Origin of the sequence: Stappia taiwanensis (assembly GCF_014635285.1) — a bacterium.
Classification (GTDB): Bacteria; Pseudomonadota; Alphaproteobacteria; order Rhizobiales; family Stappiaceae; genus Stappia; species Stappia taiwanensis.
This window is the reverse complement of record NZ_BMCR01000002.1, coordinates 331,867-388,834: the sequence shown is the minus strand read 5'-3', so window position 1 is coordinate 388,834 and position 56,968 is coordinate 331,867. Positions and strand designations below refer to the sequence as shown.

48 protein-coding genes (2 of these 48 running past the window's edge) are annotated in these 56,968 nt (G+C 66.3%); 22 read left to right on the top strand and 26 right to left on the bottom strand.

The genetic code is table 11. From position 1 onward, the window contains the following. Window positions 1–871 carry the 5' portion of a ketol-acid reductoisomerase gene (gene ilvC / locus IEV83_RS05660; protein WP_181758580.1) on the bottom strand. It extends 149 nt beyond the left edge of the window, so the window shows 871 of its 1,020 coding nt (coding positions 1–871); it begins with the start codon at window positions 869–871; its stop codon lies beyond the left edge, outside the window. Between the two features lie 40 nt (window positions 872–911). Beyond that, entirely contained in the window at window positions 912–1,580 is a 669-nt protein-coding gene (locus IEV83_RS05655) for a TetR/AcrR family transcriptional regulator C-terminal domain-containing protein (protein ID WP_181758581.1), read from the bottom strand. Between the two features lie 243 nt (window positions 1,581–1,823). Between IEV83_RS05655 and IEV83_RS05650 the strand changes: the two genes are divergently transcribed. Next, window positions 1,824–3,527 (top strand): hypothetical protein, encoded by a 1,704-nt coding sequence (locus tag IEV83_RS05650; protein ID WP_181758582.1) that lies wholly within the window; start codon window positions 1,824–1,826, stop codon window positions 3,525–3,527. A gap of 259 nt (window positions 3,528–3,786) precedes the next feature. On the opposite strand, the gene IEV83_RS05645 is transcribed toward IEV83_RS05650, so the two are convergent. Continuing rightward, window positions 3,787–4,698 (bottom strand): PhzF family phenazine biosynthesis protein, encoded by a 912-nt coding sequence (locus tag IEV83_RS05645; protein WP_181758583.1) that lies wholly within the window; start codon window positions 4,696–4,698, stop codon window positions 3,787–3,789. 251 nt (window positions 4,699–4,949) lie between these two features. On the opposite strand from IEV83_RS05645, the gene trhO reads away from it, so the two are divergent. Further along, on the top strand, window positions 4,950–5,756 hold the full coding sequence (gene trhO / locus IEV83_RS05640; protein WP_181758584.1) for an oxygen-dependent tRNA uridine(34) hydroxylase TrhO: 807 nt from the start codon (window positions 4,950–4,952) through the stop codon (window positions 5,754–5,756). Here trhO and IEV83_RS05635 read toward each other — a convergent pair. The 3 genes from IEV83_RS05635 to IEV83_RS05625 form a co-directional block, all read right to left on the bottom strand. Next, a complete protein-coding gene (locus IEV83_RS05635) occupies window positions 5,736–6,617 on the bottom strand; it encodes an SMP-30/gluconolactonase/LRE family protein (protein WP_181758585.1) in 882 nt (293 codons plus the stop codon). The genes trhO and IEV83_RS05635 overlap by 21 nt on opposite strands. A gap of 31 nt (window positions 6,618–6,648) precedes the next feature. After that, on the bottom strand, window positions 6,649–7,128 hold the full coding sequence (locus IEV83_RS05630) for a response regulator (RefSeq protein ID WP_181758586.1): 480 nt from the start codon (window positions 7,126–7,128) through the stop codon (window positions 6,649–6,651). Window positions 7,129–7,216: 88 nt separating this feature from the next. After that, entirely contained in the window at window positions 7,217–7,717 is a 501-nt protein-coding gene (locus IEV83_RS05625) for an Lrp/AsnC family transcriptional regulator (protein ID WP_181758587.1), read from the bottom strand. 165 nt (window positions 7,718–7,882) lie between these two features. Between IEV83_RS05625 and ald the strand changes: the two genes are divergently transcribed. Then, on the top strand, window positions 7,883–9,016 hold the full coding sequence (gene ald, locus IEV83_RS05620) for an alanine dehydrogenase (protein WP_181758588.1): 1,134 nt from the start codon (window positions 7,883–7,885) through the stop codon (window positions 9,014–9,016). Between the two features lie 182 nt (window positions 9,017–9,198). On the opposite strand, the gene IEV83_RS05615 is transcribed toward ald, so the two are convergent. The 12 genes from IEV83_RS05615 to IEV83_RS05560 form a co-directional block, all read right to left on the bottom strand. Continuing rightward, window positions 9,199–9,468 (bottom strand): YMGG-like glycine zipper-containing protein, encoded by a 270-nt coding sequence (locus IEV83_RS05615; RefSeq protein ID WP_181758589.1) that lies wholly within the window; start codon window positions 9,466–9,468, stop codon window positions 9,199–9,201. Window positions 9,469–9,632: 164 nt separating this feature from the next. After that, entirely contained in the window at window positions 9,633–9,902 is a 270-nt protein-coding gene (locus IEV83_RS05610) for a YMGG-like glycine zipper-containing protein (RefSeq protein ID WP_181758590.1), read from the bottom strand. Window positions 9,903–9,970: 68 nt separating this feature from the next. Next, a complete protein-coding gene (locus IEV83_RS05605) occupies window positions 9,971–10,243 on the bottom strand; it encodes a YMGG-like glycine zipper-containing protein (RefSeq protein WP_181758591.1) in 273 nt (90 codons plus the stop codon). A gap of 177 nt (window positions 10,244–10,420) precedes the next feature. Continuing rightward, window positions 10,421–12,088 (bottom strand): glucose-6-phosphate isomerase, encoded by a 1,668-nt coding sequence (gene pgi, locus IEV83_RS05600; protein WP_181758592.1) that lies wholly within the window; start codon window positions 12,086–12,088, stop codon window positions 10,421–10,423. Between the two features lie 44 nt (window positions 12,089–12,132). Beyond that, a complete protein-coding gene (gene eda / locus IEV83_RS05595) occupies window positions 12,133–12,771 on the bottom strand; it encodes a bifunctional 4-hydroxy-2-oxoglutarate aldolase/2-dehydro-3-deoxy-phosphogluconate aldolase (protein ID WP_181758593.1) in 639 nt (212 codons plus the stop codon). 129 nt (window positions 12,772–12,900) lie between these two features. Next, entirely contained in the window at window positions 12,901–14,736 is a 1,836-nt protein-coding gene (gene edd, locus IEV83_RS05590; protein ID WP_181758594.1) for a phosphogluconate dehydratase, read from the bottom strand. A 160-nt stretch (window positions 14,737–14,896) separates the two neighbouring features. After that, window positions 14,897–16,369, bottom strand: coding sequence for a glucose-6-phosphate dehydrogenase (zwf, locus tag IEV83_RS05585; RefSeq protein ID WP_181758595.1), 1,473 nt, complete (start codon window positions 16,367–16,369; stop codon window positions 14,897–14,899). Further along, complete coding sequence (locus tag IEV83_RS05580) at window positions 16,369–17,340, bottom strand: carbohydrate kinase family protein (protein ID WP_181758596.1); 972 nt, start codon at window positions 17,338–17,340, stop codon at window positions 16,369–16,371. Before IEV83_RS05580 ends, zwf begins: the two co-directional genes overlap by 1 nt. Window positions 17,341–17,387: 47 nt before the next feature. Then, window positions 17,388–18,170 (bottom strand): ATP-binding cassette domain-containing protein, encoded by a 783-nt coding sequence (locus IEV83_RS05575; RefSeq protein ID WP_181758597.1) that lies wholly within the window; start codon window positions 18,168–18,170, stop codon window positions 17,388–17,390. Then, entirely contained in the window at window positions 18,167–19,243 is a 1,077-nt protein-coding gene (locus IEV83_RS05570) for an ABC transporter permease (RefSeq protein ID WP_181758598.1), read from the bottom strand. The genes IEV83_RS05575 and IEV83_RS05570 overlap by 4 nt, the downstream gene beginning before the upstream one ends. 110 nt (window positions 19,244–19,353) lie before the next feature. After that, a complete protein-coding gene (locus IEV83_RS05565; RefSeq protein ID WP_371873417.1) occupies window positions 19,354–20,355 on the bottom strand; it encodes a sugar ABC transporter substrate-binding protein in 1,002 nt (333 codons plus the stop codon). A gap of 76 nt (window positions 20,356–20,431) precedes the next feature. Continuing rightward, complete coding sequence (locus tag IEV83_RS05560) at window positions 20,432–21,724, bottom strand: ROK family transcriptional regulator (RefSeq protein WP_181758600.1); 1,293 nt, start codon at window positions 21,722–21,724, stop codon at window positions 20,432–20,434. A gap of 259 nt (window positions 21,725–21,983) precedes the next feature. On the opposite strand from IEV83_RS05560, the gene ade reads away from it, so the two are divergent. From ade to IEV83_RS05540, 4 genes are all read left to right on the top strand, one after another. Beyond that, window positions 21,984–23,702 (top strand): adenine deaminase, encoded by a 1,719-nt coding sequence (ade, locus tag IEV83_RS05555; RefSeq protein WP_181758601.1) that lies wholly within the window; start codon window positions 21,984–21,986, stop codon window positions 23,700–23,702. A gap of 241 nt (window positions 23,703–23,943) precedes the next feature. Next, window positions 23,944–25,608 (top strand): long-chain-fatty-acid--CoA ligase, encoded by a 1,665-nt coding sequence (locus tag IEV83_RS05550; protein WP_181758602.1) that lies wholly within the window; start codon window positions 23,944–23,946, stop codon window positions 25,606–25,608. Between the two features lie 223 nt (window positions 25,609–25,831). Continuing rightward, entirely contained in the window at window positions 25,832–27,061 is a 1,230-nt protein-coding gene (locus tag IEV83_RS05545; RefSeq protein WP_181758603.1) for a sensor domain-containing diguanylate cyclase, read from the top strand. A 146-nt stretch (window positions 27,062–27,207) separates the two neighbouring features. Further along, window positions 27,208–28,080: a substrate-binding domain-containing protein gene (locus IEV83_RS05540; RefSeq protein WP_181758604.1), complete on the top strand. Its 873-nt coding sequence runs from the start codon at window positions 27,208–27,210 to the stop codon at window positions 28,078–28,080. Between the two features lie 31 nt (window positions 28,081–28,111). On the opposite strand, the gene IEV83_RS05535 is transcribed toward IEV83_RS05540, so the two are convergent. After that, complete coding sequence (locus IEV83_RS05535) at window positions 28,112–29,077, bottom strand: DMT family transporter (RefSeq protein WP_181758605.1); 966 nt, start codon at window positions 29,075–29,077, stop codon at window positions 28,112–28,114. A gap of 269 nt (window positions 29,078–29,346) precedes the next feature. Here IEV83_RS05535 and IEV83_RS05530 point away from each other — a divergent pair, with 269 nt between their 5' ends. Further along, window positions 29,347–31,650, top strand: coding sequence for a xanthine dehydrogenase family protein molybdopterin-binding subunit (locus IEV83_RS05530; RefSeq protein ID WP_181758606.1), 2,304 nt, complete (start codon window positions 29,347–29,349; stop codon window positions 31,648–31,650). A 233-nt stretch (window positions 31,651–31,883) separates the two neighbouring features. After that, a complete protein-coding gene (locus tag IEV83_RS05525) occupies window positions 31,884–32,870 on the top strand; it encodes a DMT family transporter (protein WP_181758607.1) in 987 nt (328 codons plus the stop codon). A gap of 59 nt (window positions 32,871–32,929) precedes the next feature. Here IEV83_RS05525 and IEV83_RS05520 read toward each other — a convergent pair whose 3' ends face one another. Then, complete coding sequence (locus IEV83_RS05520; protein ID WP_181758608.1) at window positions 32,930–33,166, bottom strand: Lrp/AsnC ligand binding domain-containing protein; 237 nt, start codon at window positions 33,164–33,166, stop codon at window positions 32,930–32,932. 366 nt (window positions 33,167–33,532) lie between these two features. Between IEV83_RS05520 and IEV83_RS05515 the strand changes: the two genes are divergently transcribed. Then, on the top strand, window positions 33,533–34,648 hold the full coding sequence (locus tag IEV83_RS05515; RefSeq protein ID WP_181758609.1) for a TRAP transporter substrate-binding protein: 1,116 nt from the start codon (window positions 33,533–33,535) through the stop codon (window positions 34,646–34,648). Window positions 34,649–34,675: 27 nt separating this feature from the next. Here the strand turns inward: IEV83_RS05515 and IEV83_RS05510 are convergent, their stop codons facing one another. Beyond that, on the bottom strand, window positions 34,676–35,395 hold the full coding sequence (locus IEV83_RS05510) for a TetR/AcrR family transcriptional regulator (protein ID WP_181758610.1): 720 nt from the start codon (window positions 35,393–35,395) through the stop codon (window positions 34,676–34,678). Window positions 35,396–35,748: 353 nt separating this feature from the next. Between IEV83_RS05510 and IEV83_RS05505 the strand changes: the two genes are divergently transcribed. The 3 genes from IEV83_RS05505 (at window position 35,749) to IEV83_RS05495 (ending at window position 41,986) form a co-directional block, all read left to right on the top strand. After that, complete coding sequence (locus IEV83_RS05505; protein ID WP_181758611.1) at window positions 35,749–36,942, top strand: efflux RND transporter periplasmic adaptor subunit; 1,194 nt, start codon at window positions 35,749–35,751, stop codon at window positions 36,940–36,942. Beyond that, entirely contained in the window at window positions 36,939–40,112 is a 3,174-nt protein-coding gene (locus tag IEV83_RS05500; RefSeq protein WP_181758612.1) for an efflux RND transporter permease subunit, read from the top strand. The genes IEV83_RS05505 and IEV83_RS05500 overlap by 4 nt, the downstream gene beginning before the upstream one ends. A gap of 551 nt (window positions 40,113–40,663) precedes the next feature. Further along, the gene (locus tag IEV83_RS05495; RefSeq protein WP_181758613.1) at window positions 40,664–41,986 is read left to right on the top strand and encodes an OmpP1/FadL family transporter; all 1,323 of its coding nucleotides are present in this window, start codon (window positions 40,664–40,666) and stop codon (window positions 41,984–41,986) included. A gap of 106 nt (window positions 41,987–42,092) precedes the next feature. Here the strand turns inward: IEV83_RS05495 and IEV83_RS05490 are convergent, their stop codons facing one another. Beyond that, a complete protein-coding gene (locus IEV83_RS05490; protein WP_181758614.1) occupies window positions 42,093–42,872 on the bottom strand; it encodes an SDR family oxidoreductase in 780 nt (259 codons plus the stop codon). Between the two features lie 218 nt (window positions 42,873–43,090). Here IEV83_RS05490 and IEV83_RS05485 point away from each other — a divergent pair, with 218 nt between their 5' ends. From IEV83_RS05485 to IEV83_RS05475, 3 genes are all read left to right on the top strand, one after another. Then, window positions 43,091–43,891: a UDP-2,3-diacylglucosamine diphosphatase gene (locus tag IEV83_RS05485; RefSeq protein WP_181758615.1), complete on the top strand. Its 801-nt coding sequence runs from the start codon at window positions 43,091–43,093 to the stop codon at window positions 43,889–43,891. Then, window positions 43,888–44,925, top strand: a complete 1,038-nt coding sequence (locus tag IEV83_RS05480) for a glycosyltransferase family 4 protein (RefSeq protein ID WP_181758616.1) — start codon at window positions 43,888–43,890, stop codon at window positions 44,923–44,925. The genes IEV83_RS05485 and IEV83_RS05480 overlap by 4 nt, the downstream gene beginning before the upstream one ends. Before the next feature lie 74 nt (window positions 44,926–44,999). Continuing rightward, window positions 45,000–45,986, top strand: coding sequence for a threonine ammonia-lyase (locus IEV83_RS05475; RefSeq protein ID WP_209002988.1), 987 nt, complete (start codon window positions 45,000–45,002; stop codon window positions 45,984–45,986). Between the two features lie 35 nt (window positions 45,987–46,021). Here IEV83_RS05475 and IEV83_RS05470 read toward each other — a convergent pair whose 3' ends face one another. Further along, a complete protein-coding gene (locus IEV83_RS05470) occupies window positions 46,022–47,071 on the bottom strand; it encodes a DUF2336 domain-containing protein (RefSeq protein WP_181758618.1) in 1,050 nt (349 codons plus the stop codon). A 435-nt stretch (window positions 47,072–47,506) separates the two neighbouring features. Between IEV83_RS05470 and IEV83_RS05465 the strand changes: the two genes are divergently transcribed. Beyond that, window positions 47,507–47,881: a hypothetical protein gene (locus tag IEV83_RS05465; protein WP_181758619.1), complete on the top strand. Its 375-nt coding sequence runs from the start codon at window positions 47,507–47,509 to the stop codon at window positions 47,879–47,881. Window positions 47,882–47,985: 104 nt separating this feature from the next. Here IEV83_RS05465 and IEV83_RS05460 read toward each other — a convergent pair whose 3' ends face one another. Then, window positions 47,986–49,233, bottom strand: coding sequence for a protein phosphatase CheZ (locus tag IEV83_RS05460; protein ID WP_181758620.1), 1,248 nt, complete (start codon window positions 49,231–49,233; stop codon window positions 47,986–47,988). A 134-nt stretch (window positions 49,234–49,367) separates the two neighbouring features. On the opposite strand from IEV83_RS05460, the gene IEV83_RS05455 reads away from it, so the two are divergent. Next, on the top strand, window positions 49,368–50,528 hold the full coding sequence (locus tag IEV83_RS05455) for an MFS transporter (protein ID WP_181758621.1): 1,161 nt from the start codon (window positions 49,368–49,370) through the stop codon (window positions 50,526–50,528). A 100-nt stretch (window positions 50,529–50,628) separates the two neighbouring features. Here IEV83_RS05455 and dgcA read toward each other — a convergent pair whose 3' ends face one another. Together dgcA and dgcN are read right to left on the bottom strand one after the other, a co-directional pair. Continuing rightward, window positions 50,629–51,612: an N-acetyl-D-Glu racemase DgcA gene (gene dgcA / locus IEV83_RS05450; RefSeq protein ID WP_181758622.1), complete on the bottom strand. Its 984-nt coding sequence runs from the start codon at window positions 51,610–51,612 to the stop codon at window positions 50,629–50,631. Further along, entirely contained in the window at window positions 51,609–52,622 is a 1,014-nt protein-coding gene (gene dgcN / locus IEV83_RS05445) for an N-acetyltransferase DgcN (protein WP_181758623.1), read from the bottom strand. Before dgcN ends, dgcA begins: the two co-directional genes overlap by 4 nt. Before the next feature lie 158 nt (window positions 52,623–52,780). Here dgcN and IEV83_RS05440 point away from each other — a divergent pair, with 158 nt between their 5' ends. From IEV83_RS05440 to IEV83_RS05425, 4 genes are all read left to right on the top strand, one after another. After that, window positions 52,781–53,926 (top strand): ABC transporter permease, encoded by a 1,146-nt coding sequence (locus IEV83_RS05440; protein WP_181758624.1) that lies wholly within the window; start codon window positions 52,781–52,783, stop codon window positions 53,924–53,926. A 3-nt stretch (window positions 53,927–53,929) separates the two neighbouring features. Beyond that, window positions 53,930–54,733, top strand: coding sequence for an ABC transporter ATP-binding protein (locus IEV83_RS05435; protein ID WP_181758625.1), 804 nt, complete (start codon window positions 53,930–53,932; stop codon window positions 54,731–54,733). Between the two features lie 18 nt (window positions 54,734–54,751). Then, window positions 54,752–56,401 (top strand): MlaD family protein, encoded by a 1,650-nt coding sequence (locus IEV83_RS05430; RefSeq protein WP_181758626.1) that lies wholly within the window; start codon window positions 54,752–54,754, stop codon window positions 56,399–56,401. Window positions 56,402–56,518: 117 nt separating this feature from the next. Beyond that, window positions 56,519–56,968, top strand: the 5' portion of a protein-coding gene (locus IEV83_RS05425; RefSeq protein ID WP_209002987.1) for an ABC-type transport auxiliary lipoprotein family protein. It continues 177 nt past the right edge of the window; only the first 450 of its 627 coding nucleotides appear in the window; its start codon is at window positions 56,519–56,521; the stop codon falls past the right edge of the window.

Sequence of the window (56,968 nt, the reverse complement as noted above, 5' to 3'; positions counted from 1 at the left end):
ACTCGGAGGTGAACTTGCCGGTCTGAATGTCGGTGAGGATGCGCTTCATCTCCGCCTTGGTTTCCGGCGTCACGACGCGCGGACCGGACATGTACTCACCCCATTCCGCCGTGTTGGAGATGGAGTAGTTCATGTTGGCGATGCCGCCCTCGTAGATCAGGTCGACGATCAGCTTCACTTCATGCAGGCACTCGAAATAGGCCATTTCCGGCGCGTAACCGGCCTCGACCAGGGTTTCGAAGCCGGCGCGGATCAGCTCCACGAGGCCGCCGCACAGGACTGCCTGCTCGCCGAACAGGTCGGTCTCGCACTCTTCCTGGAAGGTGGTCTCGATGATGCCCGAACGGCCGCCGCCAACGCCCGAGGCGTAGGCCAGGGCGATGTCGAGGGCATTGCCCGAAGCGTCCTGATGGACGGCGACCAGGCACGGCACGCCGCCGCCCTTCTCGTATTCGCCGCGCACGGTGTGGCCCGGGCCCTTCGGCGCGATCATCAGGACGTCAACGGTGTCCTTGGCTTCGATCAGGCCGAAGTGAACGTTGAGGCCATGGGCGAAGGCAATCGCGGCGCCGTCGCGGATGTTGGCGGCGATGTGATCCTTGTAGATGTCGGCCTGGAGCTCGTCCGGGGTGGCCATCATCATCAGGTCGGCCCAGCCGGCGGCATCGGCGACGCTCATCACCTTGAGCCCGTCGGCCTCGACCTTCTTGGCGGTGGTGGAGCCCGGACGCAGGGCGACGACCACGTCGGAAACGCCCGAATCCTTCAGGTTCAGCGCATGGGCGCGGCCCTGCGAACCGTAACCGATGACGGCAACCTTCTTCGACTTCAGCAGATTGAGATCGGCGTCGCGATCGTAATAAACGCGCATGTTGGTAGCTCCCGTTTGGCGTTTTCGAAATGGCCGGAGCTTAAAGGGCGCCGGCCGGGGTGTTTTCCTGGTCGCGGGGCGTGCCCGTGGCCCGGTAGAGGGTGAGAAACTGGTCGATGGCGGTGCGGGCATGGGCCGCGAAGCCGTCGCGCGCCCCATCCGGGCTTTCGCCCAGCAGCCAGCGGCCATGCTGGTCGCGGACGATAAGGCCATAGAGTGTGCGGTAGGCCTCGGTCATGTCGTCGCAGGCGATGTGGCCCTGGGCCTGGCCGGCGCGCAACAGGTCCCGGGCGCGCTCGGCGATGCGGCCCCGGCCCCGGTCCAGCAGCAGGCGGCCAAGGGCGGCGCCTTCGCGGCTGGTCTGGCTGATGGCCAGCCGGTTGAGCGCCAGTGAGGTCTCGCCGGCAAGCACGGTCAGAAGGTCCTCGGCGAAGGTCACCAGCCGGGCGCGGAACGCGTCCGCCGTCATCCGCTCGGCGCTTTCATGCGGCACCCGCACCTTGGCGGCCTGATGGGCGACGATGGCGGCCAGCAGACCGTCCCGGTCGCCGAACCAGCGGTAAAGGCTTTCCTTGGAGCAGTTGGCCGCCCGGGCGAGCGCCGCCGTGGTCAGCGCCTTCTCGCCGCCCTCCACGACCAGACGCAGCGCCGAGGCGAGAACCTCGTTCTGGCGGTCGTTGAACTCTTCGGGGGCGGGGGCGCTGATCATGGAAAGCGGCGGGGCTCTTCGCGTCGGTGGAGAGTGCGATGGGGTGTCTGATGTGTACCGTACCGTACGGTTCGGCTGCACCATGACCCGGAACGCCGCCGCCGTCAAGCGGCAAGGGGTGAGGGGAGGGAACATGCTGTTCAGGACGCGCGGATCGAGCCGGCGGCGATTGCAGAGGGGGATAAACGCTGCATAGCGGTTGCGCTGTGTTGGTGGCCCGGTGAGACTGTCGATATGGATGGGATGGGTGAAACAAACGGCGTCGCCGAAGGCTTCGACAAGAAAGAGTTTGAGGCTTGGTTGCGAACGCAACCGGTAGAGGTGTCTGTCGTCCTTGCTGCGCGCTCGGCGCTGCGGGCGCTGCTGTTCCTTACGCGAAATCTTGATTGGAGAATGAGGTCGGGGGACACCTTCGTCTTACCCTTGTTTCGTGCTGTCAACGTCGCTTGGTCGTTTGGTGTTTTCGGTGACCAGAAGGCATTAGGAGCGGCCGCCGACCGCGCCCTCTACGCTTTTGCGCGCGCAGCGCCCGCCTGTGCGGACAAAAAAGGCGTGGCCGTTGTTGATAGAGTGTGCGCCTACCTCGCAGTTGCTAGAGCAAGCTTTTTCAGAACTGCCGCTGGCAAAACTTTCTTCGCTGGAGCTTCTTTCACCGGAGCCGCCTTCGCCTCTGCCGACAAGACCGCCATCTATAAGAGCGCCGCCGCCGCTTCCAACGCTGCTGCTGCCTACTCCGCTATCGCCAGAGCGCTTTCCCGGGACAGGGCGCGGCTGACTACGGGGCTATCTGCGTCTCGGCTCTATATCATGCCGCTGTGGCCGGATGGCATGCCCGGTGATCTGGCCGCCGACTGGCAGAGCCTCAAGGCGCATTTGCTTTCGCGGAACGAGGACTGGGACATCTGGACCGATTGGTACGAGGATCGGCTTGCCGGTCGTCCGCCAGAGGCCAAACTGGATCGTGCACGGATCATGTTGCCGGACGGGCTTTGGAAACAAGGCGCGAAGGCGGTCAATGCCGAGTTGAAGCGGATCAGGGCGGACCTCCAGGCCGAGGGGGCGGAGGACTCAAAGGCGGAGACGGGCAACCTGCAGGGCTCAGGCCTGTCCGAAAGCGGGCAAGAGCCCAACTGGCACGAGGTGGTGAAACAGCGCCTACAGGATGAGGCGCCGGTGTCTGCCGTCATGAAGGACGGCAGGATCGCCGCGCGCGACAGTCCGCCGGACGCCAAACCTCCGCTTGACCACCCTGAAGATCTTCAGGCACGGCTTCTGGGTCTGAGACTAACCGCCGACAAGGTCGCGGCGATGCTTGGTGAGATGCCGCACAATCTTGGGCCCTATCTGGCTCGCGATATTGGTCACTTCTCGCAAGCCGCCAGCCAGTCGCCCCCGGTCTGGTATGTGCTGGACGATGCGGCGGCGTGTCTGCGAGATCATACGCGGTTGCTTGAGGATCTGGCCTGGCCCGGTGCCACCCGCGAGGATGTGGAGCGGCTGGTCAGGCGCACCGAAGAGCTGCGCCTGCTCTTGCAACCGCAGCAGCCCGAGCCGGCACCCGCAGCAAATGAGAAACCGCCGCTGGAGCTTGATCCCGAAAAGGCGACGCCGTGTGCCGTCGGCGAGATCCTGTCGCAGGTGGAAGGTGCGATCCGTGCCGATGGCGGGAGGGTGCTTGCGCCTTCCGCGCAACAAACACTGGAGCACTACACAGATAAAGCGCGCGAGGCCCTTGCAAGTCCAGATACCAGCGAGGCTTCGGAATCTGTGCGTCAGCGGCGTTTGACCCGTTGGCTGAGAGGGCTTGGGGGCTTTCTTGGCCAAAGCTCCAAGATTATAACCTATGGGGTTGCCACGAATGCCATCAGCAATCCCGGATCGGCGAAGACGCTCGGAGAACACTTTTCAAAATTGTTTGATTGGCTTGTAAGCTTTTTCAGCGGCTGAGCGTTCGCCAGTCCATTCTTGGAAAAAGGCAGCTTTGATGCCTCTCCGACCCCGGGTCGCGCTGACGCTTGCCCGGGGTAGCGCGAGAAGACCGTGATGTTGGGGATGGAGGTTTCAGCCTGAGAGGGCGCGCTTCGGTAGCTCCTCGGCGTCCTCCCGGGCAAGGGCCGAAGGCCCGCGACCCGGGATCGGGGAGCCTTGAGCATCCGCGTTCGATGTGGAGACGCGTTGTCGCCCCCCCGGTTCGGCTGACGCTGCCTCAGGCGTAGATCTCGCCGCGGGCCATCACCACCGCCTGGCCGCCGATCCGCACCGCCTTCAAAGCTGTGTTGGCGATGTCGATTTCCAGGTCGATCAGTGACGGGCGGCCCATGTCGAAACCCTGTTCGATCCGCAGGAAATGGGTGCCGTCGGGCAACTGGTCGAAATGCTGCACCACGCCGGCGAAGGCGGCGGCGGCGGAGCCCGTGGCCGGGTCCTCGGCAATGCCCATGTCGGGGGCGAACATGCGGGCGGAGAAGGTGCTGTCATTGGCCGTCGTCTGGCGGCAATAGACATAGGCGTCATTGTGGTCATGCCGGCCGAAGGCCTCGTCCCAATGGGTGAGCATGGGCCGGGCCCGGCGCAGAGCGTCGAGATTGGCAACCGGGACAAAGGCGAAGGGCAGGCCCGCCTCGAAAGAGGAGGGGCGGTGGTTTTCGAACCCGACCTCGCTCGGCTCCAGCCCGAGGGCGGCGGCGACGATCTCCTTGTCGGCGAGTGGCGGCGCGGCGCGGGCCAGGCGCGGCACGTCGAATTCGGCAAAGCCGGCGGCGCCGTTCTTCAGCACCACGCCGCAGCGGATGTTGCCGATGGTTTCTTCCAGAACCACCATCGCGTTCTGGTCCGCGTCGGTCTCGCCGAACCGCTCCTTGGCCAGCAGAATGGCGGTGCCGATGGTCGGGTGGCCGGCGAAGGGCAGCTCCCGGGCGGGGGTGAAGATGCGAAGGCGCGCCGAATGGGCGGGATTGTCCGCCGGCAGCACGAACACGGTTTCGGACAGGTTGAATTCCCGCGCAATCGCCTGCATGCGCTGATCCGACAGGCCGTCGCCATCTAGCACCACCGCCAGCGGATTTCCGGCGAGGGGCTGATTTGTGAAAACGTCCAGTACGGCGTAGCGGCGGGCCATTGGCGAGCGTCCCTTGCTGTTCCATTGATATCCTGCGGTCCGCCCTGGATGCCAGACCGGATTGGGCCCGACTGTGGCACGACCTTCGGTCCGTGACCAGCACCGGCGATGAACCGGACCGGGGGAATGGACATGATTTTCAAAAGGCCGGGAACGTTCACCCACGCGCGGTTTGAACACGGGGGCGCTTCGGTATAGAACCGCCGGACCGGCCAAACATCGCGGCCGCTTTCTTGCCCCGGGTGCCCTGAATGTCCGACGTTCGCATTTCCGCCTTCTATCACTTCACGCCGCTGGAAGATCACGAGGGCTTGCGCGCACCGCTCCTCGATCTGTGCCGGGCGGAAGGGGTGCGCGGCTCGATCCTGCTGGCCACGGAGGGCGTCAATGGCACCATCGCCGGGCCGGAGGCGGGCATCGCCGCGGTGCTGGCGCATCTGCGGTCCGACCCACGCCTGGCGGAGCTGACCGAAAAGGCCTCCCATGCGGAGCGGATGCCCTTCCGGCGGATGAAGGTGCGGCTGAAGCGGGAAATCGTCAGCCTCGGAGTGGAGGGGATCGACCCGCGCCGGGTCGTCGGCACCTATGTGCCGCCGTCCGACTGGAACGCGCTGATCGCCGATCCGGATGTGGTGCTGATCGACACGCGCAACGACTATGAGGTGGCGTTCGGAACCTTCGAGGGGGCGGTTTCGCCCGAAACCCGCTCGTTCCGCAGCTTCCCCGAGTGGGTGCGCAGCGCCCGGCAGGTTGCCAACAAGCCGAAGGTGGCGATATTCTGCACCGGCGGTATCCGCTGCGAGAAGGCCAGCGCGCTGCTGCTGGAGGAAGGCTTTGGCGAGGTCTACCACCTTGAAGGCGGCATCCTGAACTATCTGGAGAAGGTGCCGCGCGAGGAAAGCCTCTGGCGCGGCGATTGCTTCGTCTTCGATGAACGGATCGCCGTCGATCACGATCTGGCGCCGACCTGGGGCCGGGAGGCGCCGGCGGAAGCCCATGCGGTGCTGCCCGCCGAGGTGATCGCCGAAACGCCCCGGTCAGATACGGAACAGGTGTGACGCCAGGCCCTTCACCGACGGGGTGAGCACCATCAGGCCGCCGGAGTTGGGATAGGCGCTGAGCAGAGCCGCATCCGTTTCCGGCCGCAGGCTGGTGATCACCAGCTCATCGAGGTCTGGCCCGCAGAAGCACGGCATCGTTGGCCGGGGCAGTGGCAGCGGGATCGTCTGGATCACCTTGCCGTCCGGCGCGAAGCGGTTGAGGCAGCCGGCCGAGACCCCCGCCGACCAGTAGCAGCCCTCCGCATCCATGGCGGCCCCGTCCGGGCGTCCTGCGTCATTGACAACTTGCGCAAAGCGCCGCCGGTTGGAGATGCCGCCGGTCGCCACGTCAAAATCCCAGCAGTCGATCCACCCGGGGCGGGTGTCGGAATGGTAGAGGGTCGCGCCATCGGGCGACCAGGCCAGGCCGTTGGAGGTGCGCAGCTCCCCCACCATGCGGGTCAAGGCGCCGTCCGGCGTGCTCCGGTAAAGGGAGGCGATGGGCTGGCGGTCGGGGCGGTCGTCCATGGTGCCGACCCAGAAGGCGCCGTCCGGCCCCACCTTGCCGTCGTTGAGCCGGGTGCGCGGGTCGTGGGCCTCCACATCGGTCAGAAGATCGAAGCGCCCGGTCGGCAGGTGATGCAGCCCGACCTTGTCACGCAGGGCGATGACCAGCGTGTCGGTGTCGGTGGTCAGGCCGAGCGCGCCGATCGTATCTGGCATGGGCCAGCTCATGTGCCGGCGGTCCGCCCAGTCCAGCGCGTGCAGGCGCTGGCCGGTAATGTCGCACCAGTAGAGACGGGACAGCCGATGGTCCCAGACCGGCGATTCCCCCAGCTGGCAGGAGGGCACATCCAACAAGGCGATTTCTTGGCTCATTGGAGAGTTCTGACATCTCGGGCGGGACGGTTCAACCAGCGGCGGAGATCTGCTGCGGCGGTGCGGGATCCTCGCGCAACCAGGTGCGAAAGACATGGGCGGCGAAGGCGTCGAGCGCGGCAACGGTATCGGGCTTGGCGATCACTGCATCGGCGCCGGCGCGCAAGGCTTCGCCATGGGAGCCCGGATCGTCGGCGGTGGTCAGGAACACCACGGTCACCCCGGAAAGGGCCGGGCGGGTGCGCAGCCGGATCAGCGTCTCGATCCCGCTCAGGCCGGGCATGTTGATGTCGAGCAGGATCAGGCCGGGTGGGGCGATGCCCGATTGCAGGCGCGCATCGAGGTAGCGCAGCGCTTCCGAGCCGGTTGTGGCACAGGCGACCGTCAGCGGCCGGTCCCATGGGCACGCCTTGCACAGGCTGCGCGTCACCAGCCACAAATCGTCCGGATCGTCATCGACGAGCAGAAGCGGCGCCGTGAAGTTGCCGCTCTGGGCGTGCGTGGTCGTCATGAAAAACCCGTTGATCCCCTGCCTGCAGAATCGACCTTAGGTGTATATGGTAGTGGTAACCTATACACTCTCCCACAAACCTATGCGTTCATTTCGCTTTTGCCTGTTGTGGCAGGTCGGGCCCCGTCTCGGGAAGGGAGAAGGCGGTGTTCCTCGATACGGCGCGAATGGCGAAGGAGGTGCGCATGCGCGACACGCCCGGCAGCCGGGCGAGATGATCGCGGTGGATGCGCTCAAAATCGACCGGATCGGCGGCGGCGATGCGCAAGAGGTAATCCGCATCACCGGCCATCAGGTGGCATTCCATGATCTCCGTTGATCGGGCCACCGCCTCTTCGAAGGCGCTCAGAGTCTCGTTCGATTGCGATTTGAGAGAGATCTCGACGAAGATGTCCATGCGCCGGCCGATCTTGCTCTGATCCAGCAGCGCGACATATCGATCAATGATGCCGGCTTCCTCCAGCGTCCGGACCCGGCGCAGGCAGGCGGAGGCCGACAGGCCGACAAACTCCGCCAGGTCGGCATTGGCAATGCGTCCGTCCCGTTGCAGGCGCTCCAGAATGCGGCGGTCGATCCGGTCGAGGGGCATGAACTGCCTTTCGCAGATTCTGCGGTCGATTTTCTATTCGTCGCAACAATATTGCTTCGAATGCGCATAAAGTGTCAAGTTTGCAACCGAATTCGGAAGAAAAAGACGTATACTGTCAAAATAAGAAACGTGGCCAACAGAGCCCGGGTGAGAGAGGAGACAGCCATGCGTATCGGTGTGCCGAAGGAAATCAAGAATCACGAATATCGGGTCGGCCTGACCCCGGATGCTGTTCGGGAGATTGTCGCTCATGGGCATGAGGTGGTGGTGGAGACCGGCGCGGGGATCGGCATCGGTGCATCGGATCTCGACTATGAAGCGGCGGGCGCGCGGATCCTGCCGGATGAGGCGGAGGTGTTCGCCGCTGCCGGCATGATCGTCAAGGTCAAGGAACCGCAGGCGTCGGAACGGGCGATGCTCCGACCCGATCATGTGCTTTTCACCTATCTGCACCTGGCGCCGGATGCGCCGCAGACGGAAGACCTCGTCAAGTCGGGCGCGACATGCATCGCCTATGAGACCGTGACCGACAAGCGCGGTGGCTTGCCGCTGCTGGCGCCCATGTCCCAGGTGGCCGGCCGGCTGTCGATCCAGGCGGGGGCGACCGCGCTTGAGCGGGTGCATGGGGGGCTTGGCGCCTTGATCGGCGGGGTGCCCGGAGTGGCGCCGGCGCGGGTGGTGGTGATCGGCGGCGGTGTCGTTGGCGCCCAGGCGATCACCATGGCGCTCGGCCTTGGCGCGGATGTGACCGTGCTGGACCGCAGCCTCGATGTGCTCGGCGAATTGTCGGCGCGGTTCGGCTCGGCGCTGCGCACGGTCTATTCGACCCGCGCCGCGGTGGAACAATATGTGCTGGACGCGGATCTGGTCATCGGCGCGGTGCTGGTGGCCGGGGCGGCGGCGCCCAAGCTGGTGACCGCCGAGCATGTGCGGCGGATGAAGCCCGGCTCGGTGCTGGTCGATGTGGCGATCGATCAGGGCGGATGTTTCGAGACCTCCCACGCCACCACCCATGCGGAACCGACCTACATGGTCGATGATGTGGTGCATTACTGCGTCGCCAACATGCCCGGCGCGGTGCCGCGCACCTCGACCTATGCGCTGACCAACGCGACCTTGCCCTTTGTTCTGGCACTGGCCGATCAGGGCTACAAGCAGGCGCTTTTGGACAATCCGCATCTGCTCGCCGGCCTCAATGTGCATGGCGGCAAGGTGACCTGCCAGGCGGTCGCCGATGCGCTGGGCTACGACTATGTCGATCCGCGCGATGCGCTGGCGGATGTCGCGGCCGCGGCCTGAGCGATCCAGCCATCGTCTTCGGCTGCGGGCAGAAAAGCCCGGTGCGTGAGGACCAAAGAGCCAGATAGAGAAAAGCCCCCGGCGCCAGGCGACGGGGGCTTTTCTACTGTCATCCGGCCAGAGGCCGGCCAACATCCAGCGATCCCGCATCGCAGCTGCGGTGCGGGATCTTGTTTGTTGGATCAGGGGCAGACGACGCGGTAGCGGCGGCCGTACTGGTCGGTTGCAATGCAGTTCTTCGGTGTGGTCGCCGCGCCGACGACGCCGCCGCCAACCGCACCGATCGCCGCACCGGCAAGGGCGGCGCCGGCGCCGCCGCCTGTTGCCGCGCCGATTGCTGCACCGGTCGCGGCGCCAAGGCCACCGCCGATGAGGGTGCGATCGCGCTGGCTATCGGACTGGCAGGCCGCGAGCAGGAGAGCCGCCGCCGATACGAGTACAACCTTTTTCATTCACTATGCCTCCAGAAAATCAGGGCCAAGACCCTTCGTGTCGATGCGGTCCCGTCCACCGGTCGCGCAAAGACATATGTCACCGGCCCTGTTGTTCCTGAAAACACCGGCCCGATCCAGTTTTTTGTTTGCCATTCTGCTTATGCCCGCCAGATGTGGCAGGTTTATGGGCAGGCGACCCGATAACGGCGGCCATAGCGATCGCGGGCAATGCAGTTCTTCGGGGTGGTGGCCGATCCGACCATGGCACCGCCGACACCGCCGATCACGCCACCGACAAGGGCGCCGCCCACATCGCCGGTCGCCGCCGCGCCGACGGCCGCGCCCGTGGCTGCGCCAAGGCCGCCGCCGACGAGGGCGCGGTCGCGTTGGCTGTCCGACTGGCAGGCTGCAAGCAGCAGGGCTGCGGCTGAAACGAGAACAATCTTCACCATCATCGCCTCCAGAGGTTCATGCAGAAAGCCGGTCGTGCGTCGTCAGGGGCGTTTACCCGCGCCGCAGGTTACGGGCAGGCAACCCGGTAGCGGCGGCCATAGCGGTCGCGGGCCACGCAGTTCTTCGGGGTGGTGGCCGATCCGACCATGGCACCGCCAACACCGCCGATCACACCGCCGACGAGGGCGCCGCCCACATCGCCGGTCGCCGCCGCGCCAACGGCCGCACCGGTGGCCGCGCCAAGGCCGCCGCCGACGAGGGCGCGGTCGCGCTGGCTGTCCGACTGGCAGGCCGCGAGCGTCAGGGCCGTTGCTGTCACAAGCAAAATTCTCAAGGTCATTGTCGTTTCCTGTTGTTACGATTGCTGCGCCTTCGAAACCTGCCCGACAACACAGGGCCATCCGTGCCTTACGGGTATTTCAGCACCAAATGCCCTGGCAGTCTAGGTACCTGCGGGGGTGAAGCTGTGACGCAGATCATTGGAATGGCAAATTGTTTCGCGGGCGAGAGGGGCGAATCAGGTCTCGGGAGTGGTGCTTTCTTCCCGCATGGCCCGGCAAAGACGCCGCGCCAGCCCGAGGGTGGAGCTGTCGTGGACAGGCTCTCCTGGTCCTGTCTCCGGCGTCTGACCGGCGAGCAGCGGCAGCAAGGCGCAGGCCAGTTCCTTGCCCAACTCCACGCCCCATTGGTCGAAGGAGTTGATGTTCCAGATCGTGCCTTCGACGAAGACCCGGTGTTCGTAGAGCGCGATCAGCCGTCCCAGCGCGTATGGGGTGGTCTTGTCATGAACGAGGGTGATCGAGGGACGGTTGCCGGGAAACACCTTGTGCGGCGCGAGCTTTTCGACGACATCGGCGGGGTGGCCTTCAGCCGTGAGCTGGCGCCGGGCTTCTGCCAGATCGCGGCCGCGCAGGAGGGCTTCGGACTGGGCGAGGCAACTGGCAACCAACTGCCGATGGTGATGGGCAAGATCCGGTTCGTGGCCTTCGGCGGCGATAATGAACTCGCAGGGGATCACATCGGTGCCCTGATGCAGAAGCTGGAAGAAGGCGTGCTGGCCATTGGTGCCCGGCTCGCCCCAAACGAGCGGACCGGTGGCCTCGGTGACTGCTGTGCCATCGCGGGACACGCGCTTGCCGTTCGATTCCATGTCGAGCTGTTGCAGATAGGCGGGCAGGCGGGCAAGCCGTTGATCGTAAGGAAGGATCGCCCGCGCGCCATAGCCCAGCACATTGCGGTGCCAGACGCCGGCAAGGCCCAGCAGCACCGGCAGGTTGCGGGCCATCGGCGCTTGCTGGAAATGCAGATCCATCGCATGGGCGCCGCCAAGGAAGGCCTCGAACCGCTCCGCGCCGATGGCGATCATCACCGGCAGGCCGATCGCCGACCAGACCGAATAGCGTCCGCCGACCCAGTCCCAGAAGCCGAACACGCGGGTCTTGTCGATGCCGAACTCGGCGACCTTGTCGAGCGCGGTCGAGACGGCGGCGAAATGGCTGCCGACCGCCTCCTCGCCGAGGGCCCCGGCGATCCAGCGGCGGGCGGTGGCCGCGTTGGTCATGGTCTCGGTGGTGGTGAAGGTCTTGGAGGCAACGATGAAAAGGGTGGTGGCCGGGTCGAGCGGCTTCAACGTGTCGGCGATATGGGCGCCGTCCACATTGGAGACGAAATGGAGGCGCGGGCCATCGGCGTAAGGAGCAAGGGCGGCGGTGACCATCGCCGGTCCAAGGTCCGAGCCGCCGATGCCGATGTTGACCACATCGGTGAAGCGCGCGCCGCGATGGCCGGTCAGGCTGCCGCTGCGGATCGCGGCGGAAAAGGCGCTCATCCGCGCCAGGGTCGTCAACACCTCCGGCATCACGTCGGCACCGCCCAGATACATTGGCGCGCCGGACAGATTGCGCAGGGCGACATGCAGGGCGGCGCGGTCCTCGGTGGTGTTGATCGGGGCGCCCTGGAACATCGCCGCGCGTCGGGCCATAAGCTGGCAGTTGTCGGCCAGGGCGAAGAGCAGGCCGAGGGTCTCCTCGGTGATCAGGGTCTTGGAGAGGTCGAGGGTGAGGTCGTCAAGGGAGACGGAGAACCGCTCGAAACGGTTGTTTTCCGCGGAAAACAGGCCGCGCAGGCCGATGGGCTTCAGCGTTTCGGCATGGTCGCGCAGGCGTTGCCAATGATCGGCCGTCATCCCTGTTCTCCTTCCCCGTTTCGCCGGTTTGGCGCGTTTCGATGTCAGCGGTCGAGGGCCGCCGCCTGCCGCGCCCGTTGCTCGATCCCGTCCCAGTCGCCGGCGGAAATGGCGGCGGCCGGCGCGATCCAGGAACCGCCGACGCAGGCGACATTGGAAAGCGCCAGATAGGCCGGGGCATTGGCCGGAGTGATGCCGCCGGTCGGGCAAAACCGGGCCGCCGGCAGGGGAGAGGCAAGCGCCTTCAACAGCGCGAGCCCGCCGACCGCCTCGGCCGGAAACAGCTTCAGCCGGGAATAGCCGGCCTCCAGCAGGCGCATGACCTCGGATGGGGTGGCGGCGCCGGGCAGCAGCGGCACGTCATGTCCGGCTGCGGCGGACAGCAGCGCCTCGGTCGCCCCGGGGGCGACCGCGAACCGGGCGCCGGCTTTGGCCACCGCGTCATATTGGCGGGCGTCCAGAACCGTACCTGCGCCGACAATGGCGCCCGCCACCTCAGCGGCGACGGCGCGGATCGCCTCCAGCGCCGTTTCCGTGCGCAAGGTGATCTCGATGGCCGGCAAGCCGCCGCGCACCAGAGCCCTGGCCATCGGCACGGCTTTCGCCGGATCCTCGACGACTAGGACGGGGATAACCGGGCTTGCGGTCATCACCGTGTCAATCCGCTGGGTGTCTTGTGTCATGGCCTCTCCGGCGGTCTGGGCACGGGCCGCCCGAAGGGAGCGGCATGCGTTTGGCCCGTTTCTAGCGCTTCGTCCTTTAAAACTTCGCTTCCGATGCGTGCAATTTTGACAATTTCAATCGCAATCGCGTCAAATTTTGCCGAAATTCGGGCCAAACACATGGGCGCCTTCATCGGCCGGGCTGGCGGCGGCACGGAAGGCGGCGAAGAGGTCGCGGCCGACGCCGACCGTGTTGCCGGCAAGCTCGGCGGTGGCTGCCGGGCGGGCGGCGAAGGTGTCCGGATCGACCAGCACCTCCAGCCGTCCGGCCTCCGCGTCGACGCGAATGATATCCCCGTCGCGCAGCCGGGCAATGGGGCCGCCGTCGACGGCCTCCGGGGTGACGTGGATCGCCGCCGGCACCTTGCCGGAGGCACCCGACATGCGTCCGTCGGTCACCAGCGCCACCTTCAGCCCCTGATCCTGCAGCACACCAAGGGCCGGAGTGAGCTTGTGTAATTCGGGCATGCCGCAGGCCTTCGGACCCTGGAAGCGGACGACGGCGACCACATCGCCGGTCAGCTCGCCGGCCTTGAAGGCGGCAAGAAGATCGTCCTGCGAGGCGAAGATCCGCGCCGGCGCCTCGATCACCCGGCGGTCGGGCCGGACGGCCGAGACCTTGATGACCGCCCGGCCGAGCGAGCCGGACAGAACGGTCAGGCCGCCATTTTCCTGAAACGGGCGGGCGGCACTGGTCAGCACCTTGGGATCGCCGCTTTCCGCCGGTGCCGGCTCGCGGAGTACGGTGCCGTCCTCGGCAAGGCGGGCCTCGACCGTGTAGCCGTCAAGACCGGTGCCGTTGACGGTGCGCACGTCCTCATGCAGCAGCCCGGCGGACAAGAGCTCGCGAATGAGCAGCCCCATGCCGCCGGCGGCATGGAAATGGTTCACGTCGGCAAGACCATTCGGGTAGATCCTGGCGAGCAGCGGCACGGCGGCAGACAGGTCGGAAATATCGTCCCAGGTCAGATGGATACCGGCGGCGCGGGCCATGGCCACCAGATGCAGGGTGTGGTTGGTGGAGCCGCCGGTGGCGTGCAGGCCGACGACGCCATTGACGATGGCCCGCTCGTCGATCACCTCGCCGACCGGGGTGTAGGCATTGCCAAGGGCGGTGAGGGCCAGGGCGCGCTGGGCGGCCTCGCGGGTCAGCGCATCGCGCAAGGGCGTGTTGGGGTTGACGAAGCTCGTGCCCGGCAGGTGCAGGCCCATGATCTCCATCAGCATCTGGTTGGAATTGGCGGTGCCGTAGAAGGTGCAGGTGCCCGGCGAATGGTAGGACTTGCTTTCCGCCTCCAGCAGCTCGGCGCGGCCGATCTTGCCTTGCGCGTAGAGCTGGCGGGTCTTGGCCTTCTCGTCATTGGGCAGACCCGAGGGCATCGGCCCGGCCGGGATGAAGACGCAAGGCAGGTGGCCGAAGGAGAGGGCGGCAATCACAAGGCCCGGAACGATCTTGTCGCAGATGCCGAGGAACACCGCCGCATCGAACATCTGATGCGACAGGCCGACGGCGGCGCTCATGGCGATCACGTCACGGGAAAACAGCGACAGCTCCATGCCGGCCTGACCTTGCGTGACGCCGTCGCACATGGCCGGAACACCGGCGGCGACCTGGGCAACGGCGCCGGCCTCGCGCGCCGCCGCGCGGATCAGCTCGGGAAACCGCTCGTAGGGCTGATGGGCCGACAGCATGTCATTGTAGGCGGTGACGATGGCCAGATTGGGCACCACGTCGCCGGAGAGGCGGTCCTTGTCGGTGAGACCGCAGGCGGCAAAGCCATGGGCGAGATTGCCGCAGGACAGCACCGAGCGCCTGGGGCCGGCGTCACCTGCGGCGCGGATGCGGTCGAGATAGCGCGCCCGGCTGTCGCGGCTGCGCTGGCGGATGCGGTCGGTGACCTCGCCGATGGTTGCCTGAACGCTCATCTGCCGTTCGTCCTTCTGTCTGTTGCCCATCCGGTCGCGATGCCGTCGGGACCCTGTCGGCGCGTCGCCCCGGTGCGGCGCCGCCTTCAATTAAATCGATTTAAATTCGCTGCCAAGCCTTTGCCGCCCGCCACCATACCGGGCTGCATCGGGAGTGCGGTCAGATCAGGTCTTCGAACCAGGTGCGGCCGTCACGCTCGATCAGGGCGATGGCGGCGGACGGCCCCCAGGTGCCGGAGGTGTAGCCCTTCGGCGGCTCGCGCAAGTGCGCCCAGGCCTCCAGGATCGGGTCGACCCAGGCCCAGGCGGCCTCCACCTCGTCGCGGCGCATGAACAGGGTCTGGTTGCCGCGGATCACATCCATCAAGAGCCGTTCATAGGCGTCCGGGTTGCGCACCCGGAAGGCTTCGGCGAAGGACATGTCGAGCGGCACCTGGCGCAGGCGCATGCCGCCCGGGCCGGGGTCCTTGATCATGATCTGCATGCGCACGCCCTCGTCCGGCTGCAGGCGGATCACCAGCCGGTTGGAGGAAATCGGTCCGGCCTCTTCCTCGAAGATCGAATGGGGGATGGGGCGGAACTGAACGACGATCTCCGACACCCGGTCGGCGAGCCGCTTGCCGGTGCGCAGGTAGAAGGGCACGTTGGCCCAGCGCCAGTTGGCGATTTCCGCCTTCAGGGCGACGAAGGTCTCGGTCTGCGAGCCGGGATCGTCCAGCTCTTCCAGATAGCCGGGCACCGCGCCGCCGGCCGATGCGCCGGCCCGGTACTGGCCGCGCACGGTGGCGCGCTCCACCATGGCCGGGTCCATTGGCCTCAGTGCCTTCAGAACCTTGAGCTTTTCGTCGCGCACGGAATCGGCGTCCATGGATTCCGGCGGCTCCATCGCCACCAGGCAGAGCAGTTGCAGGATGTGGTTCTGGAGCATGTCGCGCATGGCGCCGGCGGTGTCGTAATAGCCCGCCCGGCCTTCCACCCCGAGCGCCTCGGCAACGGTGATCTGCACGTGGTCGATATGCGCCGCGTTCCACAGAGGTTCGAACAGCGCATTGGCGAAGCGCAGCGCCATCAGGTTCTGCACCGTCTCCTTGCCGAGATAATGGTCGATGCGGAAGATCTGATCCTCGCGGAACACCGCGCCAATGGCCGCGTTGAGCGCCCGGGCCGACTGGCCATCCTTGCCGATCGGCTTTTCGATGACGATGCGGGCGGTATCGCTTGCCAGCCCATGCCGGCCGATGCGCTCGCAGATCGCACCGAAGAAATCGGGCGAGACCGCGAGATAAAAGGCACGGATCACCTCGGGCCGATCTTCAAGCGCGGCGGCGAGGTCCTCCCAGCCGCGCTCGCCACTGGCATCGACGGCCAGATAGCTCAGCCGCTCCAGAAAGCGGGACAGCGCCGGTTCCTCGATATCGCTTACGTGCTCGCGCACCGCCTCGGCCGCCCGGGCGCGGTACTCCGCATCGCTCATGTCGCGGCGCGAGCAGGCGAGAATGCGGGCGTCTTCCGGCAACTGGCCGTCGAGATCGCGGTGGTAGAGCGCCGGCAGCAGCTTGCGGTAGGCAAGATCGCCGGTGGCACCGAAAACGACAAGATCGAACGGATCGACTTCAATGACACGGACAGCCATCAGGGGCCTCTGTTTTGCGGAGACGGGAAGGGGGCGGAGTGGCACGCGGAGGCAAGCTCCGCGCGCCGGGGCAGGTCGGCACCGCGCCGGGTGCAGGTGAGGGCGGCGGCGCTGGCGGCAAAGTGCAGGAGATCGCCGAGGTCTTCGGCATCGAGCCGGGCAAGAGCTTCGGCGGAAAGCTGACCGCGCTCGCCAAGCCGGGCAAGCATTGCCGCCTGGAAACTGTCGCCGGCGCCGACGCTGTCGACCACCGCGACCGGGTGTCCGGGGATTGCGACATGGGCCTTGCCGGTGAAGGCTTCCGCTCCTTCCGCCCCATGGGTGACGACGACGAGCGACGGCCCCCGGGCGAGCCAGGCGGCGGCAAGTGTCGCGGCGTCCCGATCCGGGTAGAGGGTGGCAAGGTCCTCACCGCTGATCTTCAGAAGATCCACATGCGGCAGCAGCGCACCCAGCCGGGCCCGCCAGGCGGCAAGATCGGCAACCACGGTCGGGCGGATGTTCGGATCATAGGCGATCATCCGGCGGCCATGCTCGCGGGCGACGAGGGCGGCGAGGCTGTCGCCGACCGGCGGCACCAGCATGGCGAAGGAGCCGATGTGGATGCAGGCGATCTCCGGCGGCAGGTCGGGAAGGTCTGCCGGCCGCACCTGCCGGTCGGCGGCCCCTTCTCCGTGGAAGGTGTATTCCGGGCTGCCGGCGGCACTAAGGCCGACGATGCTCAAGGTGGTGGGCGCGTCGGTGGCCAGCACATGGTCGAGCCGCACGCCCTCGGCGGCAAGGGTCGTCCGCAGCCGGCGGCCGAACAGATCGCCCGAAAGCGCGCCGAAATAGCTGACCGGAGTGGCAAGCCGGGCGAGGCCAATGGCGACATTGACCGGCGATCCGCCGATGCGGGCATCGAGGGTCAGGCGGTCGCCGTCTTCCTCGGCGAAGAGGTCGAACAGCGCCTCGCCGCAGACAAGTATCATGGCAAGTGGTCCTTCAGGCGCCGTCCCGGGCGGGACGGCGGCGAATGTCAGGCGGCGGCATCGGCCTCCGGCGGGTCCATCGCCCCGGTCATGATCGCCACCGCGTCGGACATGGAATAGGCCTTGGGATCGATGACGGCAATCCGGCGGCCGAGGCGGTGGATGTGAATGCGGTCCGCCACCTCGAACACATGGGGCATGTTGTGGGAAATCAGCACGATGGGCAGGCCGCGCCGGCGCACGTCCTTGATCAGCTCCAGCACCCGGCGGCTTTCCTTGACGCCGAGGGCGGCGGTCGGCTCGTCCATGATCACCACCTTGGAGCCGAAGGCGGCGGCGCGGGCGACGGCGACGCCCTGACGCTGACCGCCGGACAGGGTTTCCACCGCCTGATTGATGTTCTGGATGGTCATCAGGCCCAGTTCGGTGAGCTTTTCGCGGGCGATCCGTTCCATCGCCTTGCGGTCGAGCTTGCGCAGGTAGCGACCGAGGAAGCCGGGGGTGCGGAGCTCCCGGCCCATGAACATGTTGTCGGCGATCGACAGGGCCGGCGACAGGGCGAGATTCTGGTAGACGGTCTCGATGCCGGCGGCCCGCGCCTGCATCGGCGCGGTGAAATGCACCGGCGCGCCATCGAGGCGGATCTCGCCTTCATCCGGAGTGACGGCGCCGGACAGCGCCTTGATCAGGGTCGACTTGCCGGCGCCATTGTCGCCGATCACCGCCAGCACCTCGCCGGGGTAAAGGTCGAAATCCGCCCGGTCGAGGGCGACGACCCGACCATAGCGCTTGACGAGACCACGGGCGGTCAGGATGGGGGAGCGGGTCATGCGGCCACCTTTCTGATCCACTGGTCGATGGCGACGGCCGAGATGATCAGCACGCCGATGAGCAGGTAGGTCCATTGCGGGTCGGTGCCGATCAGCCTGAGGCCGAGCGAGAAGACGCCGACGATGAGGGCGCCGAACAGCATGCCCAGCACCGATCCGCGTCCGCCGAACAGCGAGATGCCGCCGATCACCACGGCGGTGATGGATTCAATGTTGGTGAACTGGCCGGTGGTCGGCGAGACCGAGCCGAGCCGGCCGATCATCGCCCAGCCGGCCAGGGCGCAGATCAGCCCGGCGAGGGTGTAGACCGAGATGCGGATGCGGGCGACGCGCACCCCGGCCAGTTCCGCCGCGTCCGGATCGTCGCCGATGGCATAGACATGCCGGCCCCAGGCGGTGTGGTTGAGCACGTAGTTCAGCACCAGCACCAGAACAAACAGGGCGATCACCCCATAGGTGAAGACGGCGCCCTGAATGTTGATCTTTTCGCCGAAGAACTGCAGAAGCGCCGCCTCCCGGGCGATGTCCTGGCTGCGGATGGTCTCGTTGGCAGAGTAAAGGAAATTCGACGCCAGCACGATCTGCCACATGCCCAGGGTGACGATGAACGGGGGCAGGCGCATGACGGCGACCAAGGCGCCGTTGATGAAGCCGCAGAGCGCGCCGCAGGCGAGGCCGCAAAGGACGGCGAGTTCCACCGGCAAGCCATAGCGGAAGGTGAACTGGCCCATCACCACCGAGGAGAGCACCATGATGGCGCCGACCGACAGGTCGATGCCGGCGGTGAGGACCACCAGCGACTGGGCACAGCCGACGATGCCGACGATGGCGACCTGCTGCAGGATCAGGGTGAGGGTGAAGGGCGAGAAGAATTTCGCGCCGAGAAGGACGCCGAACACCGCGACCGACAGGACGAGGACGATCAGCGGCACCAGCTCCGGATTGGCATGCAGCCGGTGCTGGATCCGGTCGAGCGTCGAGTGCTTGTGACTGTCGAAGCGGGCGGGCGCGTCCGCGCTGGCGCGCAGGCCCTGTTCGAAGTCCCGGGTATTGCCCGTCTCAAGGTCACTCATGGGTCTCCTCCCCGAAAGGCAGCACCCGCCGGCCGGGTGGGTGGTGGATCGGTCCGCCGACGGGCAGGGGGCTGTCCGTCGGCGGATGGGTCAGCGATACGCCAGAGGGTTCAGCCCCAGCACTTGTCGAGGCCTTCCTTCGTGTCGATCGAGGGCACGCCCTCCGCCGGCTTGTCGGTGACAAGGGCGACGCCGGTGTCGAAAAAGGCCTTGCCTTCGGTCGGGGCCGGCTTCACGCCGTTGTCCGCATAGGTCTTGATCGCCTCGATGCCGAGGGCGGCCATCAGCAGCGGGTATTGCTGCGAGGTGGCGCCGATGACCCCTTCGGCGACATTGCGCACACCCGGACAGCCGCCATCGACGGAGACGATCAGCACGTCGTTTTCCCGTCCCACCGCCTTCAGCGCCTCATAGGCACCGGCGGCGGCCGGCTCGTTGATGGTGTAGACCACGTTGATGGTGGGATCCTTGGTCAGAAGGTTCTCCATCGCCGTGCGGCCGCCTTCCTCGTTGCCGGCGGTCACGTCATGGCCGACGATCCGCTCGTCCTCTTCATCGCCCCATTTGGCCGGGTCCTTCACGTCGATGCCGAAGCCGGTCATGAAGCCCTGATCGCGCAACACGCCGACCGAAGGCTGGCTGACGGCCAGGTCGAGCATGGCGATGCGGGCGTCCTTGGCCCCTTCGCCAAGGGTGGCGGCGGCCCATTGGCCGATCAGCTCGCCGGCCTTGAAGTTGTCGGTGGCGAAGGTTGCGTCGGCGGCGGTGATGGGCTCCAGCGGGGTGTCGAGAGCGATTACCAGAATGCCGGCGTCGCGGGCCTGGGTGACCGCCTCGACGATGGCCTTGGTGTCGGAGGCGGTGATGAGAATGCCCTTGGCGCCATCGGCGATGCAGGTCTCGATCGCCGCCACCTGGGCATCGTGGTCGCCGTCGATCCGGCCGGCGTAGGACTTGAGCGTGATGCCCAGTTCCTCCGCCTTGGCGCTGGCGCCCTCCTTCATCTTGACGAAGAACGGATTGGTGTCGGTCTTGGTGATCAGGCAGGCCGAGGTCTCGGTGGCCATGGCCGGAAGGGCCGAAAGGGTGCCGAGCAGCGTTCCGGCGAGCATCAGATTGCGAAGCATGTCAGGTCTCCTCCCATTGGTCGCATGCGACCGCTTCAAGATCCGGCTGCGTGGTCCTCCCTCAGCCGGGTGCGATCCGGGCCATCTGTGGCACGCCCGCTTCCTGCGGTGTCACGCCGGGATGGCCCGGGCTTGCCTCGACGCCGGTCAGGATCGCGGCGCGCGGGGAATAGTTGATGAACATCGGCAGGCAGGCGGCACCGATGGCGCCGGCATCACGGCCGAAGGAGCCGCGCGCGACCTGGGGCGCGGCGCGGGCCTCGGGCGCGGCTGCCGCCAGCGCCTCGGCAAGGCCAGCGACGATCCGGTCGGCGAGGCCTCCGTCGATGTCGAAATCGATGACGACGAGCGGAATATCGAGCAGCGCAGTGGCGGCGGAGATCGCCGGGGTCAGCGCGGCGATGCAATCGGCCAGCCACTCCTCCACTGCCGGATGGCGGGCCTCGACCATCCGCTCCAGTTCGTCGCGGGACCGGGCCTCAACGCCGCAATGGGCAAGATGGCGCCGCAGCGCGGCAAGAGAGGCGCGGGTCAGCAGGATATCGAGCGGCTTGCCGGGACGGGGCGCGGAGGCGAGCGTGCTCGGCGGCACCGGCATCATCGCCACATCGGCGGCATTGCCGGTGACGCCCTTCTGGCAATCGCCGCCCATGACCAGCCCGCCGCCGATGGCCGGTCCGAGGAAGAGATAGAGGAAGTCATCGGCGCCGCGCCCGGCACCGGAAAACAGCTCGGCGATGGTCGCCGCCGTACCGTCGTTTTCGGCGAACACCGGGAAGTCGGTCGCCGCCTCCAGAAGACCCCGCACATCGACCGCGTCCCACAGATGGAAGACGCCGGCGGGCAGGCCCAACTCATGCAGCCAGGCGCCGAGGTTGAACGGCATGGCAACGCCAATGCCGGCGATGCGCGCCCGCTCCTGCGGCGGCACCAGCGGCAACAGCGCGTCGATGTCGCGGCGCACCAGCTCGATGGCCGCCGCCGGCTCCGGCAGCAGCATGTCATGACTGCGCCGGCCGATGATGCTGCCGGAAAAATCCGCCAGCACCGTTTCGATCGCGGTGCGGTCGAGACGGACGCCGAACCCGTAGGCGCCGGTGGGCGAGAGGGTGAGCATGGTTGCCGGCTGGCCGCGCCCGCCATGGCGGCGCTTGCCCAGCGAGGTGATCAGCCCGGCGGCGGTGAGATCCTGGATGATGGCGCCAATGGCGGCGTTGGTAAGCTGGGCCAGGCGCGCAAGATCGGCCTTGGAGGCGCTGCCGACCCGGCGCAGCACCTGCAACACGATGCGGGCGTTGTAGCGGCGAAGCTGGACCGAGTTCGACCCTTGTCCGACCAGCGGGCGTCTTGCCATCCGGGCGCTCTCCCTGCCGCCGAAAACCTCTCCGGCGAATGCCGGCGGGCTGCAAGCGCCCGCGCATTATTAATTTCAGGTGATTTAAATAATGAACCACACCCGACCGGAGTCAACCGCTTTCGATGCTGCGGCGCAAAGCGCGGGGAGAGCGCGGCCGACGGGTTGCGCCAAGCCTTGAAACGCGTTCAACTTTCACGACATTCAGCGGCACGTCCGGATGGGCTGGCGGCGGCGAACAGGTCAGGAGAGACAGCGGATGCAGCGTATTCCTCACGATGGCGCCTTTCTCGAACGAGCGATTGCCGCTGGCCGGGGCGAGGAACCGGCGGATCTGGTGATCCGCAACGCGCGGCTGTTCTCGGTGATCGACGGATCGGTGAACGAAACGGACATCGCCATCGTCGGCGACCGGATCGTCGGCACCCATCAGCGCTACAGCGGCCGCCGCGAGGTGGATGCGGGCGGGCGCCATGTGGTGCCGGGCTTCATCGACACCCATCTGCATGTGGAATCCTCGCTGGTCACCCCGCTGGAGTTCGACCGCTGCGTGTTGCCGCACGGGGTGACCACGGCGATCTGCGATCCGCATGAGATCGCCAATGTGCTGGGGGCGGAGGGGATCGGCTATTTCCTGCAAGCCTCCGAGCACACGGTGATGGACCTTCGGGTGAACCTCTCCTCCTGCGTGCCGGCCACCGCCTTCGAGACCGCCGGCGCCCGGCTGGAAATCGACGACCTGCAGCCGATGCGCGATCACCCGGCGGTGATCGGCCTGGCGGAATTCATGAACTTCCCCGGGGTTCTTGCCCGCGACCCGGCGGTGATCGCCAAGCTCGCCGCCTTTCAGGACGGGCATATCGATGGCCACGCACCGATGCTGTCCGGCGGCGATCTCAATGGCTATCTGGCCGCGCGCATCCGCACCGATCACGAGGCGACCACGGCGGCGGAAGCGCGGGAGAAGCTGGCCAAGGGCATGACCATCCTGATCCGCGAAGGGTCGGTGTCCAAGGACCTTGATGCGCTGGCGGAGATCCTGACGGCGGAGACCGCCTCCTTCGTCTGCCTGTGCACCGATGATCGCAATCCGCTCGATATCGCCGAGGAGGGGCATCTGGACAGCATGATCCGCCGGCTGATCGCCGGTGGCGCCCGTCCGGTCGATGCCTATCGGGCGGCAAGCTGGTCGGGCGCCAATGCCTTCGGCCTGCGCGACCGGGGGCTGGTGGCGCCGGGCTGGCGGGCCGATCTGGTGCTGCTCGACGATCTTGCCGACTGCCGGGTGCACCAGGTGATCGCCGGCGGCCGGCTGGCCGATGCGACCGCCTTCGCCGCGCGCGGCGATGTGGCGCCGGTCGGGCTCGACAGCGTGCATGTGCGGACCATCACGGCGGAGGATTTTCGCATCCCCGCCGGCAGCGCCAACGAACAGCCGGTGATCGGCGTGGTGCCGGGCCGGATCATCACCGAACATCTGACGCGCTCCCTGCCGGTCGCCGGCGGCGAGACCGGGGCGGATCCGGCGCAGGATGTGGTCAAGGTCGCGGTGGTGGAGCGGCACGGGCGCAGCGGCAACATCGGTCGGGGTTTCGTCTCCGGGTTCGGCCTGAAGAGCGGGGCGATTGCCTCCTCGGTCGGCCATGACAGCCACAACATCTGCGTGGTCGGTGCCGACGACCAGTCGATGGCCACGGCGGTCAACCGGATCGCCGCGCTGAAGGGCGGCTTCGTTGTCGCCGATGGGGACCGGGTGCTGGCGGAACTGGCGCTGCCGCTCGCCGGGCTGATGAGCCTGGAGCCGTTCGAAACGGTGCGCGGCGCACTGGAAGGCTTGCGCGCGGCGGCGCGGGAACTCGGCTGCACCTTGCCGGAGCCGTTCCTGCAGGTGGCCTTCCTGCCGCTGCCGGTGATCCCCCATCTGAAGATCACCGACATGGGGCTGTTCGATGTGGATCGGTTCGCGTTGGTCGACTGAGCCGGCCCCGACCCCGCCATGACCGGATGGCGAAATTTGCATTGGTGCGACCGGTGCGCGGGCGTATCCTTGTACCGTGTTTCCCGGATTAACGGGGTTTTCCGTTGACGTAAACGGAAGCGTTCGGCATGGTGCGCCACCAGGTGACTGGTTCCCTTTCTCATTGCGCGGGGGCACGGCGCTGGAACCGCCGCAAGGGGGGCGGCGGGGATCGGTTCAGAAAAGTCAGGGAGGATCCGCGATGACCGACCCACAGGATTGGCTCGCCACATTCCGGCCGAAGCCGCTTCACACCTATCTGGAAGCGGCGGTACGCGATCATGGAGACCGGCCGGCCGCCGATTTCATGGGCAAGGTCTGGCGGTATGACGAGATCGGCGCGCTGGCGGACAAGGCCGCGGCGGGGCTTCAGGCCCTGGGGGTAGAGAAGGGCACCAAGGTCGGCCTGTGCCTTCCCAACACGCCCTATTACACGATCTTCTATTTCGCGGTGCTGAAGCTCGGCGGGATCGTGGTGAATTTCAATCCGCTTTATGTGGAGCGGGAAATCTCCTTCCAGGCGCATGATTCCGAAACGCGGATCATGGTCACGCTGGACCTGAAGATCATCTTCGACAAGGTGGAGACGGTGCGGCGCGAAGGGGCGTTCGACACGATCATCGTCTGCCCGATGGCCGATATCCTGCCGCAGCCGAAAAAGCTGCTGTTCACCCTGTTCAAGGGCCGCGACCGGGCCTCGATCCCCAAGGATGCGGCGCATCCGCGTTTTGCCGATCTGATCGCCGGTGGCCGCACGGCCAGGGCGGTCGAGATCGACCCGGATCAGGATGTGGCGGTGCTGCAATACACCGGCGGCACCACCGGGGTGCCCAAGGGCGCGATGCTGACCCACACCAACCTTTCCGCCAACATCGAGCAGATGCGCACCCTGTTCGCCGCCGCCCAGCCCGGGCGGGAAAAGATGCTGTGCGTGCTGCCATTCTTCCACGTGTTCGCGATGACGGTGGCGCAGAACCTCTCGGTGGTGCTCGGCGCGGAAATGGTGCTGCTGCCCCGGTTCGAGCTGAAGATGCTGCTCGATACCATCGTGCGCAAGAAGATCACCCTGTTCCCCGGCGTGCCGACCATCTACACGGCGATCAACAACGCCGAGCAGACCAAGAGCTACGACCTGACGTCGATCAACCTGTGCATTTCCGGCGGGGCGCCGCTGCCGGTGGAGGTGAAGACCCAGTTCGAGACCCTGACCGGCTGCATTCTGGTGGAGGGGTACGGTCTGACGGAATGTGCGCCGGTGGTGGCGGTCAATCCGCTCGACGAGAACCGGCGCGCCGGCTCCATCGGTCTGGCGGTGCCCGGCACGCAGATCGAGTTCCGCGATCTGGAGGACCTGTCCCGCCCTGTTCCGGAAGGCGAAAAGGGGGAACTGGTGGTGCGCGGGCCGCAGGTGATGAAGGGCTATTATCACCGGCCCGACGAGACCAACCGGGCCATCGAGGATGGGGTGCTGCACACCGGTGATGTGGGCTACCGCGACCCGGACGGGTTCATCTATCTGGTCGATCGGATCAAGGACCTGATCCTGTGCTCCGGCTACAATGTCTATCCGCGGGTGATCGAGGAGGCGATCTACCAGCATGAGGCGGTGGAGGAGGCGATTGTCATCGCCGTGCCGGATACTTATCGCGGCCAGTCGCCGAAGGCCTTCATCAAGCTGCGGGAGGGGGCGGAGGTCTCGGCGGAGGAAATGAAGCTGTTCCTCAAGGGGCATTTGTCGCCGATCGAGATGCCGCAGGAGATCGAGTTCCGCGACACGTTGCCCAAGACCATGGTCGGCAAGCTGTCGAAAAAGGAACTGGTCGAGGAGGAAGCGGAGAAGCGGGCGGCGGCCTCTGCGGACGGCTGACCCCCGGGCTCCGGGAGATGCGGCGACGGCTTCGCGGGCGGTGATGCCGACCGGAGAGCTTCGCCGCGCCCCGCGGGAGCGTGGGACGCCTGCGCCTCGCAAGCTTTCCCCGTCGCCGAGTTGACGGGGGGAGGGAGCGCGGCCGATAAGGGCGGTCCCGCAGCCACTTGTGATTCTCCCAATGCCCTTCTCCTCGGAAAACAGTAAGACTCTGAACTCGTTCGTGAACGCCATTGGCGCCAGCGTTGCCGTTTTCAGCAAGGGCGAGCATGACGCCTATGTGATGCTGGCCGCCAATCGGCAGTACATGGCCATGCTGGAACGGGAGGAGATGGACGGGGTTGTCGCCTATGGGCTGGCGGACATCTTTCCCCGCTATCTCTGCCTGCCCTTGAGCGAGCAGATGGACGAATGCCTGCGGACGCAAAGCCCGGTGGAATCGGAAGTGGTGATCGACCGGGGCGGCCGGGTGAGCTGGTGGCGTTTCGTGTTCTCACCGGTGTTCACCGAGCGCGGCGCGGCCCGGCGGGTGCTCAACACCTGCATCGACATCACCGAGAAAAAGTCGCTGCAAAGCTCGCTGGCGCAATCGCAAAGCCGGTTCGAATCCGTCGTGGACGCGGCCTATGACGGAATCCTCTCGGTCAATGAGGACCGCGAGATCGTGCTGATGAACACCGCTGCTTGCGAGATCTTCAAGGTCAGCAAGGAAGAGGCCTACGGCAAGCGGCTGGAGACCCTCATTCCGCAGCGATACCGCGAGCGCCATCCAGCCTATGTGGCATCCTTTGGCACCTCGCCGATCATGTCGCGGCCGATGGAAACCCGGGTGACGGTGATGGGTTTGCGCAGCGACGGGAGCGAGTTTCCCGCCGAGGTGACCATCGCCAAGATCAAGGTGGGCACGGCGACCGAGTTCATCGCCGTGGTGCGCGATATTTCCGAGCGCGCCCGGCTGATTGAGGAGTTGCAGCGGGCGGCGACCAACGATCCGCTGACCGGCGTCTACAACCGGCGCCACCTGTCAAAGATCCTGCGCGGCGAGCTGGAGCGCTGCCGGCGCTTCGGCCATGAGCTGACCGTGGCCATGATCGACCTCAACGAATTCAAGACCATCAACGACAGCCACGGACATCATGTCGGCGACGAGGTTCTGGTCGCCTTCACCCAGGCGGTTGGCAAGCATCTGCGCGATGTGGACACGGTCGGGCGCTGGGGCGGCGACGAGTTCCTGATCATCTGGCCGGAGACGGCCGAGGACCGGGCGGGACGGGCGATCGCGGCGATCCGCGACGAGCTGACCGACATCCAGGAACGGCTGTCGAAGCCCGGCACCGTGATCGAGTTCAGCCACGGCCTGTTCCAAACGGACGGCGCGCTCGACGCGGATGAGGTGGTGCAGCGCGCCGACCAGATCCTTTATGAAAACAAACGCACGCAGCGGGGCGGCTGACCGGCGCTGGCGCATGGCCGGGCGGCGCATCTTGCGTCGGCGGCATGACGCTTGCGATTGCCGGCCCGGCTTGGCATTGTCGGCCCAGCGGTTTCAACGCCTTGCGCTGACCCGACACCATACCCGAGCCCAGGACGAACGCGCTGATGAGTGGTGACCTGCCGACCTATCTCACCACCCGGGAAATGGCCGATCTCCTCAGGGTCAAGGAGCGGAAGATCTACGATCTGGCCGCCGCCGGCGAGGTGCCGCACAGCCGCGCCACCGGAAAGCTGTTGTTTCCGCGCGAGGAGGTGCTGGCCTGGATCGCCAATGCCAGCGACGCGCCGTCCTCTGATGCGATGCGTCCGCCGGTGGTGCTGGGCAGCCACGATCCGCTGCTGGAATGGGCCTTGCGCGAATCCGGCTCCGGCCTTGCCGCGCTGTTCGACGGCAGTCTCGACGGGCTCGACCGGTTCGAAGCGGGTGAGGGCATCGCTGCCGGCCTGCATGTGGTGCAGGAAGAGGGGTGGAACACGGAGGTGATCGCCCGCCGGTTCCGCTACCGCCCGGTGGTGCTGGTCGAATGGGCCTGGCGCAGCCGTGGCTTCATCGTCGCGCCGGGCAATCCGGCCGGGATCACCCGGCTTGCCGATCTCGCCGGGCGTCAGGTGGTGCGCCGCCAGGCCAAGGCTGGGGGCCAGTTGCTGCTGGAGCGGCTCGTTGCGGAAGAGGGATTGACGCCGCCGGCGGCCACCGGGCCGATGGCGCGGGACGAGCGCGAGGCGGCACTGGCGGTGCTCGATGGCCGGGCCGAGGTCGCCTTCGGGCTGGAAGCCTCGGCGCGGCAATTCAAGCTGGATTTCGTGCCGGTGTGCGAGGAGCGCTTCGACCTGCTGGTTTCCCGGCGCGACTGGTTCGAGCCGCCGTTTCAGGCGTTTGTCGCCTTTTGCGGCACGCCGGCGCTGCGGGAGATGGCCGCCACCCTGGGCGGCTACCGGATCGAGCGGCTGTGGAGACCGCATTTCAACGGAGGCTAAGGCCCCCTCCAGTGGGCGCGGGGCGGGCCGCTCAGGGCGGGTCGGAGCGCAGGCCCGACTGGGTGGTCACCTTCTTGCCGAGATAGGCCTCGCGCCAGGCCGTGTAGAGCGCGGCGGCGACGATCAGCGTCGCGCCGGCCAGGGTATGCAGGCCCGGCAGGTCGGAAAACAGCAGGAAGCCGATGGCGGTGGCATAGAGCAGCCGCACGTAGTCGAACGCGGCGATGGCCGAGGCCTCGCCGGCGCGGAAGGCGCGGATGTTGCACATCTGCCCGGCCCAGGAGACGAAGCCGGCGATCACCAAAAGCCCCCATTCGGCCGGGGTCGGGGTCTTCCAGTTGGCGATGGCAAACGGCAGCATGATCACCCCGACGAACACCGCCTGATAAGTCAGGATGGTCACCGGCCGCTCGAATTGCGACAGCTTGCGGATCAGGATCATCACCACGGCGGCGGCGGCGGCCCCGGCAACCGCAAGGCCGGCATAGAGGTTGACACCGCCGCCCGCATCCGGGCGCAGGATCACCAGAACGCCGATGAACCCGGCGATGGTTGCCAGCCAGCGGTGCCGGCCGACGGTTTCCCCTAAAAACAGGATCGCGAAGATGGTGACGAAGAAGGTCTTGGAAAAGGACAGCGCCGTGGCATCGGCGAGCGGCAGGTGAACCACCGCGGTGAAGCCGGCGAACATGGCGACGGAGGCGCAGGCGATGCGCAGGGCATGCAGGTGCCCGTGCCGGGTCACCAGCGATCCGGGCAGGCCGGCGACGATGGTCGGGGCGACGATCATCGCCATGAAGATCTGGCGGATCAATATGATCTCGGTGACATGCAGCCGCGCGCCGAGCAGCTTGATCAGGGTCACCATGGTCGTGAAGAACAGGCCGGCCACCAGCATCCACAAGATGCCGCGCAGATTGCCCGGCAGGGACGACAGGCGGTGATTTGCGACATGGAGACGGCGAATGACGCGGGCGTGCGTCCGGGGAGGGGACATGCGGGAAAAGGGTCCGGGCAAGAGGAGATTGCGGCAAGCATAGACCCGTGTGGCCGGGATGTGGAGTGTTTTGTAGGATGAATAGACACTTGGCGCGGGTGGGTGGTTGCAGCTAAGTTCGGCGAAACAACGCGCGCTGCACGGTGAGGTGGCACGTGGGGCCGGTCGCCCGACCGGGGCATGTGCGCAAACGGCGAAGGCCCGGGGCCGGGGTGGACGGCGCGGGAGACACTTTCACGGTATTCGAGATTCCAAGCGAGGCGGACGGTATGAACGAGGTTGTTCCGGCGAAATTCGGCATGGGCGCACCGGTGCGGCGTCAGGAGGACGCGGCGCTGATCGTCGGCAAGGGCCGGTATGTGGACGACATCCAGCCCGAAGGCGCGTTGCACGGCTATGTGCTGCGCTCGGCGATGGCTCATGCGCGGATCTCGCTCGATGGGCTCGACGCGGCGCGGGGCGCACCCGGGGTGGCGCTGGTGCTGACCGCCGCCGAGATCGGCGATCTGGGGCCGATGCCGACCAAGGCGCTGGTCACCCAGCCGGACGGGTCGCAAAATGACGTGCCCCATCGCCCGGTGCTGGCGGTGGACACGGTGCGCCATATCGGCGAGCCGATCGCCTACATCGTCGCCGACAGCGTGAACGCGGCGAAATCCGCCGCGGAGCTGATCGAGATCGACTATGAGCCGCTTGAGGCGGTGGTGGAGACCGGCGACGCGCTTTCCCCCGGTGCTCCGCTGGTGTGGCCGGAGCGGGGCAGCAATCTCGCCTTCACCGTGGAGCGGGGCGATGCGGCGGCCACCGAGGCGGCCTTCGCGGCGGCGCACAAGATCACCCGCATCGAGATCGTCAACAACCGTCTGGTGGCCAACTACATGGAGCCGCGCGGCTGCATCGCCGAAAACGATGCGGGCAGCGAGCGCTACACCCTGACCGTCGGCACCCAGGGCGGGCACGGACTGCGGGACATTGTTGCCGGCGACATTCTCGGCATCGATCCGGCCCGGTTGCGGGTGGTGACGCCGGATGTGGGCGGCGGCTTCGGCACCAAGGCATTCGCCTATCCGGAATATCCGCTGAGCCTGGTGGCGGCGCAGCGGCTCGGCCGGCCGGTGAAATGGATCTGTGAGCGCACCGAGCATTTCCTCGCCGACGCCCATGGCCGCGACAATGTCTCGGTTGCGGAAGTGGCGATGGATGAAAACGGCCGCTTCATGGCAATGCGGTTCGAGCTGATCGCCGCGATGGGCGCTTATCTGCATCAGTACGGACCGTCCATTCCCTTCGTCGGCAGCTCGATGGCCACCGGTCTGTACGATGTCTCCACCATCCATCTGACCCTGAATGGGGTCTACACCAACACGGTGCCGACCGATGCCTATCGCGGCGCGGGACGCCCCGAGGCGGCCTATCTGCTGGAGCGGCTGGTGGACAAGGCGGCACGGGAGATGGATCTGTCGCCGGCCGAAATCCGGCGGCGCAATTTCATCGCGCCGGAGCAACTGCCCTACACCACCGCGACGGGCCGGATGTATGACACGGGCGCCTTCGCCGAACATCTGGATCTGGCGCTTCAGGCGGTCGACTGGGACGGGTTCGAGGCGCGCCGCCAGGCGTCGGCTGCGCGCGGGCGGTATCGCGGCATCGGCCTTGCCACCTATGTCGAGGCCTGCGCCTTCCCCGGCTCGGAGGAGGCGACGGTGGAACTGGGCACCGATGGCTCGCTGACCCTGCTGATCGGCACCCAGACCAACGGGCAGGGCCATGCCACCGCCTATGGCCAGATCATCGCCGAACAGTTCGGTGTCGATCTCGACCGGATCACCACGGTGCAGGGCGACACGGACCGGGTGCGCCGAGGCGGGGGCACCGGTGGCTCGCGGTCGATCCCGATCGGCCTGCCTTCGGTTCTGGAGGCCTCGCGTAGTCTGGTGAAAAAGGTCAAGGAACTGGCCGCCGACCGGCTGGAAGCTGGGGTGGAGGACCTTGAGCTGATCGGCGGCAACGTGCAGGTGGTGGGCACCGACCGTGCCGTGACGCTGGCGGAGATCGCCGCCAGCGCGCCGGAGCCGCTGGCCGCCCGCGAGGCGGTCAAGCAGGCCGAGGCCACCTATCCCAATGGCACGCATATCTGCGAGCTGGAGGTCGATCCGGACACCGGCGAGACCACGCTGCTCGACTATGTGATCGTCGATGATTTCGGCGTGGTCGTGAACCCGCTGCTGCTCACCGGTCAGGTGCATGGCGGCGTGGTGCAGGCCATCGGCCAGGCCTTGATGGAACGCACGGTCTTCGATACCGACGGCCAGCTCGTCACCGCTTCGTTCCTCGACTATCGCATGCCGCGCGCCGGGGACCTGCCGGACATCCGCTTTTCCACCCACAACGTGCCCTCCACCACCAATGCGCTGGGCATCAAGGGGGCGGGCGAGGCCGGGACCATCGGCGCCTGCCCGGCGGTGATGAATGCGCTCGACAACGCCCTGCGCCGCGGCGCCGGTGTGGAGCGGATCGACATGCCGGCAACGCCGGACCGGGTCTGGGAGGCGATCCGGGCAGCCAGCGCCTGACGGGGGCCGGAAGCGCGGCTGCCGGGGAGGGGCGCGGTCCGGAGAACCTTCGGGCCGCGTTCCGGAAGGGGCGTTGTGATGACCTTGGGGTATGCAATCGGCGCAGGGGAGATCTGTGCCCGGTGCGGATCGGCGCCCTGTCATTCATCATATGAATGGCCTAACCTGAGCCGATCTTCCCTCCTTGCGGACGCGCCCGGGCCCGGGGCTGATCCGCTTCCCGAAAGGTTGTCATGTCCGTTCGCAGCGCCGATGCGTCATCCCAGGAGCGCCCGGCAGGGCTGGATCTCAATCGCCACAATCCGAAGCTCGGGATCGCCCTGAAGATCGGCGCGACGCTGGCCTTCACGGTGATGGTGGTGCTGATCAAGCTGGTGGCGGACCGCTATCCGGTCGGCGAACTGGTGTTCGCGCGGAGCCTGTTTGGCCTGTTGCCGGTGCTGGTCATGGCGCTCTGGCAGGGCGAGTCCTGGTCGGTGGTCAAGACGGCGCGCCCGATGGGGCATGTCGGCCGGGCGATCATCGGCGGGTCGGCGATGGCGCTGTGGTTCGCCGCGCTCGCCCGCCTGCCGTTGCCCGACGCGACGGCGATCAATTTTTCCGCGCCGTTGATCATGGTGGTGCTGGCCGCGCTGATCCTGGGCGAGCGCGTCCGGGTCTACCGCTGGACGGCGGTCGGCATCGGCTTTTGCGGCATCCTGATCATCCTGTCGCCGCATCTGGGCACGGCGCTGCCTGGCGTGGACGGGGTCAACGGGCTCGGTGCCGGGTTCGCCTTCGGCTCCGCCTGCATGATGGCTTTGGCGATGATCCAGGTGCGCCGACTGACGAGCACCGAGCGGACCACCACCATCGTCATCTGGTTCGCCGGGGTGTCCTCGGTCCTCGCCCTTCTGACGCTGCCGTTCGGGTGGACGATGCCGACGGCCCAGGATGCGTTGATCCTGGTGGCCATGGGCCTGTTCGGCGGCCTCGGCCAGATCCTGTTGACCCATTGCTACCGTTTCGCCGAGGCCTCGACCATCGCCCCGTTCGACTACACCACGATGTTGTGGACGGTGATTGCCGGCTGGCTGGTGTTTGCCGAGGTGCCGACCATCGAGGTGCTGATCGGTGCCTGTTTCGTCATCGGCGCCGGGGTGTTCGTGATCTTCCGCGAGCGCGCGCTGGGCCTTGACCGGTCGAAGGAGCGCCGGACGGTGACCCCGTCCAAGGCCTGAGGCGGGAGCGCTGGGCCGGCGCCTTGTGTTGGCGCCGGCGCGAAGCGTCGGAAACCGCGTCAGAACGCCTTGAAGGTGATGATCGTCTTGGTGTCGAGAATGCCCTCGAACGGGTGGACCTTCTCATTGACGAAATGGCCGATGTCGGTCTCGTCATCGACGTAGAACTTGACCAGCAACTCGTAATCGCCGGCGGTGGAATAGATCTCGGAGGCGATCTCCGCGTCGGCGATGGCATTGGCGACCTGATAGGCCTTGCCGAGGTGGCATTTGATCATCACGAAAAAGGGAACCATCGAATTCTCCGTTGCATGGCCGGCCCGACCGGGTCGCGGCACCGGGCGCGACGTCCGCGCCAGCTGTCGCGCGGCGGGCGACTCGGCGACAGTGAAGCGGAAGCGGCCGTCCGGAGCAAGGGGCGGATGCCAGGGGACAACCCGGGATGTTGTCCGAAGGAGGCGGTTCGGGGATTCTGCCGATGCCGGTCTTGCATCCGGGGCGCCGGGCCGCCATCTGTGTGGCGCCCGAGCGCGGACCGGTCCGTATTCCCTCGGCGTGCAGGTGATTCCACTCGCCGGTAAAATGCTTTAGGTTTCGGTTCGGATGCTCCTTGTGGGGGGAGGCCTTGCACCGGTGGGCTGGACAACAGGACGGAATGGCCGATGACGACGCGCCGCGATATCAAGCCGGAACAGGGATCGGCGGTGCTCTTGTCACGGCGCGGGGCGCTGGGGCTTGCCGGAGCGGGAGCCGTGGCCGGACTGGCCCGCCCCGCCATTGCCCAGACCACCATCGAATGGAAAATGGCCACGGTCTGGCCGAAGGACCTGCCCGGCCCCGGCCAGTCGGCGCAGCGGATCTGCGATGCAATCGAGGTGATGAGCGGCGGGCGCATGCGCGTGCGGCTGTTTGCTGCCGGAGAGCTGGCGCCGCCGGCCGGTGTGTTCGATGCAGTGTCCGGCGGTACGGCGCAGATGGGGCATGCGGCCTCGGCCTATTGGCAGGAGCGGATGCCGGCGGCGGTGTTCTTTTCCGCCGTGCCCTTCGGCCTGTTGCCGCAGGAGCAGATGACCTGGATCGAACTGGGCGGCGGACAGGCCCTGTGGGAGCGGCTTTATGCGCCCTATGGGGTGCAGCCGTTCATGGGCGGCAACAGCGGCGGGCAGATGGGCGGCTGGTTCACCCGTCCGGTGGAGCGGCTGGAGGATCTCAACGGGCTGAAGGTGCGGATGCCGGGGCTCGGCGGCGAGGTGTTGCGCCGGCTCGGGGCAACGCCTGTGTCCCTGCCGGCGGAAGAGTTGATCCCGGCCCTGCGCAGCGGGCTTCTCGACGCGGCCGAATTCCTCGGCCCGGCCAGCGACCGGGCGCTGGGGTTTCAGTCCGTGTCGAAGCTCTATTACGCGCCCGGGTTCCAGGAGCCCAATGGCACCTATGAGGCGCTGGTCAATGCGGTGGCCTTCAACGGATTGCCGGAAGATCTTCGGGAAATCATCCGCGCCGCCTGCCGGGTCGAGACCTCGCGCGCCCTGTCGGAAAGCAACTGGCTCAATGCGGACGCGCTGCGCCAATTGACGGAAAACGATGGGGTTGAGGTGCGCCACTATCCGGAGGACGTGCTGCTGGCGCTGCGCGCGACCTCGGCGGATGTGGTGTCGGGGCTGGCGGCCACCAGCGATCTCGCCCGGGAGATCTACAACAGCTACGCCGAGGCGCAGGCCCATCTCGGCCCCTGGAGCGCGGTCACCGAAGGGCTGATGCTGCGGGCCCGCGCGCTGTAATCCGCTCCCGCCGGCTGGCGGGGCGTTTCAGCAGTCGCGCTGGTGCGGAGCGAGCAGCTCCGGCGCGAGCTGCCGGAAGCGGCCGTCGCGCAAGGCTGCGAGGGCGAAATCGACCATCGGATCGAACATCAGGTCCTGATGCCCCTCGCTGAGACAGCGGCAGCTCTGGGCGACCAGCGCCGGATGGAAGAACATCACCAGGGAATGCTGGAACAGCATCGCCGAGGCATCGGCGTCCTGCTGCGGAAACTCCCCCGTTTCGATGCCTTGGCGGATGGCCACGGCGAAGGTCTCGCGCATGGCGGTCTTGTGCATCTCGATCTCGTCCCAGGCTTCCTCGATGGCCGCTTCGAGCAGATCGTGGATCTTGCGGTTCTCGGTGTAGCGTTCGCGCATATGGTGGAAATGGCTGCGCACCATCACCCGCAGCCGCTCCGAAGCGGTGGCCTCAGGATTTTCCGCGATGTCCTTCAGCATGACCTCGCGCAGATGCTGGGTGACGACGAGGGCGACCGCCTTGGTCAGCTCCGATTTGGAGGCAAAGAACCGGTAGACGTTGGCCGGTGACATGCCGAGCTCGCGGGCAATGTCGGCGATGGTCGTCTTCTGGTAGCCGTAGATGTGGAACAGGCGGTTGGCCGTCTCGACGATCCGCCGGCGGGTCTCCCGGGCAGCGGCGCTGGTGATGCCATCGCGGGTCGCCGCGACTTCATCAACTGATCTTTGCCGTTCCGCTGTGTCTGTCATGGGCTGTCCAATCACATGTGTTCCGCTGGCGGAGGTGTCGCCGGTGGGCGACGTTCGTCCGCACGGCGACCGGCGCTCCGTTCGGGGCCTGCCGCGCCATGCGCGCGCCCCGGGACGCAGACCGAACGCCATTCGCCATCCGGAAGCCGGATGGGGAAGATTCCATCTCCATTGGAACATGCGAGCCACATGGAGATCCGTCAACTGCTGACTTCTGATATATATTCTCTGACGTTTATTGACAATCGTCAGTTTTACGCAAATATAGCAGGCCTGCGCTGCCAGCGACGGGCTGGCGGGACTGCGTCGGCGGGTGACAACCGCCACGCCGGCAATTGTCTGGAGCCATCGCCATGCCAGGAATGACCGATTTCATGACGCCGAGCCGGCGCCGAGCAAGGCACGCCGGATTGTGGCGGGCAGCGCGCGGGGGCGCGGCTGTGGCTCCCCGGCTGTTGGCTCTGGGGTTGGTCGCCAGCCTGCTCGCCGGATGCCAGCCGGATGCGGCGGAGGATGTCGTGGCGCCGCCGCCGCGCACGGTCTGGGTCGAGCCGGTGGTGGCGGCCTCTGAACAGACGCTTGAGTTTTCCGGCACGGTGCGGGCACGCAGCGATGCGCCGGTGGCGTTCCGGGTCGGCGGCAAGCTGGCGGAACGCACCGTCGATGTTGGCGATCTGGTGACGCGCGGCGATGTGCTGGGCCGGCTCGACGCGGATGATCTTCAGGTGGCGATGCGGGCGGAAACCGCTCGGGCGCGCGCGGCGGCAGCGGAGGCGGAGCGCAGCGCCGATGAATTGACCCGGCTGCGGGCGTTGAAACAGAAGGGGCATGTCAGCCAGGCGGCGCTCGACCGGGCGGTGGCCGGCGCCGATGCGGCGGCGGAGACCCTGAAGGCGGCGCGGGAACGCGAGCGGCTGGCGGAAAACCAACTGGCCTATGCCACCCTTGTGGCCGAGGTCGATGGGGTGGTGACGGCGACCCTGGCCGAGCCCGGCGAGGTGATCGCCGCCGGTCAGCCGATCGTGCGCATGGCCCGCCACGGCGAGCGCGAGGCCGAGGTGGCGATCCCGGAAACCTATGTGAAGGCAATCGGCACCGCCCGGGCCGAGATCACCTTGTGGGTGGCGCCGGATCGGCCGCTGGCCGCGCGGCTGCGCGAGCTGTCGCCCCAGGCCGACCCGGCGGCGCGCACCTTCACCGCCCGCTTTGCCATGGAGGATCCCGACGATCTGGCCCGGCTCGGCATGACAGCAGTGGTCAAGCTCACCTTGAGCGGGGCGGAAGGCGAGATGGCCGTTCCGCTCTCCGCTGTCTGGTACAAGGGCGAGGCGGCCCATGTCTGGCGCGGCAAGGAGGGAGCCTCCCATGTGGAGCCGGTGCCGGTGACCGTCTCCCGGCTGTCCGGCGAACAGGCTTTCGTCACCGGCGGTCTGCGCCCGGGCGATCTGGTGGTCAGCATGGGCGTTCATCGCCTCGACGCGGACCTTGAGGTGCGTCTTGAGCGGCGCCCGGCGTCGGCGCGGGTGCAGGTGGGGGCGCTGCAATGAGCGGGTGCAACCTTTCCGCCTGGGCGCTGCGCCATCAGGCGTTGGTGCTGTTCTTCATCCTCGTCACCGCGGCGGCGGGGATCTGGTCCTATACCAACCTGGGGCGCAACGAGGATCCGGCCTTTACCGTCAAGGTGATGGTGGTCACCGCCGCCTGGCCCGGCGCCAGCGCCCAGGAAATGCAGGAGCAGGTGGCCGACCAGATCGAGACCCGGCTGCAGACCCTGCCCTGGCTGGGGCGGCTGGAAACCTACGCCACCCCCGGGTTCATGGCGACGCAGATCGTGCTCGACGACGCGACCCCGCCCTCGGAGGTCGCCGATCTGTGGTATCAGGTGCGCAAGAAGGTCGGCGACATTCGCGGCGATCTGCCGGCCGGCGTGCTTGGACCGTTCTTCAACGACGAATATTCCGATGTCTTCGTGCAGGTGCATGCGATCACCGCGCCGGATGCCCACTGGTCGGAACTGTCCGACCTGGCGGAGATGGCGCGCCAATCGCTGCTGTCCGTCCCGGGCGTGGAAAAGGTGCAGCTGTTCGGCGAGCAGGACGAGAAGATCTACGTCGATATCTCCTACGCCAAGATGGCGACGCTCGGCATTCCGATCAGCGCCATCTTCGATGCGCTGGCGCGGCAGAACGCGGTGGTGCCATCGGGCTCGGTCGACACCCCCAGCGAAACGGTACAGGTGCGGGTGAGCGGCAAGCTCGCCGGTGTCGAAGCGGTGGCGGCGGTGCCGGTGCGGGCGGGCGAGCGGACCTTCCGCCTGGGCGATGTGGCGCGGATCCATAGCGGCATTTCCGATCCGCAGCGCTTCGCCGCCCGCTACAATGGCAAGCCGGCGATCATGCTCGGCGTGGCCATGGCCGATGGCGGCAACGTGCTGGAGCTTGGCGAACGTCTGGCGGAGAAGGTTTCGCAGATCCGCACCCGGCTGCCGCTCGGCGCCGAGTTGCATCAGGTCTCCAACCAGCCGGAAGTCGTGGAAGAGGCGATTGGCGAGTTTCTCCTGAAATTCGTCGCGGCGATTTCCATCGTCCTCCTGGTGTCGTTCCTGTCGCTGGGCTTTCGCACCGGGATCGTCGTTGCCCTGTCGGTGCCCCTGACCCTTGCCGGCACCTTCCTGGTGATGCTGCAGATGGGCATCGACCTGGAGCGGATCTCGCTGGGGGCGCTGATCCTGTCGCTCGGCCTTTTGGTGGATGATGCGATCGTTGCCATCGAAATGATGGTGGTGAAGATCGAGCAGGGCTGGGACCGGTACCGGGCGGCGACCTTCGCCTGGGAATCGACCGCCTTTCCGATGCTGACCGGCACCCTGGTGACGGCGGCTGGCTTCCTCCCCGTTGGCTTTGCCAAATCCTCGGCCGGCGAATATGCCGGCGGCATCTTCTGGGTGGTGACCAGCGCGCTTCTGATCTCCTGGCTGGTGGCGGTGGTGTTCACCCCTTACCTCGGCCTGAAGCTGTTGCCGCGCTCGCTGGAACGCCACGCGGCGGAGCGCGGGGATGTGGACGAGGACGCGATTTATCGCACGCGCGGTTACAATGCCTTGCGCGGCATGATCTCCGGCGCGGTGCGCTTCCGCCTGCCGGTCGTGCTCCTGACGGTGGGGCTCTTGGCCTCGGCGGTCTACGGCATGGGCTTTGTGAAGAAGCAGTTCTTTCCCAACTCCTCCCGGCCGGAAATCCTCGTTGACCTGCGCGGTCCGGAAGGGGCGGCCTTTGCCGCGACGGAGCGGGAGGTGCGTGCGGTGGAGGCGATGCTCGCCGAAAGCCCGGATCTTGAGTATTTCACCTCCTACATCGGCGCCGGCGCGCCGCGCTTCTTCCTCGCCTACAATCCGGCGCTGCCGAATGCGAATTACGCGCTGATCCTGATCCAGACCAAGGGCGGGGAGCACGCCGAAAAGCTGCTGGCGGAGCTGCGTGCCCGCTTCGCGGCCAGCGAAGGGGCGGTGCGTGGACGCGCCAACCGGCTCGAACTGGGGCCGCCGGTCGGCTATCCGGTGCAGTTCCGGGTGGTGGGGCCGGATATCGAGGAGGTCCGGCGCATCGCTGCCCGGGTGCAGGTTGCCATGCGCGCCAATCCCGATACCCGCGACACCGAGCTGCAATGGGGCGAGAAGGTCAAGTCGGTGCGCCTTTCGGTCGACCAGGACCGGGCCCGGGCGCTGGGACTGACCAGCGAGGAAATCGGCCTTGCCCTGCAGGCGCTGTTGTCGGGGGCGGAGGCGACCAGCCTGCGCGATGGCCGGCACTCGGTTGGCGTGGTGGTGCGCGCCGATGCGGCGGAACGGGCGGCGCTCGGCGATATCGGCGATCTGGTGATCGCGGTGCGCAACGGGCAGGCCATTCCGGTCTCACAGGTGGCCCGGATCAGCTATCAGGCGGAAGAGCCGATCCTGTGGCGTCGCAACCGCGAAACGGTGCTGACGGTGCGCTCCGACATCATGCCCGGCGTGCAGGCGCCGGATGTGACGGCGGCCTTGATGCCGCAGATCGAGGCCATCGAGGCGACGCTGCCGCCGGGCTATCGCATCGATGCGGGCGGCGCGGCGGAGGAATCAGGCAAAGCCAATGCGGCGCTGTCCAAGGTCTTCCCGGTGATGCTGCTGGCGATGATGCTGCTGATCATGATCCAGATGCAGTCCTTCTCGAAGATGATCCTGGTGTTCCTGACCTTCCCGCTGGGGCTGGTCGGGGCGGTGGCAGCGCTGCTGATCTCCGGAGAACCCTTTGGCTTTGTTGCCATTCTCGGGGTGATCGCCCTTGGCGGCATGGTGATGCGCAACACGCTAATCCTCGCCGACCAGATCGAGCACGATCTTGCCGCCGGCGCGACCATGCGTCAGGCGATCGTCGAATCCACCGTGCGCCGGGCACGGCCGGTGATCCTGACCGCGCTGGCTGCCGTTCTCGCCTTCATCCCGCTCACCACCAGCATCTTCTGGGGGCCGATGGCGGTGTCGATGATCGGCGGGCTGACGGTCGCCACGGTGTTGACGCTGCTGTTCATGCCGGCGCTCTATGCCCTGTGGTTCCGCCGGCGGCTCGACAGGACCGACGCGGAGATGCTTGAGCCGGAGGGCGGAGACAGCCAGCGGAACACGGACACGGCAGAACGGAAAACGGACCCCGCGACGGTTCTGCCGCAGGCGGCGGAGTGATGCGCGCCCCGTCGGTTTCGGCCGGCGGGGAGGGCGGGCGCCGAGCCATGCGCGGCGGCGTCCGTTCGCTGCATTTCTCCGCCGCAACCTGAGGCTTTATACGGGCGATAGGAGGTACGTTCGCGACGCAAGGTCCGTCATGCGGAACTTTGTTCCAATTCGCGATTTCGTCTGTGTGGCGTCATGTGATTCGCTATCACTGGTTGTTTTGACAGGTGCGCCTGTCGCATTTTTGCCACAGCTTCGACCAAATCGAGGGGGCGTCATTTTGGGGTCTGACCTGCCTAAAATATAGGCATTCGTTCGATCGATGATCGCGACCGCAATCAAATTGACACAAATCGAACGAATTCTGGCAAATCTCCCGCCGAAGCCGATCTTCTTCCGTTGCGGAATGGCCGAAAGCCGCCAGTTTTCGGGACTAGTGAGGTGCCCGGGAGGCGCTGCTACGGGTTTGCCTGACCGGGATTTCCTGCCCAACATGACGCTAACGTTAAGAGTGCACAGGGGTGGTGCGCCGCGTTTGCGTTGTTGGGAGGAAAAAACCGGATATGACAAACAGGATTAAGAACGCGCTTCTGGCCGTGTCGGCGCTGACCGCCGTGGGGATCGCCACCGAAGCTTCCGCGGGCGGGTTCGCCCTGCGTGAGCAGAGCTCCTATTATCAGGGCATGTCGTTCGCCGGCTACGGCACCACCGGCCCGTCGATCTCCTCGATCTTCTGGAACCCGGCGACGATCACCGGTGCGCCCGACGGGCTGACCTTCGAGGCGCACAACACGCTGCTCATGCCGACGGCGAAGATGGATGGCACCTTCACGTCCTCGGGCGTGGCGCTTCCACCATTCGGCATCGTGTTGCCCAACAGTTCCGCGCCCTCCGGCGATATCGCCAATGACGCCTATATTCCGGCGAGCTATACCGCCTACAAGGTCACCGATCAGGTGTTCTTCGGCGTGGCGATCAACGCGCCCTTCGGCCTGTCGACCAAGCCGAACGACAACTGGGCCGGCCAGTTCTACTCCCGCTCCTCCAAGGCCGCCTCGCTGAATGTGACGCCGATGATCGGTTACAAGTTCAACGAGATGCTGTCCTTCGCCTTCGGCCTGCAGATCCAGCAGTTCGCCGTGTCCTTGAAGACCGGCGTTCCGAACGTCCCGGGCTTTCCGACCGCCGCGCTGGAGGGCGATGACATCGGCTTCGGTGTTACCGCCGGTGTGACCCTCAAGCCAATCGCGGGAACGGAAATCGGCCTTGGATACCGGTCCGGTGTGGCGCATCAACTGGGTGGAACGGTCTCCTCGCCAAGTGGCATCGCCCCGATCACCGCCAATCTGATCACGCCCGATATGGTCAACCTGTCGGTCAAGCAGCGGGTGACCGACGCGTTTCGCGTTCTCGGCACCGTGGAATGGACCAATTGGAGCCGGCTGAAGACCCCGCGCGCTGTTATGCCCAATGGCACGGTGGCGAAGGCGCTGCCGTTCAACTACAGCGATGGCTGGTATTTCTCGATTGGCGGCGAATATGACTTCAACGAGGATCTGACCCTGCGCGCCGGTATCGGCTATGAACTGTCGCCGATCGACACGGACATTCGCTCCACCCGCCTGCCGGATAATGACCGGCTGTGGCTGTCGGCCGGTGCCAGCTACCAGGTGATGGACAATCTGGCGATGGACTTCGGCTACACCTACATCCGCACCGCCGATACCCGGGTCAACATCGGGCCGGGCCATCAGGATTATGTTCCGGCCCTTGGTACCTACAGCTCGAATGTGGATGCCAACGTGAATATCGTCTCGGCCTCGCTGCGCTACACCTGGGGCGGGCCGGTCGAGCGGCCGGAACTGGATCCGATCCGCAAGTACTGAGGCGGGACGAGCCTTTGATCGTTGAGTGTGGACAGGGGGCGTCCACATGAAGAAGGGCCGGCGGAGCGATCCGCCGGCCTTTTGCGTGAATGGAGAGACGGTGCGCTCAGAACGCCGCCGGATAAAGACCGCCGTCGACCAGAATGTTCTGGCCGGTGACATAGCCGGCCTGCCGTGAGCAATAGAAAGCGCAGACCTGACCGAATTCCTCGGCGGTGCCGAAGCGGCGGGCGGGGATTTCCGCCGCCTGTGCCGCGCGCACCTCTTCGACGCTGGCACCGCTCTGGGCTGCCGCGCGCGCGAAGCCGCCGCGCAGCCGGTCGGTGTCCATCTTGCCCGGCAGCAGGTTGTTGATCGTCACATTGCGGTGAGTATAGGTCCGCCCGACCCCGGCGAGGAAGGCGGTCAGCCCGGCCCGGGCACCGCTGGACAGGTCGAGCCCCTCGATTGGCATCCTGACCGTGATCGAGGTGATGTTGACGATGCGGCCAAAACCGCGTTCGGCCATGCCGTCGGCGACCTGCTGGATCATTTCGATGGGCGAGATCATGTTCTGGATGACGCCGGCGATCATTGCCTCCCGGTCCAGCTCGCGAAAGTCGCGGCGCGGCGGGCCGCCATTGTTGTTGACCAGAATGTCCGGCTGCGGGCAGGCCGCGAGCACGGCCTTCTGACCCTCAAGCGTCGACATGTCGGCGGCGACCGCCTCGACGGTGACGTCGAATCGGGCGCGCAGATCCGCCGCCGTTGCCTCCAGCCGCTGCGGGTCGAGACCGTTGATCACCAGATCGCAGCCGGCTTCGGCAAGCGCCTCGGCGCAGCCGCGCCCAAGCCCCCGGCTCGATGCGCAAACGATTGCCTTGCGGCCGGAAATACCCAGGTCCATGACCCTTCCTCCCATTTTTTGCCAAGCCGGTAAGGCCCGGATTTCCTTCTTGTCTGTTAGCGGGAAACGCGCTCGCCTGTCCATCGCGGCAGCGGCTGAGCTGGGGCTCCGCGCGGCCATGCCGGCAAGCAAGCCTTACGCTCTTTTGTCGGGCGCTGTCATATTTCTGAGACCGAAGTCGCGCACTACTCTCGGCGAACCCAGGTCGGGAGGTCATCATGTCCGCCGAGCAAGCACCCAGGCACTACAGAACGCTTTTCCTGTCGGATATCCACCTTGGAACGCGAGGGTGTCAGGCCGAACTTCTGTTGGATTTTCTGCGCTACAACGATGCGGAGACCATCTATCTCGTCGGCGATATTGTCGATGGCTGGCGTCTGCGCCGCATGTGGCACTGGCCGCAACTGCACAATGACGTGGTGCAGAAGCTGTTGCGCAAGGGGCGCAAGGGTGCGCGGATCGTCTACACGCCCGGCAATCACGATGAGTTCCTGCGCGACTTCCTCGGCACCCATTTCGGCGGCATCGAGGTGGTGGACGAGACGATCCACGAGACGGCGGACGGGCGGCGCTATCTGGTGATCCATGGCGACCGGTTCGATGTGGTGGTGCGCCACGCCAAGTGGCTCGCCTATCTCGGCGACTGGGCCTACGTCTCCGCGCTCAACCTGAACACCGGGCTCAACATGGTGCGCCGGCGTCTTGGGCTGACCTACTGGTCGCTGTCGGCCTGGGCCAAGCTGAAGGTCAAGAACGCGGTCAATTTCATTGGCAAGTTTGAGGAGACGCTGGCCCAGGAGGCCGAGCGTCAGGGCGTCGACGGGGTGATCTGCGGCCACATTCACCATGCGGCGGACCATACCGACTATGGCACCCACTACATCAACACCGGCGACTGGGTGGAAAGCTGCACCGCCGTCGCCGAGCATCACGACGGCACTTTCGAGGTGATCCACTGGGCGAAGCGGGGCGAGTGGGCGCGTCTTCCCAAGCCCTCCACCGCGCGGGCGGCGGCATGAAGTCCCTGTTGATCGTCTCCGACGCCTGGCATCCGCAGATCAACGGCGTGGTGCGCTCCATCGAGCGCACGCAAGGGGAGATGGAGCGGCTCGGCGTGCGGGTGGAAATCCTGTCGCCGGCGGATTTTCGCACCGTTCCCTGTCCGACCTACCCGGAAATTCGCCTGACGCTGGCGACGCCCGCCGTGCTGCGCCGGGAGATCGCCGCGCGCGACTGCGGGCATCTGCATATCGCGACCGAAGGCCCGCTCGGGCTGCTTGCCGCGCGTGCCGCGCGCCAGTCCGGCCGGATCTTCACCACCAGCTATCACACCCGCTTTCCCGAATACCTGTCGGCGCGGATGCCGGTGCCGCTCGACTGGTCCTATTCCTGGCTGCGCCGGTTTCACAATGCCGGCCATGGCTGCATGGTGGCGACCGGCACGCTGGAGCGGGCGCTCGGCCGGCGCGGCTTCGTCAATCTGATGCGCTGGTCGCGCGGGGTCGACCACGACCTGTTCCGCCCGTTCGAGAGCAGCGTGCTGCCCGCCGACCTGCCCGGGCCGGTGTTCATGTATGTGGGCCGGGTGGCGGTGGAAAAGAACATCGAGGCGTTCCTCGATCTCGATCTGCCGGGCAGCAAGGTGGTGGTCGGCGACGGGCCGCAGCTTGGCGCCTTGCGCGCCGCCTATCCGGATGTGCTGTTCACCGGCGCGCGGGTCGGCGAGGATCTTGCCCGCCATTACGCCTCCGCCGATGTGGTGGTGTTTCCCAGCCTGACCGACACTTTCGGCAATGTGCTGCTGGAGGCGCTGGCCTGCGGTGTGCCGGTGGCGGCCTATCCGGTGATGGGACCGGTCGACATCGTCGCCGATACCGGCGCCGGGGTGCTGCATGCGGATCTGGGGCTTGCCGCGCGCGCCGCGCTGCAGATCCCGCGCGCGCGCTGTCGTGAAGTGGCGCTCGGCTATACCTGGGAGCGCAGCACCCGGCAGTTCATCGACAACTGCATGGCCGCCAACCGGCTGGCGGCCGCTGCCGTCCGCGCGGCATGAGCTGAAACGCACCCGGCGGCTTCAACCGGGCGGGGGAATGGTGTACCGGTCATATCCTGATGGAGGAAATGACCATGGATGCCATGCTTGCCGGACCGCAGTTTCAGGATGTTCTCGACGCCCGCGCGCGCATCGCCGGGCGGGCGGTGGTGACGCCGCTGCTCAATTCGCCCTTTCTCGATGAACTGACCGGGGGAACCATCCTGCTGAAGGCGGAGACCCTGCAGCGCACGGGCTCCTTCAAGTTTCGCGGTGCCTGCAATCGGCTGTCGATGATCCCGGAAGACCAGCGGGCGGCCGGTGTGGTCGCCTGTTCCTCCGGCAATCACGCGCAAGGGGTCGCCGAGGCCGCGCGGCTCTTCTCCATGCCGGCGACCATCGTCATGCCGGAGGATGCACCGGCCTCCAAGGTTGCCCGTACCGAGCGCTCCGGCGCGCGGGTGGTGACCTACCGGCGCGGGGTCGATGACCGCGAGGAGATCGCCCGCACCATCGCCGAGGAAACGGGGGCCATCATGGTGCATCCGTTCAACGATCCCGGGGTGATCGCCGGGCAGGGCACCGCCGGTCTGGAACTGGCGGAGCAGGCGCGGGCCATGGGGCTGGAACCGGAAGCGATGCTGACCTGTGCCGGTGGCGGCGGGCTGACCGCCGGCATCGCCCTGGCGCTGGAAACCCTGGTGCCGGATTGCGCGATCCATCCGGTCGAGCCGGAGGGGTTCGATGATCATCGCCGCTCGCTGATCGCCGGGGAGATCCAGGCAAACCCGTCGGAGAGCGGATCGGTCTGCGATGCGCTTTTGTCGCGCCAGCCCGGCGCAATCGGTTTTGAGATCACCCGGCGGCGGGCGCGGCAAGGACTGGTCGTCAGCGACGCGGAAGCGCTGGCGGCGGTGGCTTTCGCGTTTCGGGAGCTGAAGCTGGTGGTGGAGCCGGGCGGGGCGGTGACCCTGGCGGCCGTGCTGTTCGGCAAGCTGCCCGTGGCCGGACGCTGCATCGCGCTGACGCTTTCAGGCGGCAATATCGATCCGCCGATGCTGGCAAAGGCTCTGGCGGAATAGCACTTGCCGCGTCGCCGTCTTCCGGGCCGCGTCCGTCAGTTGACGCGGCGCGGGGAGGCAGCCTGCCGCATGGTGCGGAAGCGGTAGACCTCATCGGCGACACCGCTGCCGCTCAGGCCCAGCCAGTCATGGCGCAGGCGGGCGAATTTCCCATAGGTCTTGTGGCCGATCCCCGTCTCCTTCATCAGCAGGGCGACCGTGCCGTCGGCCTGTGAGGCAAAGGTGTCGCGGATGGCGCCCTCGCGCATGTTGAGATGGTGCGCCAGCAACCAGATGATGCCGGCCATGTCCTGGCGGTCGATCAGGATAAGGAGGATCGTCTCGAAGCTGAGTTCTCCGGCGGCGATCTGGATGCGCACCTCGTGCCGGCTGAGGCTTTCGCCATCCACATCGAAATGCGGGTCGCGGTCGTCGGCAACAGCGGTTTCGGCGAGCCGGAAAAGTGCGTCGTCGTTGTCCAGCGCCTGCGACAGGGCCACCGGCATCAGCGGGCAGTTGCTCTGGCCGATCAGCCGCAGATCGTCGCAAAACACCTCGTCATGGGTGCAGCGACCGGCCATCGCCCCCATCAGCCGCGCTTCGGACGCGGCGAGGATCAATGTCGCCAGCAGCGCGCGCACCTCGAACACCGCCCCCGGGTTATGCAGCAGCGCATTGACCACCGGGAAGGCGCCTCTGGCGATCAGCGTGTCGACGATTTCCGCCGGCACATGGCTGCGGCGGGCAATCGCCAGCCGGTGCCGGTCGGAGCGCTGGCGGGCAATGTCGGCAAGGCGGGCACCGCTGATCACCGGCGAGTGTTCCAGCACCGGTTCGCAGAGTTCGAAGGCCTCGCCGGCCAGCCGGTCTGCCAGCGGGGAGGTGATGCGGTCGGTCTTGGCAAGGCGCACGACAATGTCGAGCCGGGCGGAGCGGTCGAGTTGATCGAAAACATCGAGGACCAGGGCGGAGAAAAGCTGACGCTCCGCTTCCGATGGCTCGCTCTCCTGCTTGTCCGAATATTGCGCGCTCAACATGCGAACGAGCTCGGACCTTGCGGAAGGCGCCTTGATCTTGGCGAGTTTTTCCAGCTTTTCCATGAGCATGGCGGCGATCCGTTCCGTCCGGTCTCGGCTTTATTCAGCCGAGATCCTTCTCATTTTTCTTTTTGGAAACGAAGTATCGCAGGGAGATCGTTAAAAATACTTATAGAGCCTCGGGTTTTGTCCCGAGCTTTGGTCCTGCACAGGATGGCACGAGAAAGTTGACGTTGCGTTTTCTGCGGAACGCAAGGGGGCGCCACCCTGTGCCGGGCGATGCCTTGCCCGGAGGGCCGGCGATGGTTTCCGCATGCGGTATGGAAAAGCTGCGCTGCTCCGGTTGGTTTTAGAACGGTGCTCTGTACAACCACTCCGCTTACAACATTGATAGAAATACCAGTATGCGAGGTGGAGATGGCTAGAGTGGCGGGAATCGCGGCGGCGCTGATCGTGGCGGGTTGCGTATCGGACGGGGGATCGGAGCGCTCGTGGGAACCGGATGTGCCCAAGCCAAGTCGCGAGGAACTGATCTGCCTGGCGTCCAACCTCACCCCCGGCACTCAGGAGTTCAACCAGTGCCTGGCGATGGTGAAGGTCAGTGAAATGACCGAGGAGGACTACCGCAAGGAGCGCGAACGGCGCGAGACCATCGGCGATGGGCTGGCGGAGGAAATCTGCGACGGGTTCGCGCGAGACCGGATGGGGTATCCGGTCAAGAAAAAGGTGTCCAGGCGCGTGACCGGCGATTACGAGAAGACCGTCAAGATCACCTACGAGATCGATAGGACGCAAGAGAATCCGCAGGTTATCCTGGCTTACAGGAACGGCATCTGCACCCTGCGCGGGAGCAAGGTGGTGGATTTCAAGGTCGACTAACCCGTTCATCCGGGGGCGGAAGGCGCCCCCGGATCGCGTCAGCTGAGTGGTCAGAAGAGCGCTTTCTGGATGCGGCCGCGCTCGGACTGGACAGGGATTGGGGCCTAGCTGAACAGGGACTGGCGTTCGCCGGGGGACAGGCGATCGAGCGGATCCGGCTCCTTGGGGCTGTCCTCATCGTTTCGCCAGTTCAGATCATCGGCTTCATCGACAATCACCACATCGTCTTCCGCGTCAGCCGGCGCCGCGTCCGCCTCGACTTGGTCCGCCTCGTCTGGGGATGCGTCCGGTGCCTCGGCCTCGGTGTCGACCTCGGTGTTGGCCTCGGTCTTGTCCGAGACGTCCGGGCTGGCAAAGATATCCGCGCCGGCCAGATCCTCGGCGCTGAGGTCGAGGGGGGATGCGCCGAACTCGGCATCGGTTGCTGCTGCGGTGTCGGGCGCGGCGAAAACGTCGGCTTCGGCATCCGTACCGCTGGGCTCCGCTTCGTCCCCGGCGGGGCCAGCATTGGCGAACAGGGCGTCGAGATCGTCGTCGGTCACGGTCGCCCCGGCAACGAGACCGGCCATGTCGTCCATGCCCTCGAAGACGGCATCGATCTGCGCTTGCTCGGCGGCGTGAGCATCCCCCGACGGGGTCTCTTCCTGCTGGCTGAACAGCTCATCGACCGTATTCTGGCAGACGCCGCGCCCTTTGAGCTGGGGGCCATTGAGAAGGTGGGCGTCCGGCCGGCTGTCCTGCCGGATCTCGGTGTGCTCGCCCTTCACGTCCTCGATGCCCCAGATCGAGATCATCAGGTTGATGCGCGATTCGAGATATTGCAGCACCTGAACGATCTTCTGGGTGCGCTGGCCGGTCAGGTCCTGGAACGAGCAGGCCATGAAGATTTCCGTGGCCCTTGCGTCGATGTCGTCGCAGATCGCCTGGTCGGCGCCGCTTTCGCGCAGGGTCCAGGCATGCTCCTGAATGGCCTCGGCGGCGGCGAGAATTTCCTGGGTGGCGCTTTCGGTCTGGGTGACGATGGCATCCAGCTCGTTGGACGCCTCGACGAAGCGGTTCCCCTCTTCGGCCTCATGCTTGATGTTGGCAATCTCGCGCTTGGTGCGCTCGATGGCTTCCTGCATGTCGGCGATGTCGAGGCGAATGCGGTCGAGATCGGGCACCGTGCGCTCGCGGGTCATCACCTTTTCGAGCCGGCCGATGGCATCGAGAACGATCTGGGTATCCGGCTTCTGGTTGCGAACCAGATATTCTTGGAGAAATCTCCGGCCGCGATCCGTCTCGCTCAACGCATTGAAGATGGCGTCGTAGTCGCTGTCGCGGATCGCGCTCGGTGTACCGTTTTCTGCCATTCTTCTTCTATCCGCGTCCTGTCACACCGCCGGAACACAGCACTTGGCGTGCGGTTTGCCCGCTCAATGCTTAATCGCCAAATCCTTAAAATCGGTATAGAAGGGCGTGTCCCTTCCAAACTGGACTTTCGTTCATGCAATTGCGAACCCGGGTGGCGGCCTTCTTCGCCGCCCAGTTTTTCGGCCTTGGCCTGTTCCTGCCGTTCTTTCCGCTGCTGCTGAACGAAGCCGGCCTCGGCGCGGGCGAAATCGGCACCCTCCTGGCGGTGCCGATGATCGTGCGGCTCATCGCCAATCCGCTGGTCAGTGGGCTGGCGGACCGCTACGCCACGCCGGCCAGCGCCATTACCATCTTGTCGCTCCTGTCGCTGGTGGGGTTTTCCGGATTTTTTTTCATTGGCGGCTTCGTGCCCATGTTCCTTCTGCTGATGGTGACCGCTTTCGTCTGGTCACCCTTGATGCCGCTTGGCGATGCGCTGGCCGCCCGGGTGGAGCGGGAAGGGGGCGGCGACTATGGCCGCATGCGCCTGTGGGGTTCGGTTTCCTTCATCGTCGCCAACCTGATCGGCGGCGTTCTGGTCGGCGGCTGGACGCGGGAAGTGGTGATCGGCGGTATCATCGCTGGGCTCGTGTGCGCCGTGGCGGTGGGGCGGGGCTTGCCGAGCCGCCCGGAAGCCGCAGCGACGGAGGAGGAGGCCCGGAGCTGGGCTGGCGTGACGACGGTGTTGACGCCCGGCTTCCTCATGGTGCTGTGCGCCACCGGACTGATTCAGGCCAGCCATGCAGCCTACTATGCCTTCAGCGCGCTGTTCTGGGCGAAGGCCGGTATCCCCGGCACAGCGGTCGGGCTGTTCTGGGGGCTGGGCGTGGTGACCGAGATCGGTCTGTTCGCCATTGCCGGCCAGCTTGGCCTGCGGCTTGGCATTGCCGGGCTTTTGGGTCTCGGCGCGGCGGGGGCCACCTTGCGCTGGCTGCTGTTTCCGCTGGCCACCGATCCCGTGAGCGTGGCCCTGCTGCAGGCACTGCACGGGCTCAGCTTCGGTGCCAGCCATCTGGGGGCGGTGGCCTATGTGGCACGAACCGCGCCGCCGCGCTGGGCCGGAACGGCGCAAGGGGTGATGTCGATGATGGTGGGGCTTTTGACCGCCTTGGCCTCGGCGATGGCAGGGCAGCTCTACTCGCTTGGTCCGGCGCTGGCCTTTTACGCCATGGCGGGGCTGTCGGCGGCCGGTGGGGCCTTGCTGGTGGCCAGTGCCCTGCGCCGGCGCTGGCGCGGCGGCGGCGCGGGCCTTTAGACCGGCGTTGCCGCCGGACGCGAAGACGAATGTGAAAACGGGCGTGGATCCGAAAAGAGCCGCGCCCGTCTTGTGTGTGGGTGCCGGTGGCGGGGGAAAATCAGCCCCAGAGGTCGGCCCCGGCGGGGTACATGGTGCTGCCCTCGAACCGCAGGCCCGGCACCCGGTCAGTGGCCAGGAGCAGCGGTGCGTCGAGATCGACGAAATCGGCCCGCTGCGCCAGGATCATCGCTGGCGCCATGGCCAGCGAGGTGCCGACCATGCAGCCGGTCATGATCGCCAGCTTTTCGGCGCGCGCGGCCTCGAACAGGGCGAGCGCCTCGGTCAGGCCGCCGGTCTTGTCCAGCTTGATGTTGACCGCGTCATAGAGCGGTGCCAGCCGGGGGATGTCGGCGGAGGTGTGCAGGCTTTCATCCGCACAGACCGGCACCTTGCGGGCAAGGTCGGCGAGCGCCGCATCCTCGGCCGCCGGAAGCGGCTGTTCGATCAGCTCCACCCCCGCCTCGGCGCAGGCGGTCATGTGAGCGTCGAAATCCGCAAGGCTCCAGCCCTCGTTGGCATCGACGATCAGCCGGGCCTTCGGCGCGGCCGCGCGCACGGCCGCGATCCGTTCCGCGTCTCCCGCCCCGCCGAGCTTGACCTTCAAGAGCGGCCGCTCCGCCGCCTTCGCCGTGTCGGCAGCCATCTTCTCCGGCGTGCCGAGGGAGATGGTGAAGGCGGTGACCAGCGGACCGAGTGGGGGCAGGCCGAGCAACTCGGCGACGGTCTTGCCCGCCTTTTTGGCCTCCAGGTCCCAGAGCGCGCAGTCGAGCGCATTGCGGGCCGCACCCGCCGGCATGGCCTGTTGCAGGCCCTGCCGGTCGAGGCCGCGTTCCAGCTCGGGGGCCAGCTTGCGGATGTCCTCCATCACCCCGTCGACGGTCTCGCCGTAGCGGGGGTAGGGGACGCATTCGCCCTGACCGGCATGATCGCCCTCGCGCACGCGCGCCACCACCACATGGGCGTGGGTGCGGCTGCCGCGGGCGATGGTGAAGCCGCCTTCGATCGGCCAGCTTTCGGTTGTGACCTCCAGCGCGATGGTCATGGTGCGCCGAACTCCTCGGCTAGCCGGTCGACCACCGGATCGGCGCCGAAGCGGACCGGATCGCAGGCCGGCAGGCCATACTCTGCGGAAAGCTCTTCCAGCACGCGGCGCGCCTCGGCTTCATCCAGCGCGGCGGTGTTGACGCAGATGCCGACGCAGCGAATGTCCGGATTGGTGAGCTTGCCGCAGGCGATGGTCATGTCGATGACCTGCTGGATGGTCGGCAGGGGCGTGGAGACGCCGCGCATGGTCTTGCGGGTCGGCTCATGGCAGACGACGAAGGCATCGGGCTGGGAGCCATGCAACAGGCCGAGGGTGACACCGGCGAAGGAGGGGTGGAACAGCGAGCCCTGACCTTCGATCACGTCCCAGTGATTCGCGTCCGCCTCCGGGGAAATCCATTCGGCCGCGCCGGAAATGAAGTCGGCGACCACCGCGTCGAGCGAGACGCCGCGGCCGGAGATGAAGATGCCGGTCTGGCCGGTGGCGCGGAAGTCGGCATCGAAACCACGGGCGCGCATGGCGGTTTCCAGCGCCAGAGCGGTGTATTTCTTGCCGACCGAGCAATCGGTGCCCACGGCCAGCAGCCGCTTGCCACTGCGCTTGGTGCCCTTGCCGGTGGCGAACCGCTCGTCGGAATGGCGCACATCGAAGAGCTTGCGGCCGGTGCGTTCCGCCGCTTCGCGGATCGCCGGAATGGCGCCAAGACGCATGTGCAGACCGCTGGCGACATCCAGTCCCGCTTCCAGCGCTTCCACAACCGAGGCGACCCAATGCTCAGGAAGGACACCGCCGGCATTGACGGCACCGATCACCATGGTACGCACACCGGCGGCGGCGGCCTCCTTCGGGGTCATCTCGTCGAGGGCGGCATCGGCCTTGCAGCCCGGCAGGCGGTACTGCCCCAGGCACCAATCGCGGCGCCAGTCGACAATGCCAAGACCGGTCTTGGCGGCCAGCGCATCGGGGACATCCCCCAGGAAGAGCAGGTAAGGATGGGCGATTTCCATCGAAGGCTCCTTGAGCGATTGAATGTGTTCCGTTTCCGGTCGCAGCGGGTCTGTTGCCGCCTTGCCGGGCAGAAGGTACCGCCAATCTGGACGCTGGCAGCGGCTGCAAGGTATACGTGGCCTTCGGGATGGCCGGCAAGAGGCGACGCAAGACAGTCATGACGATCCATGCGGCACAAGATCTACCAAGACTGAGCGTTTCCGGCGATGCGCAGACCAGCCGCGTCGTCGCCGAAGGTCCCTGGACAATTTTTCACAGCGAGGTTCTGGAAGCGGCGCTGGCCGATCTTGCCATGCCGCATACAGCCAAGGTGATTCTCGACCTGTCGCGGCTGAACGGCCTCGACACGGCCGGCGCCTGGCTGCTGCACCGGTTGCAGGCGGAACTGGAATTTCACGGCAGCCGCGTGGTCGTCACCGGGTTGGAAGGCTCCTACCGGGCGCTGCTGACCGAAGTGGAGCAGCACCACCCGCCGGAATGGGTGCCCGAACGCCATCCGCTGTCACTGGTACGTGTGCTGGAGATGACCGGCCGGCAGGTGGTTGAGATCTGCAAGGATGCGGTCGCGGTGCTGCACATCGTCGGCTCGATGGTGACGGTGCTGTCGGGGGTATTCGTGCGACCGCGCTGCCTGCGGCTGAAGTCGGTCGCCAACCAGTTCGACCGCTCCTGCATCGGCGCGGTGCCAATCGTCATGCTGATGAGCTTCCTGATCGGCGCGATCATCTCGCAGCAGGGCGGGTTCTACCTCAAGCAATTCGGTGCCGATATCTACGTGGTCGACCTAGCCGGTGTCCTCGTCCTGCGTGAGATCGGCGTGATTCTGACGGCGATCATGGTGGCCGGCCGCTCCGGTTCGGCCTTCACCGCCGAACTGGGGTCGATGAAAATGCGCGAGGAAATCGACGCGCTGCATGTCATCGGCCTGCATGTGACCGAGGTGCTGGTGATCCCGCGCCTGCTGGCGCTGATCCTGGCGCTGCCGGTGCTGACCTTCCTGTCCGACCTCGCCGCGCTGTTCGGCGCCGGACTGGTGAGCTGGCTCTATCTCGACATTCCGCCGCGCGTGTTCATCGACCTGATGCAGGTGGCGGTCTCCACCGACACGCTGCTGGTCGGGTTGGTGAAGGCCCCGTTCATGGCGCTGATCATCGGCCTTGTTGCTTGCGTGGAGGGCATGAAAGTCTCTGGATCGGCCGAATCGCTGGGCCGTCACACCACCTTGTCGGTGGTGAAGGCAATCTTCATGGTGATCGTCGTCGATGGTCTCTTCGCGATTTTCTTCTCCTCGATCGGGATCTGACAGATGGCCAATCCACTGAACGATCCGCTGACACACGCCCAGAGCCGTTCCGACGACGATGTGATCCTGCGCGCGCGGGGCGTCACCGTCGGTTTCGGGCCGGTGCTGGTGCTGAAAGATCTCGATCTCGACGTGCGCAAGCGGGAAATCCTCGGCTTCGTCGGCGGGTCGGGGACGGGCAAGTCAGTGCTGATGCGTGCGATCCTCGGGCTGACGCCGCGCCGGGCCGGCGACATCGAGGTGTTCGGCGTCAACCTGCGGGACGCCGGGCCGGAGGAGCGGCTGGCCGTAGAGCGGCGCTGGGGCGTGCTGTTCCAGCAAGGGGCGCTGTTTTCCTCACTCAATGTGCGGCAGAACATCCAGGTGCCGATGCGCGAACACATGCGCATGTCCGAACGGCTGATGGATGAGTTGGCGCTTCTCAAGCTGGAGATGGTCGGTCTGCCGCGCAGTGCCGCCGAAAAATTTCCCTCCGAACTGTCGGGCGGCATGATCAAGCGGGCCAGTCTCGCCCGCTCGCTGGCGCTCGATCCGGAGCTGGTGTTTCTGGACGAGCCGACCGCCGGGCTCGATCCGATCGGTGCGGCGTCCTTCGACGCCCTGATCCTGAAACTGCGGGAGACGCTGGGTCTGACGGTCTACATGGTCACCCATGACCTGGACAGCTTGCATTCCATTTGCGATCGCGTCGCGGTATTAGGAGAAAAGAAAGTTCTGCGAACCGGTACGATCGAGGAGCTGATGCGTTTCGACAATGCCTGGGTCCAGTCCTACTTCAACGGCGAACGTGCCTTGCGTCGGGTATAGGCATCAATCGAGGTCAGAATGGAAACCCGCGCAAATTACGTCGTCATTGGCGCTTTTGTCTTCGTCACCCTGTTCGTCGGCTTCGCGTTCATCTATTGGCTCGGCAGCCGGGCGGAAGGGCCGCGGGCCCTGCCGGTCAAGGTGATCTTTCCTGGCGCGGTGACGGGTCTTTCAGTCGGCGGACAGGTGCTGTTCAACGGCATCAAGGTGGGCGATGTGGGCAATCTCGGCTTCGATCCGAAGGACCCGAGCGTTGTGGTCGCCACCATTCGGGTCAGCCCGACGACACCGCTGCGCAAGGACGTCAAGGCCACCCTCGGCTTCGCCACCCTGTCCGGCATTGCCTATGTGGAACTGTCCGGCGGTTCGCTGTCCGCGCCGCTGCTGCTCGATCCGGAGGCCGAAGAGCCGCCGGTGATCTATGCTGATCGCTCCGCCTTCGAGGATATCGTCGAAGGCGCCCGGGACATTCTCGGCCGGGCGGATTCCATGCTCGCGGCGGTGGAGACCATCGTCAACGAGAACCGCGACGACGTGGACAAGATCATGACCAACGCGCGGATCTTCTCCGACGCACTGGCCAAGAATTCGGACGGGGTCGAGAATTTCATGAGCAGCGTCGCCAGCACCGGCGAAGCGCTGACCCGTCTGTCCGGGCGGCTGGAAGGGCTGGTGGACAGTGCCACGGCGGTTGTCGACGCGGTGCCGCCGGAGAAGGTGACCAGCATCGTCAATGACGCGGCGGAGATAACGCACAAGGTCGCCGGCGCGGCCGATGGGCTGACCGAGTTGCTCAAGACCGCGGAGGCCGCCGGCGCCGATCTGGAGAAATTCACCCGAGGCCTGAATCAGAGCCTCAAGGAATTCGATCAGGTGATCGCGGCGGTCGAGCCGCAGTCGATCAGCGAGATCGTCGATGGGGTCGCGGCCTTCGCCAAGGTGCTGGAAGATCGCTCCGCCGATATCGACCAACTGGTCGTTTCGACGTCGGAGACCATGGCCAACATCGAACAGGTCACCCAGCTTGCCGTCGAAGAGAAAGAGACGGTCAAGGAGGTCATCGAGGACGCCAAGGTCGTCAGCGAACAGCTGGTGAGCACCGTGGAGAGCGTCAACGGTATTCTGGAGGCCGTCGATCCGGCCAAGGTCAGCAACGTGATCGCCTCGGTCGACCAGTTGACCGCAGGCATTGCCGGGCGCACGGAGAAGATTACCGGCGCCATCGATAATGCGTCTGAAGCGGTGGCGAATGCCACGGAGTTCTCACGCAGCCTCAAGGGACGCGGTCCGGAGATCGATCAGATCATGACCGACGCCAAGGACCTGGCCGCCAAGCTGAATGCCAGCGGAACCCGTATCCAGGGGATCATCGACAAGGTTGGCGTGATGGTCGATGGCGATGGCGAGGGCTTCATCGCCGAGGCGACCAAAGCGGCGGCCTCGGTGCGCCAGGTGGCCGATGTGCTGGCGGAGCGCGTGGGGCCGATCACGGCGGGCTTGCAGAAGTTCACCCAGCGGGGCTCGGCCGACTTCACGGCCGCCATGTCCCAGCTCAACCGCACGCTGGTGGAAATCCAGCGCACGGTCTCCAATCTCGACCGCAATCCGCAGCGGGTGATCTTTGGCGGGCCGGATAAGCCGACATTTGGCGGCGCGCAGCGTCGATAATGCAGGGGCGGGGGCGACTGGGGGTTGTTGGCGCCTTTTCAATGTTGCTACAAAGCCCCGTTGCCGCTCGGTCCGTTGTCACCGCGGGGCGATTCTCGGGTTGGGGTGGTGCATAGAATGGCAAATGGGGCTGGCAAGACGGGGATCGGGGCGCGCCGGATGGCGGATCTGACCCGGGCTTTCGTTGTCGCAGGACTTCTGGCCCTGACCGGGTGTGCCAGTAGCACACCGGACGCGCTCTATGGCTTGACCACGCCGACCGGCGAACAGCTCCGGGGCCGGACAACCAGCCGTCAGGTCCTGGTTCCCGAGCCGCGCGCCCTGCAGTCGCTCGACACCAGTTCCATCGCCGTGGTCGATGCCGGACCGGTCTACACCTATTTCCCGAAAGCCGCCTGGACCGACACCCTGCCGAAGGTGGTGCAGGCCAAGCTTGTTCAGGCGCTGGAGAACACCGGCGGTCTGCGCGGCGTCGGCCTGCCCGGTGAAGGGCTCCTGATCGATTATCAGCTTCAGACCGACCTGCGCGCCTTCGAACTGCGCATCGACGGCGCGGAACGGGCGGTG

Bases quoted from the DNA above. Each gene is read 5' to 3' on its own strand.
- IEV83_RS05655 (WP_181758581.1), bottom strand. From the start codon at position 1,580: ATGATCAGCGCCCCCGCCCCCGAAGAGTTCAACGACCGCCAGAACGAG.
- IEV83_RS05650 (WP_181758582.1), top strand. From the start codon at position 1,824: ATGGGTGAAACAAACGGCGTCGCCGAAGGCTTCGACAAGAAAGAGTTT.
- IEV83_RS05645 (WP_181758583.1), bottom strand. From the start codon at position 4,698: ATGGCCCGCCGCTACGCCGTACTGGACGTTTTCACAAATCAGCCCCTC.
- trhO (WP_181758584.1), top strand. From the start codon at position 4,950: ATGTCCGACGTTCGCATTTCCGCCTTCTATCACTTCACGCCGCTGGAA.
- IEV83_RS05635 (WP_181758585.1), bottom strand. From the start codon at position 6,617: ATGAGCCAAGAAATCGCCTTGTTGGATGTGCCCTCCTGCCAGCTGGGG.
- IEV83_RS05630 (WP_181758586.1), bottom strand. From the start codon at position 7,128: ATGACGACCACGCACGCCCAGAGCGGCAACTTCACGGCGCCGCTTCTG.
- IEV83_RS05625 (WP_181758587.1), bottom strand. From the start codon at position 7,717: ATGCCCCTCGACCGGATCGACCGCCGCATTCTGGAGCGCCTGCAACGG.
- ald (WP_181758588.1), top strand. From the start codon at position 7,883: ATGCGTATCGGTGTGCCGAAGGAAATCAAGAATCACGAATATCGGGTC.
- IEV83_RS05615 (WP_181758589.1), bottom strand. From the start codon at position 9,468: ATGAAAAAGGTTGTACTCGTATCGGCGGCGGCTCTCCTGCTCGCGGCC.
- IEV83_RS05610 (WP_181758590.1), bottom strand. From the start codon at position 9,902: ATGGTGAAGATTGTTCTCGTTTCAGCCGCAGCCCTGCTGCTTGCAGCC.
- IEV83_RS05605 (WP_181758591.1), bottom strand. From the start codon at position 10,243: ATGACCTTGAGAATTTTGCTTGTGACAGCAACGGCCCTGACGCTCGCG.
- pgi (WP_181758592.1), bottom strand. From the start codon at position 12,088: ATGACGGCCGATCATTGGCAACGCCTGCGCGACCATGCCGAAACGCTG.
- eda (WP_181758593.1), bottom strand. From the start codon at position 12,771: ATGACACAAGACACCCAGCGGATTGACACGGTGATGACCGCAAGCCCG.
- edd (WP_181758594.1), bottom strand. From the start codon at position 14,736: ATGAGCGTTCAGGCAACCATCGGCGAGGTCACCGACCGCATCCGCCAG.
- zwf (WP_181758595.1), bottom strand. From the start codon at position 16,369: ATGGCTGTCCGTGTCATTGAAGTCGATCCGTTCGATCTTGTCGTTTTC.
- IEV83_RS05580 (WP_181758596.1), bottom strand. From the start codon at position 17,340: ATGATACTTGTCTGCGGCGAGGCGCTGTTCGACCTCTTCGCCGAGGAA.
- IEV83_RS05575 (WP_181758597.1), bottom strand. From the start codon at position 18,170: ATGACCCGCTCCCCCATCCTGACCGCCCGTGGTCTCGTCAAGCGCTAT.
- IEV83_RS05570 (WP_181758598.1), bottom strand. From the start codon at position 19,243: ATGAGTGACCTTGAGACGGGCAATACCCGGGACTTCGAACAGGGCCTG.
- IEV83_RS05565 (WP_371873417.1), bottom strand. From the start codon at position 20,355: ATGCTCGCCGGAACGCTGCTCGGCACCCTTTCGGCCCTTCCGGCCATG.
- IEV83_RS05560 (WP_181758600.1), bottom strand. From the start codon at position 21,724: ATGGCAAGACGCCCGCTGGTCGGACAAGGGTCGAACTCGGTCCAGCTT.
- ade (WP_181758601.1), top strand. From the start codon at position 21,984: ATGCAGCGTATTCCTCACGATGGCGCCTTTCTCGAACGAGCGATTGCC.
- IEV83_RS05550 (WP_181758602.1), top strand. From the start codon at position 23,944: ATGACCGACCCACAGGATTGGCTCGCCACATTCCGGCCGAAGCCGCTT.
- IEV83_RS05540 (WP_181758604.1), top strand. From the start codon at position 27,208: ATGAGTGGTGACCTGCCGACCTATCTCACCACCCGGGAAATGGCCGAT.
- IEV83_RS05535 (WP_181758605.1), bottom strand. From the start codon at position 29,077: ATGTCCCCTCCCCGGACGCACGCCCGCGTCATTCGCCGTCTCCATGTC.
- IEV83_RS05530 (WP_181758606.1), top strand. From the start codon at position 29,347: ATGAACGAGGTTGTTCCGGCGAAATTCGGCATGGGCGCACCGGTGCGG.
- IEV83_RS05525 (WP_181758607.1), top strand. From the start codon at position 31,884: ATGTCCGTTCGCAGCGCCGATGCGTCATCCCAGGAGCGCCCGGCAGGG.
- IEV83_RS05520 (WP_181758608.1), bottom strand. From the start codon at position 33,166: ATGGTTCCCTTTTTCGTGATGATCAAATGCCACCTCGGCAAGGCCTAT.
- IEV83_RS05515 (WP_181758609.1), top strand. From the start codon at position 33,533: ATGACGACGCGCCGCGATATCAAGCCGGAACAGGGATCGGCGGTGCTC.
- IEV83_RS05510 (WP_181758610.1), bottom strand. From the start codon at position 35,395: ATGACAGACACAGCGGAACGGCAAAGATCAGTTGATGAAGTCGCGGCG.
- IEV83_RS05505 (WP_181758611.1), top strand. From the start codon at position 35,749: ATGCCAGGAATGACCGATTTCATGACGCCGAGCCGGCGCCGAGCAAGG.
- IEV83_RS05500 (WP_181758612.1), top strand. From the start codon at position 36,939: ATGAGCGGGTGCAACCTTTCCGCCTGGGCGCTGCGCCATCAGGCGTTG.
- IEV83_RS05495 (WP_181758613.1), top strand. From the start codon at position 40,664: ATGACAAACAGGATTAAGAACGCGCTTCTGGCCGTGTCGGCGCTGACC.
- IEV83_RS05490 (WP_181758614.1), bottom strand. From the start codon at position 42,872: ATGGACCTGGGTATTTCCGGCCGCAAGGCAATCGTTTGCGCATCGAGC.
- IEV83_RS05485 (WP_181758615.1), top strand. From the start codon at position 43,091: ATGTCCGCCGAGCAAGCACCCAGGCACTACAGAACGCTTTTCCTGTCG.
- IEV83_RS05480 (WP_181758616.1), top strand. From the start codon at position 43,888: ATGAAGTCCCTGTTGATCGTCTCCGACGCCTGGCATCCGCAGATCAAC.
- IEV83_RS05475 (WP_209002988.1), top strand. From the start codon at position 45,000: ATGGATGCCATGCTTGCCGGACCGCAGTTTCAGGATGTTCTCGACGCC.
- IEV83_RS05470 (WP_181758618.1), bottom strand. From the start codon at position 47,071: ATGCTCATGGAAAAGCTGGAAAAACTCGCCAAGATCAAGGCGCCTTCC.
- IEV83_RS05460 (WP_181758620.1), bottom strand. From the start codon at position 49,233: ATGGCAGAAAACGGTACACCGAGCGCGATCCGCGACAGCGACTACGAC.
- IEV83_RS05455 (WP_181758621.1), top strand. From the start codon at position 49,368: ATGCAATTGCGAACCCGGGTGGCGGCCTTCTTCGCCGCCCAGTTTTTC.
- dgcA (WP_181758622.1), bottom strand. From the start codon at position 51,612: ATGACCATCGCGCTGGAGGTCACAACCGAAAGCTGGCCGATCGAAGGC.
- dgcN (WP_181758623.1), bottom strand. From the start codon at position 52,622: ATGGAAATCGCCCATCCTTACCTGCTCTTCCTGGGGGATGTCCCCGAT.
- IEV83_RS05440 (WP_181758624.1), top strand. From the start codon at position 52,781: ATGACGATCCATGCGGCACAAGATCTACCAAGACTGAGCGTTTCCGGC.
- IEV83_RS05435 (WP_181758625.1), top strand. From the start codon at position 53,930: ATGGCCAATCCACTGAACGATCCGCTGACACACGCCCAGAGCCGTTCC.
- IEV83_RS05430 (WP_181758626.1), top strand. From the start codon at position 54,752: ATGGAAACCCGCGCAAATTACGTCGTCATTGGCGCTTTTGTCTTCGTC.